At 61.4% G+C, this 54121-nt stretch carries 48 protein-coding genes and 2 rRNA genes (1 of these 50 running past the window's edge); 25 read left to right on the top strand and 25 right to left on the bottom strand.

The window, feature by feature from the left end; translation table 11 throughout:
- The 6 genes from FGM15_00815 to FGM15_00790 all read left to right on the top strand — a co-directional run.
- A 23S ribosomal RNA gene (locus FGM15_00815) occupies positions 1–384 on the top strand; the annotation flags it as partial.
- A gap of 192 nt (positions 385–576) precedes the next feature.
- Positions 577–692: ribosomal RNA gene (rrf, locus tag FGM15_00810) — 5S ribosomal RNA — on the top strand.
- 181 nt (positions 693–873) lie between these two features.
- Complete coding sequence (locus FGM15_00805) at positions 874–1461, top strand: hypothetical protein (GenBank protein ID MBU3664407.1); 588 nt, start codon at positions 874–876, stop codon at positions 1459–1461.
- A gap of 79 nt (positions 1462–1540) precedes the next feature.
- On the top strand, positions 1541–2377 hold the full coding sequence (locus FGM15_00800) for a site-specific DNA-methyltransferase (protein MBU3664406.1): 837 nt from the start codon (positions 1541–1543) through the stop codon (positions 2375–2377).
- Positions 2378–2464: 87 nt separating this feature from the next.
- Positions 2465–3286, top strand: coding sequence for a sugar phosphate isomerase/epimerase (locus FGM15_00795; GenBank protein MBU3664405.1), 822 nt, complete (start codon positions 2465–2467; stop codon positions 3284–3286).
- 35 nt (positions 3287–3321) lie between these two features.
- Positions 3322–4443, top strand: coding sequence for a Gfo/Idh/MocA family oxidoreductase (locus FGM15_00790; protein ID MBU3664404.1), 1122 nt, complete (start codon positions 3322–3324; stop codon positions 4441–4443).
- A 98-nt stretch (positions 4444–4541) separates the two neighbouring features.
- Here the strand turns inward: FGM15_00790 and FGM15_00785 are convergent, their stop codons facing one another.
- Entirely contained in the window at positions 4542–5528 is a 987-nt protein-coding gene (locus FGM15_00785) for a trypsin-like peptidase domain-containing protein (protein ID MBU3664403.1), read from the bottom strand.
- Between FGM15_00785 and FGM15_00780 the strand changes: the two genes are divergently transcribed.
- Complete coding sequence (locus FGM15_00780) at positions 5510–5680, top strand: site-specific DNA-methyltransferase (GenBank protein ID MBU3664402.1); 171 nt, start codon at positions 5510–5512, stop codon at positions 5678–5680. The genes FGM15_00785 and FGM15_00780 overlap by 19 nt on opposite strands.
- Before the next feature lie 39 nt (positions 5681–5719).
- On the opposite strand, the gene FGM15_00775 is transcribed toward FGM15_00780, so the two are convergent.
- The 6 genes from FGM15_00775 to FGM15_00750 form a co-directional block, all read right to left on the bottom strand.
- Positions 5720–9217: a hypothetical protein gene (locus FGM15_00775; protein MBU3664401.1), complete on the bottom strand. Its 3498-nt coding sequence runs from the start codon at positions 9215–9217 to the stop codon at positions 5720–5722.
- A 115-nt stretch (positions 9218–9332) separates the two neighbouring features.
- A complete protein-coding gene (locus tag FGM15_00770; protein ID MBU3664400.1) occupies positions 9333–10412 on the bottom strand; it encodes an ADP-ribosylglycohydrolase family protein in 1080 nt (359 codons plus the stop codon).
- A gap of 22 nt (positions 10413–10434) precedes the next feature.
- Complete coding sequence (locus tag FGM15_00765) at positions 10435–10812, bottom strand: hypothetical protein (GenBank protein ID MBU3664399.1); 378 nt, start codon at positions 10810–10812, stop codon at positions 10435–10437.
- A gap of 77 nt (positions 10813–10889) precedes the next feature.
- Complete coding sequence (locus tag FGM15_00760; GenBank protein MBU3664398.1) at positions 10890–12200, bottom strand: PEP-CTERM sorting domain-containing protein; 1311 nt, start codon at positions 12198–12200, stop codon at positions 10890–10892.
- A complete protein-coding gene (locus FGM15_00755) occupies positions 12112–12618 on the bottom strand; it encodes a hypothetical protein (protein MBU3664397.1) in 507 nt (168 codons plus the stop codon). The genes FGM15_00760 and FGM15_00755 overlap by 89 nt, the downstream gene beginning before the upstream one ends.
- Before the next feature lie 12 nt (positions 12619–12630).
- The gene (locus tag FGM15_00750) at positions 12631–14304 is read right to left on the bottom strand and encodes a hypothetical protein (protein ID MBU3664396.1); all 1674 of its coding nucleotides are present in this window, start codon (positions 14302–14304) and stop codon (positions 12631–12633) included.
- Between the two features lie 141 nt (positions 14305–14445).
- Between FGM15_00750 and FGM15_00745 the strand changes: the two genes are divergently transcribed.
- Positions 14446–15600 carry an HD domain-containing protein gene (locus tag FGM15_00745; GenBank protein MBU3664395.1) on the top strand — a complete coding sequence of 385 codons (1155 nt, stop codon included), beginning with the start codon at positions 14446–14448 and terminating at the stop codon, positions 15598–15600.
- Positions 15601–15672: 72 nt separating this feature from the next.
- On the opposite strand, the gene FGM15_00740 is transcribed toward FGM15_00745, so the two are convergent.
- From FGM15_00740 to FGM15_00725, 4 genes are all read right to left on the bottom strand, one after another.
- Positions 15673–16377, bottom strand: a complete 705-nt coding sequence (locus FGM15_00740) for an SDR family oxidoreductase (GenBank protein ID MBU3664394.1) — start codon at positions 16375–16377, stop codon at positions 15673–15675.
- A 90-nt stretch (positions 16378–16467) separates the two neighbouring features.
- Positions 16468–18414, bottom strand: coding sequence for an acetate--CoA ligase (acs, locus tag FGM15_00735; protein ID MBU3664393.1), 1947 nt, complete (start codon positions 18412–18414; stop codon positions 16468–16470).
- 45 nt (positions 18415–18459) lie between these two features.
- Positions 18460–19047: a hypothetical protein gene (locus tag FGM15_00730; protein MBU3664392.1), complete on the bottom strand. Its 588-nt coding sequence runs from the start codon at positions 19045–19047 to the stop codon at positions 18460–18462.
- A gap of 6 nt (positions 19048–19053) precedes the next feature.
- Positions 19054–19947 (bottom strand): serine acetyltransferase, encoded by an 894-nt coding sequence (locus FGM15_00725; GenBank protein MBU3664391.1) that lies wholly within the window; start codon positions 19945–19947, stop codon positions 19054–19056.
- A 110-nt stretch (positions 19948–20057) separates the two neighbouring features.
- Here FGM15_00725 and FGM15_00720 point away from each other — a divergent pair, with 110 nt between their 5' ends.
- The gene (locus tag FGM15_00720) at positions 20058–20543 is read left to right on the top strand and encodes a hypothetical protein (protein MBU3664390.1); all 486 of its coding nucleotides are present in this window, start codon (positions 20058–20060) and stop codon (positions 20541–20543) included.
- A gap of 50 nt (positions 20544–20593) precedes the next feature.
- On the opposite strand, the gene FGM15_00715 is transcribed toward FGM15_00720, so the two are convergent.
- The 3 genes from FGM15_00715 to FGM15_00705 are packed head-to-tail and all read right to left on the bottom strand — an operon-like array spanning position 20594 to position 23896.
- Entirely contained in the window at positions 20594–22030 is a 1437-nt protein-coding gene (locus FGM15_00715) for a PLP-dependent transferase (GenBank protein MBU3664389.1), read from the bottom strand.
- A complete protein-coding gene (locus tag FGM15_00710; GenBank protein MBU3664388.1) occupies positions 22027–23169 on the bottom strand; it encodes a putative C-S lyase in 1143 nt (380 codons plus the stop codon). The genes FGM15_00715 and FGM15_00710 overlap by 4 nt, the downstream gene beginning before the upstream one ends.
- Before the next feature lie 52 nt (positions 23170–23221).
- The gene (locus tag FGM15_00705; GenBank protein ID MBU3664387.1) at positions 23222–23896 is read right to left on the bottom strand and encodes a GNAT family acetyltransferase; all 675 of its coding nucleotides are present in this window, start codon (positions 23894–23896) and stop codon (positions 23222–23224) included.
- A 75-nt stretch (positions 23897–23971) separates the two neighbouring features.
- On the opposite strand from FGM15_00705, the gene FGM15_00700 reads away from it, so the two are divergent.
- Both FGM15_00700 and FGM15_00695 read left to right on the top strand, forming a co-directional pair.
- Positions 23972–25510: a phospholipid carrier-dependent glycosyltransferase gene (locus FGM15_00700; protein MBU3664386.1), complete on the top strand. Its 1539-nt coding sequence runs from the start codon at positions 23972–23974 to the stop codon at positions 25508–25510.
- Positions 25507–26376 carry an FAD:protein FMN transferase gene (locus FGM15_00695; protein ID MBU3664385.1) on the top strand — a complete coding sequence of 290 codons (870 nt, stop codon included), beginning with the start codon at positions 25507–25509 and terminating at the stop codon, positions 26374–26376. Before FGM15_00700 ends, FGM15_00695 begins: the two co-directional genes overlap by 4 nt.
- Here the strand turns inward: FGM15_00695 and FGM15_00690 are convergent.
- From FGM15_00690 to FGM15_00655, 8 genes are all read right to left on the bottom strand, one after another.
- A complete protein-coding gene (locus tag FGM15_00690; GenBank protein ID MBU3664384.1) occupies positions 26330–27928 on the bottom strand; it encodes an MFS transporter in 1599 nt (532 codons plus the stop codon). The genes FGM15_00695 and FGM15_00690 overlap by 47 nt on opposite strands.
- A gap of 31 nt (positions 27929–27959) precedes the next feature.
- Positions 27960–28955: a ThuA domain-containing protein gene (locus tag FGM15_00685; GenBank protein MBU3664383.1), complete on the bottom strand. Its 996-nt coding sequence runs from the start codon at positions 28953–28955 to the stop codon at positions 27960–27962.
- A 127-nt stretch (positions 28956–29082) separates the two neighbouring features.
- Positions 29083–30903: a hypothetical protein gene (locus tag FGM15_00680; GenBank protein ID MBU3664382.1), complete on the bottom strand. Its 1821-nt coding sequence runs from the start codon at positions 30901–30903 to the stop codon at positions 29083–29085.
- Positions 30904–30919: 16 nt separating this feature from the next.
- The gene (locus FGM15_00675; protein MBU3664381.1) at positions 30920–32218 is read right to left on the bottom strand and encodes a Gfo/Idh/MocA family oxidoreductase; all 1299 of its coding nucleotides are present in this window, start codon (positions 32216–32218) and stop codon (positions 30920–30922) included.
- 24 nt (positions 32219–32242) lie between these two features.
- Positions 32243–33103, bottom strand: coding sequence for a DUF1080 domain-containing protein (locus FGM15_00670; GenBank protein ID MBU3664380.1), 861 nt, complete (start codon positions 33101–33103; stop codon positions 32243–32245).
- A 9-nt stretch (positions 33104–33112) separates the two neighbouring features.
- Positions 33113–33766: a discoidin domain-containing protein gene (locus tag FGM15_00665; GenBank protein MBU3664379.1), complete on the bottom strand. Its 654-nt coding sequence runs from the start codon at positions 33764–33766 to the stop codon at positions 33113–33115.
- Positions 33763–35157, bottom strand: coding sequence for a twin-arginine translocation signal domain-containing protein (locus FGM15_00660; GenBank protein ID MBU3664378.1), 1395 nt, complete (start codon positions 35155–35157; stop codon positions 33763–33765). The genes FGM15_00665 and FGM15_00660 overlap by 4 nt, the downstream gene beginning before the upstream one ends.
- A complete protein-coding gene (locus FGM15_00655) occupies positions 35145–35687 on the bottom strand; it encodes a DoxX family membrane protein (protein ID MBU3664377.1) in 543 nt (180 codons plus the stop codon). The genes FGM15_00660 and FGM15_00655 overlap by 13 nt, the downstream gene beginning before the upstream one ends.
- A gap of 110 nt (positions 35688–35797) precedes the next feature.
- Between FGM15_00655 and FGM15_00650 the strand changes: the two genes are divergently transcribed.
- Positions 35798–36562 carry an AraC family transcriptional regulator gene (locus FGM15_00650; GenBank protein MBU3664376.1) on the top strand — a complete coding sequence of 255 codons (765 nt, stop codon included), beginning with the start codon at positions 35798–35800 and terminating at the stop codon, positions 36560–36562.
- A 30-nt stretch (positions 36563–36592) separates the two neighbouring features.
- Here the strand turns inward: FGM15_00650 and FGM15_00645 are convergent, their stop codons facing one another.
- The 3 genes from FGM15_00645 to FGM15_00635 form a co-directional block, all read right to left on the bottom strand.
- A complete protein-coding gene (locus FGM15_00645; GenBank protein ID MBU3664375.1) occupies positions 36593–37765 on the bottom strand; it encodes a glycosyltransferase family 1 protein in 1173 nt (390 codons plus the stop codon).
- 28 nt (positions 37766–37793) lie between these two features.
- Positions 37794–38714 (bottom strand): thioredoxin-disulfide reductase, encoded by a 921-nt coding sequence (gene trxB / locus FGM15_00640; protein ID MBU3664374.1) that lies wholly within the window; start codon positions 38712–38714, stop codon positions 37794–37796.
- A gap of 85 nt (positions 38715–38799) precedes the next feature.
- The gene (locus FGM15_00635; GenBank protein ID MBU3664373.1) at positions 38800–39489 is read right to left on the bottom strand and encodes a DUF1802 family protein; all 690 of its coding nucleotides are present in this window, start codon (positions 39487–39489) and stop codon (positions 38800–38802) included.
- Here FGM15_00635 and bamA point away from each other — a divergent pair.
- The 13 genes from bamA to FGM15_00570 form a co-directional block, all read left to right on the top strand.
- On the top strand, positions 39488–41818 hold the full coding sequence (gene bamA / locus FGM15_00630; protein MBU3664372.1) for an outer membrane protein assembly factor BamA: 2331 nt from the start codon (positions 39488–39490) through the stop codon (positions 41816–41818). The genes FGM15_00635 and bamA overlap by 2 nt on opposite strands.
- 74 nt (positions 41819–41892) lie before the next feature.
- A complete protein-coding gene (locus FGM15_00625; GenBank protein ID MBU3664371.1) occupies positions 41893–42477 on the top strand; it encodes an OmpH family outer membrane protein in 585 nt (194 codons plus the stop codon).
- A 46-nt stretch (positions 42478–42523) separates the two neighbouring features.
- On the top strand, positions 42524–43543 hold the full coding sequence (gene lpxD / locus FGM15_00620; GenBank protein MBU3664370.1) for a UDP-3-O-(3-hydroxymyristoyl)glucosamine N-acyltransferase: 1020 nt from the start codon (positions 42524–42526) through the stop codon (positions 43541–43543).
- Positions 43462–43860, top strand: coding sequence for a divalent-cation tolerance protein CutA (locus FGM15_00615; protein ID MBU3664369.1), 399 nt, complete (start codon positions 43462–43464; stop codon positions 43858–43860). Before lpxD ends, FGM15_00615 begins: the two co-directional genes overlap by 82 nt.
- 9 nt (positions 43861–43869) lie before the next feature.
- Positions 43870–44697, top strand: a complete 828-nt coding sequence (locus FGM15_00610) for an indole-3-glycerol-phosphate synthase (protein MBU3664368.1) — start codon at positions 43870–43872, stop codon at positions 44695–44697.
- A gap of 20 nt (positions 44698–44717) precedes the next feature.
- Positions 44718–45752: a Holliday junction branch migration DNA helicase RuvB gene (gene ruvB, locus FGM15_00605; protein ID MBU3664367.1), complete on the top strand. Its 1035-nt coding sequence runs from the start codon at positions 44718–44720 to the stop codon at positions 45750–45752.
- A gap of 6 nt (positions 45753–45758) precedes the next feature.
- Complete coding sequence (locus tag FGM15_00600; protein MBU3664366.1) at positions 45759–47543, top strand: ABC transporter ATP-binding protein; 1785 nt, start codon at positions 45759–45761, stop codon at positions 47541–47543.
- 17 nt (positions 47544–47560) lie between these two features.
- A complete protein-coding gene (locus tag FGM15_00595) occupies positions 47561–48724 on the top strand; it encodes a glycosyltransferase family 1 protein (protein MBU3664365.1) in 1164 nt (387 codons plus the stop codon).
- A gap of 7 nt (positions 48725–48731) precedes the next feature.
- A complete protein-coding gene (locus FGM15_00590) occupies positions 48732–49103 on the top strand; it encodes a hypothetical protein (protein ID MBU3664364.1) in 372 nt (123 codons plus the stop codon).
- 46 nt (positions 49104–49149) lie between these two features.
- Entirely contained in the window at positions 49150–50961 is a 1812-nt protein-coding gene (locus tag FGM15_00585; protein MBU3664363.1) for a hypothetical protein, read from the top strand.
- Positions 50962–50963: 2 nt separating this feature from the next.
- Complete coding sequence (locus FGM15_00580) at positions 50964–51611, top strand: polyphenol oxidase family protein (GenBank protein ID MBU3664362.1); 648 nt, start codon at positions 50964–50966, stop codon at positions 51609–51611.
- Positions 51612–51884: 273 nt separating this feature from the next.
- Positions 51885–53492 carry a dihydroxy-acid dehydratase gene (locus FGM15_00575; GenBank protein ID MBU3664361.1) on the top strand — a complete coding sequence of 536 codons (1608 nt, stop codon included), beginning with the start codon at positions 51885–51887 and terminating at the stop codon, positions 53490–53492.
- 5 nt (positions 53493–53497) lie between these two features.
- Positions 53498–54121, top strand: the 5' end (the start) of a protein-coding gene (locus tag FGM15_00570; GenBank protein MBU3664360.1) for an FAD-dependent oxidoreductase. It continues 720 nt past the right edge of the window; only the first 624 of its 1344 coding nucleotides appear in the window; the start codon lies at positions 53498–53500; the stop codon falls past the right edge of the window.

The raw sequence follows: 54121 nt of genomic DNA, 5'->3' as shown, positions 1-54121 counted from the left end.
GGCTCATCACATCCTGGGGCTGGAGAAGGTCCCAAGGGTCCGGCTGTTCGCCGGTTAAAGTGGTACGCGAGCTGGGTTCAGAACGTCGCGAGACAGTTCGGTCCTTATCCACTGTGGGCGCAGGAGAATTGAGGGGTTCACACCTTAGTACGAGAGGACCGGGTGTGACGAACCTCTGGTGTTCCAGTTGTCGTGTCAACGGCATTGCTGGGTAGCTATGTTCGGAAAGGATAAGCGCTGAAAGCATCTAAGCGCCAAGCCTATCCCAAGATGAGTTCTCCCTGAAGATCCGTGGTAGACCACCACGTTGATAGGTTGCGGGTGCAAGCACAGTAATGTGTTCAGCTCAGCAATACTAATGATCGTCCGGCTTGGTCATTTTTTTCCTCTGGGGCCTTTTCAAGGTTCGCCCATGAAATTCATGACTTTACTAGCTTGTTTGCGGTTGTGCCTCTATGCAGATGTGAAGGAACACGGCGTGTTCTTCTTTGAAAATTTGGTAACGAAGGGTCGTTGGAACTTGATCCGTTATGTCTTGCTGCCGTCAGCGGCGGCAAAACAACGAGCGCGTCAAATTCTGGTGATCCTAGCGCAGTGGAACCACCCGTTCCCATCCCGAACACGGAAGTGAAACGCTGCAGCCCCGATGGTAGTGCATCTCTAGGTTGCGCGAGAGTAGGACGTTGCCAGAATCCACCCTCCCCATGGTTCGCCATGGGGAGGGTTTTTTATTTCGGAGAGACATGCCGGATAATTGCCAACTCTCCGGCGTTTCGCTCGAGGCTGGGGGTCGCCGTCCTCGGCGTCGGCCGTGTCGGTTCTGCAAATTGCGCTGGACGCACAGCCGCTTGGCGCACGAATCTTGACGGCGATATGTCCAAGAAATCCAACCCCGTCCGCAGCACACTCATGATCGTGGGTGGCGTCCTCGGAATGCTCCTGCTTTTCAGTGTTGTCCTGCGTGCCGCCCTTGCCCCGCTTTACCAGGATGTCGCCATGATGCAGTCGCGCGAAGGCGGCGGAGGCTACAGCGGTGGCGGTGGTGGCGGGGAATCGTACTCGGGTGGAGCCAGCGGTGGTTCGAATGTGAACATCGACCTGGGTGGACTTGGCGGATTGCTGAATTGGGCGCTGGGTTGGGCTTGGGGTGGTCCGGGATGGTATAACGCGCATCCCGGAGGCGGATGGTGGGGAGGCAACTGGTGGAACAATTGGAACGGCAGTTGGGATCACAATGGCAACTGGTATGATGCGAACGGTAATCGCGTTTTCAACAACGACACCTTCAACCGCACGGTGAATCGGGACAACAATTTCGATCGTGCTGTGCGCGATGAATCTCACGGAGGTGACGAGTTTCGCAGGGAGGAAGACCGTGTGCGCGAAGGTGGCTTCCACGGAGGTGGTGGCGAACATTTCCATGGTGGCGGCGGAGGTTTCCACGGTGGTGGACGCCGTTGATGGCAAACGCACAGTCGTTGATTTGCAGCAGGGCGCGTCCTCCCGGGAATCGTGCGGATTGCTGCTATAAGATGTCGCAATGAGTGCGGCCTCTTTGCCTGTGATCGAGATCGGCCATGGCCGGATGATCACGGGTGACGCGCTGCAGATTCTTCCGACGCTTCCGGAGCAGCATTTCCAACTCATCATTGCCGACCCGCCTTATTTCCAAGTGCTGCTTGATGAGGACTGGGACAACGCTTGGTCCTCGGCGGACGAATATCTCGATTGGATGGTGCGATGGGTGCGTGAGTGCAAGCGGGCGCTGCGCCCGGATGGCTTGCTTTATGTCTTCGGTCAACTCGGCAAGCGCGAACACGTGTGGTTGCATGTCTGCTCGCGGCTGGCTGGCTTGATGCAGTTCCATGACATGATCATTTGGGATCGCGCCGTGGGCTACAACGAGCGCCACGATTCCTTCACGCCCCAATACGAAATGATCCTCGCCCTGCGACCCGAGGCGAACTCGACGACCTATTTCGACAAAGATGCCGTGCGCCTTCCCTACGGCGAAGCGACCATCGGAACCTACCTTCGCGACAAACGCTACAAAGACAAAAACGCGCGTGAGCGTCACCTGCGCCGCGGCAAATATGCGACAAACATCCTGCGCGTGCCGTCACTCAAAGGCGCATCGAAGGAAAAAATCGGCCACCCGTCGCAAAAGCCCGTTGCGTTGATCAACCAGCTCATCATGTCCGGCTCGCGCCAAGGCGATGCTTTGCTTGATCCTTTTTTGGGCAGCGGCACCACGGCCGAAGCGGCGGAAAGCCTTGGCCGCCAATGGACCGGCATCGAACTCAATCCCGATTACATCCAAATGGCCAAGAAGCGCATTGAGTGCGTCTTGGCCGACCCCGAGGTTGCTCTTTCGTGAGCGTCCCCTGCTTTTTGTTTCCAAACAGCAACCCCCACCTTCACGCTGAGGCATTGCAAATGCGCATCTCTTAATGTCATCCTGCATATGACCGTGGACATCAAACCTATCTCCATCCAACTATTCACACTCCGCGAAGAGGCCGCCAAAGACTTTCCCGGAGTCCTCCGGCGCTTGGCGGCGATCGGTTACAAAGGGGTTGAACCCGCGGGCTTCTTCGGATTCACACCGAAGGAACTCCGCAAATTCGTCGAGGATCTCGGAATGGTCATCTCCTCGACCCATAGTCCGTGGGCCAACCCCGACAACCTCGACGAGGTCATCCAAGCCTGCGCAGAGATGGGGATTACCATGACAGTCACCGGTTACGGGCCGGAAAATTTCGCCACCGTCGATGCGATCAGGAAGACCGCGGAAATCACCTCGCGAATGAATGAGAAGCTGGCGGCATCAGGGCTCACCCTTGCCGTGCACAACCATTCTTGGGAGTTTGAAAAAATCGACGGGCGCATCAAACACGAGATTTTCGCCGAGCTTTGTCCCGATGTGAAATTCGAGCTCGACACGTATTGGGCCGCGAATTTCGGCGCGAACAACGCCGTGGAAATGGTGCGCCGTTTTGCAAAGCGCTCACCCCTCCTTCACATCAAAGACGGCCCCATGGTGCCGCCTGGCACCGTGTATAACGCGGCGACCGACCAGATGGAGATTGTTCCCGGGGCCAACTCCGCCCTGCTGCCAGTGGGCAGTGGCAGGAATGACATCAAGGGCATCATCGCCGCCATGGATCCGCAGGTAACCCAATGGCTGGTGGTCGAGCAGGACACCAGCGACACCGATATTTTCGAGTGCGTCGAGAAAAGTTACAACTACCTCGTCGGAAATGGCCTGGCCGCGGGAAACAAATAGCGAGCGCAACGACTCGCCGACCTATCATCTGAATTATGTCACACTCGGCCATTCAACCCATGAATATCGGCATCATCGGCTGCGGGAATATTTTCGGTGCTTATGCCAAAGGCTGCGCGATGTTCAGGATGCTGCATCTGAAATCCTGCGCGGATATCAATCCGGATGCGGCCGCTGCAAAGGCCAAGGAGTATGACCTCAAGGCGACGAGCATTTCCGAGCTTCTGGCCGATCCATCGATCGATCTGGTGATCAACCTCACCGTGCCCAAGGCTCACGCGAAGGTCAGCATGGAAATCCTCCGGGCCGGCAAGCACGTTTACAGCGAAAAGACTCTGGCGCTCGATGTTGCTTCAGGAACATCGTTGCTGGATTACGCGGCGCAAAAAAACCTTCGCGTCGGCTGCGCGCCCGACACCTTTCTCGGCGCCGGTCTCCAGACGGCCAGAAAGTTGATTGATGACGGCTGGGTCGGACGCCCGCTTTCCGCCACCGCATTCCTGCTGGCATCGGGCCCCGAGTCTTGGCATCCGAACCCCGCATTTTTCTACGAACAGGGAGCGGGGCCGATGTTCGACATGGGCCCTTACTACATCACTGCGCTCGTCCACCTGCTTGGTCCGGTCGCGGCGGTCTGTGCCATGACCTCGACACCGCGCCCGGAACGCATGGCCACATGCAAAGAGCAGTTCGGCAAGATGTTGCCTGTCGAAGTTCCAACGCATTACAGCGGGAGTCTCCTGTTCGCCAGCGGGGCCGTGATCACCATGGCCGTCAGCTTCGATGTCGTCGCCGACACACGTTTCAAAAGTCCCATCGAGATTTACGGTTCCGAGGGCAGCTTGGGAGTGCCCGATCCGAACACTTTCGACGGACCGGTCAGCCTTTGCCGCTCCCGAGCGAAAGAATGGCAAGAGATCCCGCTCGCCTTCAACTACGCGGAGAATTCACGGGGCATCGGCGTCGCGGACATGGTCCACGCCATCCGCTCGGGCCGTCCCCATCGCTGCGACGGGAACCTCGCCCTGCATGTGCTGGAGGTCATCACAGCATTCGAGAAATCAAGCAGCAACCGCTCTTGGATACAAATCCACAACAACTGTGCCAAACCCGCACCCCTTCCCACGGGGCTGACGCTTGGACTGTTGGACGACTGACAATCCCGCGCATTCTGCTCAAAGAGATAGAGCGGTTTTGTAAAAGTTGTAGCCGTTGCGCCATCTGCTGCGCGTGCCATTGGCCGACGTCCGCTTGATCAACTCCTGCGCATCATCAGGACCATTGTTGCCGCCGACAGCGCGAGCAGCGCGTAGGTGGTCGGCTCGGGGATGATGGACATGATTTGCGGGGAGTAAAAAGAAAGGTCGGCCGAATAAGTGACGTTGCCATAAATGGCATTTGTCGTCGCAGAGGGCTGCCCGCTATAGCCTCCGACGCCGAACATCACGCCGCCCAACTCCCAAGCGGACTCCCTTTTGGTGAAGACCGCTCCGCCCGAATCGCCGAGAACCGCCTGAGCCTCGTTACTCGCGAAGAAGGAGTCCGTGAATGTCGTGGAGAAGGATTTCACATCCGGTGATCCATCGGCGCTTACCCAGAAATCGGTCGAACTGACTGTATTGGTCCCCCAGCGCAGGGTTTGGCTCTCCAAAGTCTGGTAACCCGCGGCATTACCGCTGGAGGAAACCACCGTCCAAGTCCACGGTGTGGTGGCCTGGTTGACATTCCACTCGGTGAAAGCTCCGCGATCGCGTCCGGCGCCGATCATGGTGACGGCCGTGCCCAGCGTCGGCGCCGACGAGGCGAGGGTAAGCGGTCCGAGTCCAGCCGGTGTCGAGGCGAGTTGGAACATGATGAGGTCCGTGAATACCGTCCTGCCGGGTGCATTGTTGGTCAGCTGCACGAGCGTGTTGGTCAATGCGTTATAAGAAACTCCCGCAAAAGAAATGCTGCCGACGCCGACGTGCGCCGCAGTGAGCACCCATCCGGCGCCGAGGTAGATGCCGCTCGCCCCGTTGAGAACGCCGACGTTTGCCCATCCGGGATCGTCACTCGGTGCATTGGTGTTGCCGGTGCCGCTCGCGGTATTGATCACCACAGCCTGCGCCGCGGGTGACAGGGCAACAACCAACGCGATAAGGACGGGCAGCAACCTGAAATTCACGGCGGGAATTTGCGCCGGATCGTCGGATGGCGCAACCCGCAACTTGATCGTTCCGGGGAATCGTTGTGCTCGATCCATTTCTCGGCGGCGGAACAACAGCCGAATCAGCCGAGGCGCTCGGACGCCAGTGGACCGGCATCGAACTCAATCCCGATTACATCCAAATCGCCAAGCAGCGCATCGATCGCATGTTGGCCGACCCAAAGCCTAGCTGTTTCGTGAGCCTCTGAGTGCTTGTTGTCTCAAAACCGCGCGAGCAGCGGGATTGTTCAGCGCCTGCGTTTTAATTCGGGTTTGCGCTCGTAGCAAAGCCAGTCGCTGTAACCTGCCCAGCCTTTCGCTGGATAGGTTCGCTCAGGATGGTAAGGAATGTCTTGCGGCTTTGGAGGTTGTGTTCGGAAAAAGTCGCCGCGGCAATAGTCTCTCCACTCGTGCTCACCTCGCAAGCCAAGTGTGCGAGCGAAAGCCCTCGCTTTTATAAACGACCGATACTTTCGCAAGCGGGGAGCCACAGTTCCCGTGCCGAGCCAATCACCGAATCCCGCCCACCCCTTGCGGGCATATGTTTGGTTGGGGCAAACTGGAATATCGGAAGGCAAGGTGCCCTTGCTCCGTAGGCGGCCTTTGCAAAACGCTCGCCATTCTGTGCCGCTTTTGAGATTGAGGCTGCGAGCGAAAGCCCTTGCACTCCTAAACGTGCGATATTTTTTCAACTGATCCGCAACTCTACCGGTGCCGAGCCAATCGCCAAGCCCAGCCCAGCCGTTGCCGACATATATGTTCCAAGGACTTGCAGGGATATCAGGAGGCAACATCGACTGGCCGGGCAGGTTACTTTTGCATAGCGCGTTCCACTCGGACCTGCTTTTCAGCTTGAGTCGACGCACGAAAGCTCTCGCTTCTTTGAAGGATCGATACTTTCGTAAGCGAGGAGCCACAGTTCCCGTGCCGAGCCAATCACCGAATCCCGCCCACCCCTTGCGGGCATATGTCTGGCTGGGAGTAGCGGGAATATCTGCAGGCAAAGTTCCCTTATTCGGGAGGCGACCTTTGCAAAAAGCTATCCACTGCAACTGGCTTTTGAGTTTAAGACCGTGAGCGAAAGCCCTTGCACTCCTAAACGTGCGATATTTTTTCAACTGATCCGCAACTCTACCGGTGCCGAGCCAATCGCCAAGCCCAGCCCAGCCGTTGCCGGCATATGTATTCCAGGGATTAGCCGGAATGTCATCCGGTAAGGTCCCCTTAGATGGATAAAGGCCTCTGCTATAGTTATCCCACTGGGTTCTATTCAGTAACTTAAGTTTGCGCACAAAGGCTCTTGCGCTTTTGAACGAACGATATTGGCGCAATCGAGGAGCAACGGTTCCCGTGCCGAGCCAATCACCAAAACTAACCCAGCCTTTGTTTTTATATATCAAGTGAGGAGACGCTGGAATATCGGCAGGTAAGGACCCCTTTTGAGGATGAAGCCCTTTGCAGAACTCTCTCCATTCAGAAACATTTTTTAGAGCTATACGGCGAGCGAATACCCTTGCCATATGAAAGGGACGATATTGGCGCAATTGAGGGGCTATATTTCCCGTCCCAAGCCAATCACCCATTCCTTTCCAGCCTTGGCCCGAGTATGTCTTGGCGGGGTTGGTTGGAACGTCAGCAGGCAGTCTGTGTTTACAGTCCAGTAGACCTTTACAAAGTTCGCGCCACTCCTTCTCATTTCTCAAGCCGAGGCTGTGAACAAATGTGCGCGCTTCCTCGAACGGCTGCCAGGATAGTTTAGCCAGATGAGTCCAGCACTTGAGTTCGATGTCTTTTGCAAAGTTTTCCAGATTGACTCGCTTTGCGAGTTTCTGGTCGATATCGAATACAACGGTTCCGCCTGTGCTTCGTCGTTTGCCCTGCGAAACAGCGCGGAAATATTCGATGATACGGTCGTCGTTGGCCGCCAGCGCGCGCAGCGTTGTGAGGATTTCTTGAAATTCCTCCGAATCGAAAATGTCATCCGGCGTGGCCTTCGCATCGTGCAGGATCGGCACGATCACATAGCCCATCTTCTTGCCTTTGGCCGGACGTAAGGCGCGTCCGACAGCCTGCACGATATCCACCGCACTGCGCCGCGGATCGGCGAACATCACGCAATCGATATCTGGCACATCAACGCCTTCGGTCAGGCATCGCGCATTGGTAATGAGCGCGCGCTCCGTCTCAGCGAATTCCTTCACCACCCGCGCACGGGTTCCCGTTGGGGTTTGCCCCGATACATGGAAGGTCTCGACCGCCCCATGCTTCCGGTATGCACGGTTGTAAGCATCGTTGTGTTCCTTGAAGACCTCGGCCCGCCGGATGCTGCTGTGGAACGAAACAGCGTGGCGGATCGGATACTTCTGCATGGCTTTGCGCAGAGCGACCAGAGCTGCCAGCATCTCGGCTTCGATCTCCTTGGTCCATTTGCCTTTGTCCGGCCGCACGAAGACATTTTTGCGGATCAGCTCGGCCACTTCTTCGCGCGAAACGAGGATCGTGACGATGCGGTAGTCGCTTAGGATGACCGGCTTTTCTTCGAGCGCGCGCTTGAAGCTCAGCAGATGGAAGGTGTCTCCATAGACCGCAGCATCATCCATGCTCAAAATCTTGTCACCCTTACCGCGATAGCGCCGCTCGGTCGCCGTCATGAAAATGCGGCGCTTCACCGGAAGATTCTTCTCGTGCAGAAGATGGGAGAAAAGCTTCGCCCCGTCACCGACCGTTTTGTGCGCCTCGTCCATGAGGCCGAGGTCGAAAGCAAACTTCGCCTGCCGCGCTGCCTTCGCAATCGCTGCGCCACTCTGATACGTGGTGAAGACCACGGTGAGTCCGGGCTTTTTCTGCTTCAGCCATGACGCGATTTCTTTCGTATCGGTAAGACACGGGACACCGAGGTCCTGACGCAGCACGGCCACATCGTCCTGATCCACACGTCCGGCCGAGTCATCGCTGCACACGCAAATCCATTCCACCTTGTCGCCGTGGGCCATCGATTCCCGCAGCCACACTTTCAGCGTCTGACGAATCAGCGCCAGACTCGGCACCGCAACGAGAATCCGTTTCGCCTTCAGATCGCGTGCGATCCAGTAGGCAGTGAGGCTCTTGCCCGAGCCGCACGGACTGATCAGCTTGCCGCGCTTCTGCTTCTTGCCGACAAAATGCTTCCGCGCATCGGCGATGGCCTTCTTCTGGTGCGGACGCGGCTTGAGCGGCGCAAGTTTGACCGGTTTGTGTCCGAGCAACTTGCGCAGCCGTGCGAAAAATTCCTCATCGAGACTTTGCCAGACATCAAGCGCGCAAAAACCGATACGGTCTTGGTGTTTGAGAACGTGCGTGATCCGTTCCGTCGTCGAGCAGACGAGTCCGAACGAAATATGCCGGCAAATGCCGAAGGCGAGTCCGGTAAAAGTGGAGATCTCCCGCCACGGCACCGGCCGCGTCGTGTTCTCGCGGTATTTGCATTGAATGGCCCAGAACTCGCCGGTGTTTGTTTCGGCGATAAGGTCGATGCCTTGGTCGTTGCCCGGCAGCTTCAGCTTCTTGCGCAGGGCGGACGGCACTTCGTCCAGCAGCCAGACCTTGCGCAGCTTCGTCGCATATTCCGGATCGAGCAGCAGATAGGCCCGGACAAGATGCTCGAAGAGATCGCCCTTCTCTTTTTCCGACTTCTTGGCCAGAGCGCGGCGGAAAGCGTCCCACGACGAACACTTCGCCACCACATCGCGCAGGAAAGGAGATTTCATGAGACGCGGGAATTATTCCCGAATCTGGAAGCACGTCAGAGCAAAAATCGCGTCATACGATTTCCAAAATTTCTCAGAGGGCAGCGGCCGGCCGGTGATATGGAAGCCTCAGCAGTCAGACTTGTCCGGCCAGCGTCTGAGCCAGTTCCAGCAGATGTTCGTGCCGTGCGAGGCCGCGGATGAACCGATCGGGAATACCCGCAAGACCGGTCTGTGCTCCGACGAGAGTGCCCGTGAGTATGGCTCGAGCTTGGTTCTGTCCGCCGCCATTGACGGCGTGAAGCACGGCAGATTCGAAGTCATTGTGGAAACGGGCGGCAAGGTAGTAGGCCGCGGGCAGTTGGTGGTAGATGGCACACGGCATGCCATAGACAACGGACACCTTCGATGCCGGCTCGATGCGAATGGCGGGATCCGCGGCGGCGGCCGCCACGCACGAAGGAGTGATCAATGCATCCGGTGATGCGAAGCGACCGGCGCGCGGCGCCTCGGGCTCGCCCGGCCTCGGAGGCTGCAGGTTCTCGCTGGTGACCGAGTGGAAAGGGAGTTGTCCGCTTCGCACCATGCCCAGCAGCGTATCCGTGATCGTGGCGTCCAGCTTATGGCCGCGCACGAGAAGGCCGAGCACGGCGCAATAGGCCACGGTCATGGCAAGGACGGTGCCGTCGGATTGCGTCAGCGCGGCATTTACCGTCACCGACTCTGCGAGCTGGCGCATGTCGGATGCGTAGCGCACGCCGAGAACGAACGTCCGCTCGGCGGCTTCCGTCGTGTCCGCGTTTCCCGCGGTCTGGCCCCACGGGAGATTTTCTTTCACTCGCTTGCGCCACGCTTCGCGGATCGATTGGCTCGTGTAACCGCCGGGTCCGCTGAAAGGAGTGCCGTCGAGGAGCGGAAAAAGTTCCCCATCGAGCTTGCGGCAGAAATCGGCTTCATCGTAGGCGCCCTTTTCCGCGACCGAACGCAACAGCAACTCGGTGATGAATCCCGCTTGGGAAGAGTCGCCGGCTTTCAAACCCGCATGATAGCGTCCGGGCTTGGGATCGGTGTAGTCCGAGATCCAATCGCCGTAAACGCGGCGCATCTCGTCGAGGTCGTAATACCAATGCGGTCCCAACGCGACCGCGTCGCCGATGAAGGCACCCATGATCGCGCCCGCCGCGCGGTCTTGCATGTCGGAATGCGCGGCAGTCATTGCCCGCTCGCGGTCGCGGCAACTACTTAGCGAAGATCGCTTTGAGGTAGTTTTTTTGTCCGACCAGAACGACGAGGGCGAGGATGGCGATAAGCACCGAAAGCCCATGATCGGCCTGTTTGATGAGCACGTGGAAAAGCAGGATGTTCACCACGATCGGTCCGAGCAGCGTGAGGGCGAGATTGGTGAAGCGTCCGGAAAGCAGTAGCACGGCCGAAACCAACTCGAGCACTTTCACCAGTGTGAGGAAGCCCGAGCCGTAAATCGCGCCCATGAATCCCGCGGCCAGACTTTCCGCAGCGGGGGCGGGAATCGGGATGAATTTGAGCCAGTAGTTGAGGGAGAAAACGAGGAAGATCACTCCGAGGAGAATGCGGGCGGTGGTGAAGAGGTGTTTCATGGGAGTTTAGTTGCGGAGGATAATCCCCCGATTTCCCGGTTTTTGTAAAGGCCGAGCAAACCGGTGGGGCCGCGAAATCAGGATGCGCGCCGTCGGACCGATGCAAGGGCTAGCAGCAGGCCGCCAAGGGCCAGCAGCGCCCATGTGCGCGGTTCCGGGACGGCCTCGAAACCGATCTGCCCGTCCTGCAAGTTGTAGATCACGTCGTATTGCTGGAAGAGGGAGATGCCGGAGTTGAGATAGAACAGCGTGTTGTTGGTCTTGTTATCCTGAACAGACACTTGCCCTGCAGTGGTGACGAATTCGAAAAATTCAGAATTTGTGCCACCGAGGGTCATTCCGGAAAGCCCGAAGTCCGCTCCGGCCACGAGGTGGCCCTTGCCTTCGCTATTGGTGGTGTAAAGCGCTTCGGGAATTCCCCCGACGTCCGCATTATGGATTGTCGTGCTCGCGCCGGTGTCGGTGGTAATTCCGAGGTTGGTGGTGAAGTTGGTCGTCGCATTGCTGATCGTCATGTTCGCGTTGAACACCTGCTCGGAATAAAAAAGCGATCTGCTGTTGGTGAAGGTGGAACCGGGCGGGGCGTTGGTGTCGGCATTCATCCCGAAGTAAAAAGCAGACGCGCTGTTGGTGTCCGCTGCGGTCAGTCCGATTTGCATGTATGGGCTGTCGCCGTATGCGCGGATGCGGAATCCGGGAGCAATGCCATTGGTGAAGCTCAGCTGGGCGATCAGGTTGACAATCCCGCTGTGCGTGTAGGCCAGATTCATGCCGAAGTCGCCGTAAAAGGCCTCATCGACAGGCGGTGTATTCGTGGTGCCTTCGCCACCGGGTGTCCACAGAGCCGCCCCGCCACTGGTGGTGTTGGTGATGGATGTCATTTGTCCCACGCGCAAATCGCCCGCCGTGGTGACCAGCGGGCTGCTGCTGTTGTGATCCGAAAAAAGTGAAACGGAAGCCGTGACGATCGCTCCTTGGTATTGGATCCCGCTGTCGTAAGTGTTGGTCACATCACTCCCGGTGTAGGAGAAGTTTGTGCCCCACCACCGGGACTTGTTTGTGTCGGCCGACGCATAGGCCGCGTAGAACCCGCCGCCGCCGGTGTCGAATTCGAAAATCTGCGGTGTGCTGCCGCCGCCGAGCGAAGCGTAGATGCCGAGTTTTTGCCCGCCCGAAGCGATGGTCTTGTAATGAAGCGGAACGATCACCGTATTCGAGATGACTGATTGCGCGCCGAGCCGGACCGGCAGCGCAAAAAGGGCGGCAATGAGCAGGTGGCGCAAGGACTTCACGAGACGCTTAAATTGCCTGCGGCTTCCTCGTTTTCCAAAGGAGAAAGATTCCGAAGAGGGGCATGAAAATATCGCACCAAAACATGACTCCGGCATTTCCGGGGGCGAAATCGTGTGCTGTCACCATCTGGTAAATGTGGCCGCTGGCCGCGCCCCACATGAAACACGCGAGGGCGGCGATGATGCCGATGCGCAGGTCGCGGCTTCCGCGCGAGGCCATGAAACCGAGCACGGCATAACCCAGGCTGGCCCAGCCGACCTCGGCTTGGAAGGGGCTCTGGGCCCAGCCGATAAACTTGGCCGCCATATCCCCGAAAAACACATGGCATACGAAGTTGTAGAAAAACGTGACGCCGATGCCGAAGAAGAGGAACCAGCGCAAAACGGCTTCGGCTGATCTGCCGCGCGGGCGCGGTGCCGGTGTTTTGAGAATTTGCACGCCCGCGGCGATCAATCCGAGAACGGTGAAAGTGAGCGGAAAATTCGAAAGGGCGAATGTCACGAAGGCGTCCATAGTCGCCACAAGCTAGCTCTCTTCCTGTCTCGGGGAAAGATTCAGCTCCAAGGCACCCAACGCGCGGTCGATCACGGCTCGGCTGGTTTCCACTTCGTCCTGCAAGACGATGTTGGCGCCCGCATCGGCCAGGCTCCCGGCCTCGTTGCTGAAGGCGGTCCGTGCGATGATGGTGATGGCGTGGTTGCGCTCGCGGACGAGGTGCATGGCGGAGGAGACGGCGGACGTTGCCGGAAAGGTGAAGGCGACGAGCCGCGCCTCGCTGACGTTGACCAAGTCCCAGACGTCCGGCTGGCTGGCATCGGCAAAGAGCGCGGCCTGGCCTTCGCTCTGCAGCTTCCGGATCGTGTCGGCGTTGAGATCGATGACCACGCTGGCAACGCCCTGATCCGTGAGCGCTTTGACCAGCGCCTGACCGACGGGTCCGTAACCGCAGATGATCGCGTGTTCGGACAGGGGGGCGGACTGCGCCGCGACGCTCTCGGTGTGCCGCTGACGATGCAGAAAATTCGGGCAAAATCGTTCGAGAAACGTCCAAATCCGCGGCGCGCGATCCATGAGCACCGGCACCATGGCCATGGACAGTGCCATGGCGGCGAGCAACGGCTGGTTGGCATTGCCGGCCCAATCGGTGAGCTGCGAAGTTTTACCCATCAGCACCAGGGAAAACTCGCCTGCACTTCCGAGGCCGATTCCGGCGGTTGTGGCGGCACGCCAGCTCAGGCCCAGGAGACGCGCGATGACTCCTATGAGGAGCGTTTTTCCCGCAAGCAGAAGAACGGTGATGGAGAGCACGAGGATCCACGCATCCGCGACTTGCCCGAGGTTGATGCCCAGCCCGACCGAAACGAAGAACAGCGTGAGGAAGAGGTCCTTGAACGGTCCGACCTCCGACATGATTCGGTGCTTATACATGCACTCGCTCACCGCGACGCCGGCTACGAAGGCGCCGAGCACGAGGCTCAGATCCATCAGCGCCGCAAGGTAGGCGACACCGATGCAGAGCCCCGCGACCGTGAGGGTGAAAAGCTCGCGGCTGCGTGTCTGCGAGACTGCATGGAGAACGTGCGGGATGACAAAGCGTGCGAGCAGGACGGCCGCAAGAATGAAGAGCGCCCCTTGGACCGCGGTGAAGATCAACTGCGGTCCCATGGGGTGCGCCGCGCCGTCTCCGAACATCGCCGGAAGGAGGACAAGGAAGGCGATGACAAACAGGTCCTGCATGATGGCGATGGCCAGGGCGAGCCGCGCGCCGGAACTCGCGGCGATCCCCATGTCGTGGTAAAGTTTGATGCTGATCGCGGTCGAACTCATCGCACAGGCGACGGCCACGACGACGACCTGGGTCCAAGGGAATCCGAAATACGCCCATGCGGCGGCACCGGCCGCGGCCATGGTGATCGCGATCTGGGCCGCTCCTCCCCGGAAAGCGAAGCGACGCAGATGTTTGAGTTCTTTGAGCGAGAACTCCATGCCGATGACGAAAAGCAGGAGCATCACGCCGAACTCGGAGACGCGGTTGATGGCGGCGGTCGCGTCCTCACCTGCCAGCATATCGAGCAGTCCGGTGTTGGAGATGGCGATGCCGCAAAGGAAATATCCGACCAGCAGCGATTGCCGCAGCCGCAGCAAAATCAGCGACACCGCGACCACCCCGACCAGCATCAGCGCTATGAGAGAAAACATCGGCGGCAAGTCGGCGGTCGCAAGGGGAAGCAATGGCAGGTCCTGCACAGCCCGGATTATCCGTGCGGGCGGTGGACGAGGCCAGCGAACAACTCATCGAAAGAATTGCGCGCGGGGCTGGCCGGCATACATTAATCCGGCATGGAAGAAACGGCCCGGCACCCGCTGGAATCGGAGGCTTACCCGATTCAGTTGCCCGCCCGCAGGGCGTCCAGCCTTGGAGAACGCATCGGGGCGCTGCACGGCCAACTCCGCCGCGTGGTGCCGGAAGTCGATCGCATGGCCTGCGCCCTCTACGACCCCGAGATGGATCTGCTGAAGACGTTCGTCAACAGCACGGTCGGTGGCGAGCCGCTCAAGACCTACCAATACAAGCTTTCCGAAAGCCCGAGCCTGATGGCCTTGAAGATGGAGGGCAAATCGCGCGTGATCGAAGATATTTCGACCGAGCTGAAGAGCGAGACCGAGCACACGCGCTGGGTCAAAAGCATGGGCTACCGGTCGTCATACACCGTGCCGATTTACCACCAGGGCGTCTTCGAGGGATTCCTGTTCTTCGACTCGTGCGTGCCCGGGCTTTTCACGCCGGAGGTCGTGCACCGACTGGAGGTTTACGTGAACCTGATCATGCTGATGGTGAGCCACGAGGTGACCACCATCCAGGCGCTGACCGGATCCGTGCGCGTGGCCCGCGACTTCACCAACCTGCGCGACGAAGAAACCGGCTCGCACTTGGAGCGCATGTCGCGGTTTTGCCGGCTCATCGCGCGGGGTCTCGCCAAGAGCCACAACTTGTCCGACGAATTCATCGAGCAATTGTTTTTGTTCTCCCCGCTGCACGACATCGGCAAGGTCGGAATTCCCGACGCGGTGCTGCGCAAGCCGGGCAGTTTCACGCCCGAGGAGCGCAAGATCATGGAGACCCACGTCGATCTCGGCGTCAAAATGATCGAGCGGCTGGTGGACGACTTCAACCTGCGCACGGTGGCGGGGGTGGACATCCTGCGCAACCTGGTGGCCGGCCATCATGAATTTCTCGACGGCAGCGGCTATCCGGAACGGAGGAACAACGGCCACATCCCGATCGAGGCGCGCATTGTCACCGTGGCGGATATTTTCGACGCGCTGACGAGCCGGCGTGTTTACAAAAGCGCGTGGAGCATCGACGAAGCGCTCGAGACGTTGGACAAAATGGCGGCGGAGGGAAAAATCGACGCGCACTGCGTTGCCGCTTTGCGGGCGGACAAAGAAGAAGCCGCTCGCATCATCGAGCGGTTCGGCGAAGCAGAAGTTTGAGGTTGGAAATGTGGTCGGCCGGGACGCCGGCCGTCGGTCCGCTGAGGCCAGCGGACCCAACCGTAACACAGTTTACACCAGCTGGTGGCTTTCCGGCTGGAGGACGACTTCGGCCAGCACAAGGTGCGGTGGCGCGTCGATGGCCTGCATGATGAGATCCGCCGCGGTCGGCAGGGGAATCATTTTGTCGCGTTGCACAGCCATGTTAATGCCGTCCCAGAACGGCGAGTCAACTCCGCCCAGAAAAAACAGGCAGAACCGGACGCCGCTGCGCGCGTATTCCTGCGCAAAGGTTTTGATCAGGCCGGTCACGCCGAACTTGCTGGCGATGTAAGCCGCCGCGTTTTTCATCACCGCTTTTCCGAGAATGCCGGGAAGCGTGATGAAAAGGCCGTGCTTCTGCGCGGCCATCGCTTTGCATGCTTCGCGCGCGACAAGAAACGTGCCGCGGAGGTTGGTGTTCACAACCTTGCTAAATTCCGCGTCCGTTGTCTCGGCCGCGGGCTTGATAAGTCCGATGCCGGCGCAATGGATGACGCAATCGATGCCGCCCATGGATTCGCAGGCCTTGGCCACGAGCGCCTCGGCTGCGCCCGGTGAAGTGATGTCGGAAGCGACCGTTTCGACCGCGGTCGCCCCTGTGCAGGCGGCGGCGACTTCGGAGAGTTTGCCCTCGGAGCGTCCGGAGAGGACGAGCTTTGCGCCGCGCGCGGCGAGGCGCAGGGCCAGTTCGCGCCCGATTCCGCTCGAGGCGCCGGTGATGAGGAATTTGTCCATGGTGGCGGGGTTGCGTATGCGAATTGTTTTCGACTGTAGCGCCGGCGTCGCGGCCGATCGATCGATAAAACGACCGGCACTACACAAGGCTCACGAATCCTGCAATTTGAGTTTCGAGAGGATGCTGAAGTCTTCGAGGGTGGTGGTATCGCCTTTGACATCGCTGCCGCTGGCAATTTCCTTGAGCAGGCGGCGCATGATTTTGCCGCTGCGCGTCTTGGGCAGGGCTTCGGCGAAGTGGACGTCGTCCGGCTTGGCAATGGCCCCGATGGCGTTGCCGACGTGTTTGCGCAATTTTTCGCGCAAATCCACGCTCGGTTTTTCGCCTTCCTTCAGCGTCACGAAGGCGACCACGCCCTGGCCTTTGATTTCGTCGGGGCGCCCGACCACGGCGGCTTCGGCCACTGCTTGATGGGAGACAAGGGCGCTTTCGATTTCCGAAGTGCCGAGGCGGTGTCCGGCGACATTGAGGACATCGTCGATGCGGCCCACGATCCAGAAATAGCCGTCCTTGTCGCGACGGGCGCCGTCGCCGGTGAAGTAAAAACCCGGAATTTCGCTCCAGTAAGTTTTTTTATACCGCGCGCGGTCGCCGTAAATCGTGCGAAGCATGGAGGGCCACGGTTTGCGCACCACGAGTTTGCCGCCGATGTTTGGTCCGACTTCCTTGCCGTGGTCGTCGACGATGGCGGCGTCGATGCCGAAGAACGGCAGCGTGGCCGTGCCGGGCTTGAGCGGGGTGGCGCCGGGCATGGGGGAAATCATGATCGCGCCGGTTTCGGTCTGCCACCACGTGTCCACGATCGGACAACGCCCTCCGCCGATTTTTTTATGATACCACATCCACGCCTCGGGATTGATCGGTTCGCCGACCGTGCCGAGGAGACGGAGCGAGGAAAGATCGTGCTTATCGACCCATTCATCGCCCCATTTGATGAAGGCGCGGATGGCGGTCGGCGCAGTGTAGAAAACGGTCACGCCGTAATTCTGGATGATGCGCCAGAAGCGGTCCGGGTCGGGCCAGTTGGGTGCACCTTCATACATGAGGCAGGTCGCTCCGTTGGCCAGAGGACCGTAGACAAGATAGCTGTGGCCGGTGATCCAGCCGACATCGGCCGTGCACCAGTAGATGTCGTCCTCGCGCAGGTCGAAAATGTATTTCGTCGTGGAGTAAGCCTGCGTGAGGTAGCCGGCCGAGGTGTGGAGGATGCCTTTTGGTTTTCCGGTCGAGCCGCTGGTGTAGAGGATGAACAGCGGATGCTCGCTGTCGAAGTGCGTGACGGGGCAATCGGCGTTGACGTAGTCCAATTCGCGGTGCCACCAGACGTCGCGTCCTTCCTGGATGTGGATCTCGTTGTTGGCGCGCCGGAGGACGATCACTTTCTTCACCGTTGTCTCGCCGGCCAGTGCGGCATCGACATTGTGTTTGAGCGGCACGATGGCACCGCGCCGGTAACCGCCGTCGGCCGTGACCACGCATGTGGCGCCGCTGTCGGCAATGCGGTCGCGGATGCTGTCCGCGCTGAACCCGCCGAAGATCACCGAATGCACGGCGCCGATGCGGGCGCAGGCGAGCATGGCCACGGCGGCCTCGGGAACGAGAGGCATGTAGATGATGACGCGGTCGCCTTTTTTGACGCCGTTGCGTTTGAGCACGTTGGCGAAGAGGCAGACTTCGCGGTGCAGCTGTCCGTAGGTGAGGGTGCGCTTTTCGCCCGGCTCACCCTCCCAGATGATGGCGGCCTTGTTCTTGCGATGGCTGGCAGCGTGGCGGTCCACGCAGTTTTCCGCGACGTTGATGGTGCCTCCTTCGAACCAGCGCGCAAACGGCGCCGTCCATTTCAGGACGGATTTCCATTTGCGTCCCCATTGCAGTTCGGAGGCTTCGGCACCCCAGAATTTCTGCGGGTTTTTCACCGATGCTGCGTGCAGGCGCTTGTAGTCCGCCATGCTTTTGATCCGCGCGCTCTTGCTGAATGCGCGGGATGGTTTGATGACGCGTGTTTCGACGAGGCGGGATTCGATGTTCTGGCTCATCAGGAAAAGGGAAGGTCGGCGAGTTTTACGGAAGGGCCCGCGCAGTCACAACCGAAAAAGCTGCGTCTGGACGAGCGGTTCCGCGAGGGTTGCGGCGCGTCCGGGAACAAACCGGAACCGGCGGTCATAGCCGCCGCGCCCGTGTTGCCGGCAGCAGGAAAGGCAGGCCTCGGCGCGACGGAACGGCCGCACGCGTGCGACTTCCCTTCGGCAATTCGGGCAGTGGTAAACGTATCTGCGCTCCACGCGGCGCGGAACCGCGAGCGGCAGAGTATGGCAGCGTTTTTCTTCCGCGAGACCGAGATCGCGGCAGGCCTCGCGCCATTCCCGGCCGTGCGGGTGGAGCATCCGCCGCGGATGGCGGGCATGGGCGACCAGATGGGCGAGTTCATGCAGAAAGGTGCGCGTCAGCTCGCCCGGAAAGGCGAGAAGGCGCGGGTTGAGGAGAATCAGCCAGGAGTCGATGCGGGCCAATCCGGCCGTGGTGCGGAGCCGCGCGTGCCAATGAAGCGTCACCCTCGCTCCGAGAACCGGCAGTTCCAACCGCCGCGCCCATTCCCGTGCGTCCTGCTCGAGGCGGCGAAGGATTTCCGCCGGATGGGTCGTGCAGGGTTCGCTTGGAAGCGCGTGCATCGCGGCCTAGATGGAAAAATCCGGAACGTCGGACTTGGACGTTTTAGCTACCACGCGGACTTGGGCCTCCACGTTGTAAACGAGCGAGTTGGGAGGCACGCTGTGCATGAGGAAAACGTTCCCGCCGATGGTGCTGTTGCGCCCGATCACCGTTTCGCCGCCGAGGACCGTGGCGTTCGGGTAGATGGTGACGCCGTCTTCGACATCGGGGTGGCGTTTGCCGCCCTTGATGATGTGGCCGTCTTCGTCCTTGGCGATGCTGCGCGCGCCGAGGGTGACGCCGTGATAAAGCTTCACCCGCGCGCCGATGCGGCAGGTTTCACCGATCACCACGCCCGTGCCGTGGTCGATGAAGAAGTGGCTGCCGATGACCGCGCCGGGATGGATGTCGATGCCAGTTTGGCCATGGGCCCACTCGGTCATCATTCGCGGCACCAGCGGGATTTCGTGGCGGTATAGAAAATGGGCGACGCGTTGGATGGCGATGGCCTCGATGAAAGGATAGGAGAGGATGATCTCGTCGTTCGTGCGCGCCGCGGGGTCTCCCTCGTAGGCGGCCTCGACGTCCGTCCCCAACACGGCGCGGATTGCAGGCAATTCATCGAACAATTTCGCGACCGTGGCCCCGGGATCACCGCTGCCGGCCGCCACCGCCTGGAAGGCCCGCCGGAAGTCCTCGGCCAATCCCGCGACGCGCTCGCGAGTGACTTCCAACAAATCCAGTCTGCCGATGGCCCCGCCATCGTGGTAGCCGGGGAAAAGCACCTGCATCAGTCCCGTGCAGAGCGAGGCGATTTCCGGCTTGGAGGGAAGACCGGGATCCTCGGCGATGTTGATGCCCTTGTGATCGCGATAAGAATCCAGCAGTTTTTGCGCCCACTCGTTCGATTGCACGTCCATCCCCGCGAAGCATGAACTTCCCATCTGCCCGTGTCCAGAAGGCATATAGGAATTCTACGTTGTGAATTATATTGCCTGCCGCGAGGGAAGATATAGAACTGGGATCCACCATGTTGACCATCAACACATCCACACTACGTCGCGCGCTCGATCTCCAGGAACGGATCGAAGGACTGCAGCGCGAATTATCCCGCGTCCTCGGCAAAAATGCCGCCCTCTCCGGTCTTGTCGGCGAGGTCACGGGCCTGTCGTTGCCTGCGCGTCGCGGACGCAAACCCGGGCGCAAAAAAGCCGCCGGCCGCAAGGCGGGCCGTCCGGCCAAAAAAGCTGCCGAGAGCGGACGCGGCAAGAAACGCACCTCGCCGTTCAAAGGCAAGAAGCGTCCCTCCTCGCCGAGCGGTCCTCTGGCCCCGGCGGTGATCAAAGTCATGAAACGTGCCGGCGGCCCGATGAATGTCGATGCCGTCCTGCAGGGCCTCAAGAACAACAAATACGTTTGGAACGTTTCCGATCCGAAAAAGAATCTCGCCGCGCGCATCTATACGCTGCCGGGCGTGAAGAAAGTCGGACCCGGTTTGTTCGCGCTCAAAAAATAGGCGCCGGACGAAAACGAATCACCAAAGGCGGGGAGCAATCCCCGCCTTTTTCATTTCCCGAGAGCGTCGGCGAAACGCTTGCGCAGATCGTCCCACGACTCCGTGCCGACAGCCACGCGGAGCAGATTCGGATCGATGCCGCAGCGGGCCGCCCAATCGAGTTCGTGGTAGTGCGCGAGTTGCACATAGGGGCAGACGAGCGTGTAGGAGGCGCCGAGGCTGATGCCGCGACTGACCGCGAGCTGTTCGTAGATTCGCGGTGAATTTGCGGCGGCATCGCGCGGCAGGAACGAAACGACCGCGCCGAAGCCGCCTCCGGGTTTGGCGAGCTGCGCGTAAACGGGCGAAGGATCCAAGCCCGGATACCAGACTCGTTCCACCGCGGGATGCGGGCGAAGGAAACGTGCGAGTTCCAAGGCGTTCGCGTTGGCCGTTTTCATGCGTTCTTCAAAATCGCGTGAATTTTTTTCCAGCGCCTGCAAGTCGCGCATGTAGATGCCGCCCGATTGCGTGTCGGGCGGCCGTTCCCCGAAAATTCCGCGCGGATTGACCGTCAGCGCGCCGGCCATCACATCGCCCTCGCCGGAGACGGCCTTGGTCAGGCTGGTGGCGACGATGTCGGCATAAGGCAGGACGTCCACGTTGAAGAACGTGCCGATGGTGTCGTCCACAACGACGGGCACCCCGTGCGCCGCCGCGATGTCGCGGATCGCCGGAAGGTCGGGCGTGTTGAGCAGCGGGTTGCCCGGAAATTCGCAGAAAATTCCCGCGATCTCCTCATTCTCCAACGCGCTACGCAAGTGCGCGAGGTCCTCCTTGTCGCCCCGCGGCAGGAAGAGAGTTCCGGCGCCGAATTTTTCCAAAATCTTCAACGTATCGGTGTAGGGAAAGCCGAACATCACGGTGCGTTTCCCCGGGCGGCGCGCGGTCGCGAGACGGAAGGCCGCGAAGATCGCTGCCATGCCGCTCGGGTGAAAGCTGATGCAGCGTGGAGGTGCCCCGCTCCACCCGGCGAGGCGCGATAGCATCACCTCCTCGAGTGCCGGGTCGGGCGATGCGAGCTTGCGCGTCGCCAGCCAGTCCTCCGCGGCGCGCGAGGACATGATCCGTCCGGCATGCTGCCAATAAGCTAGCGCCGTTGCCGATGCACCATTCGCGAAAAAGGCCGCCCAGAGTCCGTCGGTTTCCGCCGCCCTCCCGCCCGTGAGCGAGGCGCATTCGGCAGCGGCTTCCCGGTCGTGGAATGGCAAAACGTCCTCGCCCGCTCCGGGCGCGAGAGCGCAGCGGACCTCGTTGACGAGAGGATGGATGAAAAACCGCGGATACCCGGTGCGCATGCGGCTTATGACACGAGGGTCCTTCTCCTCGTAGCCGATCACGTCCGCCCACGCAGGAAGGCACACCGAGACGGCGTGCGGCGAATCGGGGATGGACGCGCCGAGATCCTCCGCCCGGCAAAGCGGACGCGCATGCAAAGGATGGCTCATCGGCTCGCGACAGCTTGCGCCATGCGCCGCAGAGCTTCGTCGAGCTGTGTGCGCGGACAGCCGAAGTTCAGGCGCAGGAAACCGGCCGGCGCTCCGAACGGGGCACCGTCGGAAAGACCGATTCCGTGATCTTCGAAAAACGCGGCAGGTTTTTCGATGCCCGTTCCGCGCGCGTCGATCCACGCGAGGTAGGTCGCCTCGACGTGCCATGTGCGCAAGCCCGGGATTGTCGCGCAGAATTCCTCCACGCGGTCGCGGTTCGAGCGCAGAACACCGAGCAGTTGCTCGCGCCACGGCCAGCCGTGACGCAGGGCAGCCTCGCAACCCGCATACCCGAAAGCATTGACTTCCGTGATGATTCCGCGCGCGGCCCGCTGGAACGCGCGTCGCGTTTCCGCATGGGGAATGACGATGAAGGCGCAGGCCAGACCCGCGAGGTTGAATGTTTTGCTCGGGGCGAACATGGCCAAGGTGCGCGGTGCGTCCGGGCCGGCGAATTTAAGACCGCTGGTGTGCGGCAAGTCGTCGAGGACGAGGTCGCAATGGATTTCGTCGGAAACCATAACGAGATCGTGCCGCCGGCAAAATTCCGCCACTTGCGCGACGGCCGCTTCGGGGAAGACGCGCCCGACGGGGTTGTGCGGATTGCAGAGAAGGAAGAGCCTGGTCTCCGGAGTGACGGCGGCTTCGAGCGCATCGAAGTCGATTTCCCAAGTGCCGCCATTTTCGCGGAGATCGCACTTGCGGAGGCCCACGCCGGCATAATCGGGTGCACTGAGGAACGGGGGATAAACGGGCGTGCAGATCAGGACTTTTTCCCCGGGTCGCACGAAAGCGCGGCAGGCGATATTGAGCGCCGGGACGAGACCCGGGAACCACACGATTTGCTCCGCGGCGACCTCGGCACCGTGACGTGTTCGCAGATAATCGATCGCGGCCTCGACCGTGGATGCCGGCGGCACGGTGTATCCGAAGACGCCGTGCGCCGCGCGCTGCGCGAGAGCCTCGATCACTTCCGGCGGCGACAGAAAATCCATGTCCGCCACCCACATGGGCAGGACGTCGCGGCCGGCGTAGCGCTCCCATTTGAGAGAGCCGGTGCCCCTGCGGTCGGGGCGTGTGGCGAAATCGTAGTTCACTTGGCGGGAAAGAATCACAGGACAGACCGCGGGCGCAAGGCCGATGTGCCTCCTACTGCGCCGCGTATTCCGTCAGTTTCCCGTCGTTGAGATCTTTGAGCACGGTGCAGAGATAGACCGGCTCGGTGCGGTGGGCGCGGTATTTGGTGATCTCCTTTTTCTCCAGCACACGGAAGCCGAAGCGTTCGAAGACTTTGGCGCCTCGGCGTTCCTCGAAGGTGACGACTTGGCCGAAAACGTGGGTTTCCCCGTGGGACCGGAGGTGGTTGAAAAATTGGACGAGCAACTCGCGTGTGGTGCCGAAGCCCTGCGCCTCGGGCAGCATGTTGAAATGAAAATGGGGCAGACGGCGCGGCGCGGCGGGAACTTCGCGCCAGGCATTGAGCAGGATCCAGCGCACGAAAGCCTTCGATTCTTTGCTGTAGCGCGGGTAGCGGAAAATGCCGCGGGCAAAAAGCGAGATGTTGAGCAAGAAGCTGTGCAACTGGTGCAGGAACGGGCGGCGCGAACCCATGAGGTATCCCTTCACTTCGCCGCCCTGCTCGAGCACGAAAACCGATTCCGGCTCCCAGTCGGTGTAGAAGCTCGTGAGGTAGTCGGCGAAAAGTTCGCGATCCTCGAAGACCGGGTCGATCGCCTTGCCGAGATAGCCTGTTTCGCAGCACAGATGGCGCACGGCGTCGCGGTCGGATGGGCAATAGGCCCGTATGACAGTTCGGTCGGACACGCGACTCGAAAAACTACCGGTTGATGAACTCACCGTAAACGGCAAAAAGCCGTGGCGCCCGGCTGATCCGACCCTTTGCGCGCGTCCCGTGATGAAGCAGCCAACGCAAACGCCGGACACCTTGACCATCGAGGCCCGGCACCGGAGGCTGTCCGGGTGAATTGGCAGGGTTGCCGCTGGTTTTGGATTCCCGTGCTTCTGCTCGGCATCGGTCTGCGGTTTTTCGCGTTGTCGGATCCGCCCCTGCATGCCGACGAGGCTGTCGGCGCCAAAATCACAGCCGGGCGTCTCGAGGGGCGCGGCTATGACTTCCGTCCCTCGCACTTCCATGGCCCAACCCTTTCGTGGATCGCCGCCGGGAGTGCCGCCTTGGCCGGCCAAACATCCTTCGCGCAACTCGATGTCTTCACTTTGCGCACGGTTGCGGCGCTCTGCGGCTCGTTGGTCGTGGTGCTGCCTTTTCTCCTGCGCCGGTCGCTGGGAGAAATGGGTGCGCTTCTGGGGGGTCTGTTCCTGGCCGTTTCGCCGCTGCTTTGCGCGTATTCGCGTGTTTTCATCCACGAACCGTTGCTGACATGTTTCGCGGCGGCGACCTTGGTGTGTCTGGGTTGGTGGTTGCACTCGCGAAACCCGTTCGCGGCTGTCTGCGGAGGTTTTGCGCTCGGGCTGATGGCCGCGACGAAGGAGACTTTCGCCATCACCGCTTTTTCATGGTTTATCGGGCTTCTCGCGGTGTGGAGGCATCATCGCGGACACGGTCTTGCTGTTGCCGCGCTTTGCTCGTCGGGCGCGTTCGTGATGACGTTGTTCGCTGCCTATGGGAATCCGCTGCACTTTTTCTCCACATTCGTGAACTACGCGACGGATCCGGCGCATGCCAGGTCGGCGTTTTATTACTGGGATTTGTTGATCGCCCTCAAACACCGGCCGCCGCAGTGGTGGAGCGAGGCAGGAATGGCCGTGCTTGCGATTGCGGGTGTGTGGACAGGCTGGCGCAAGGCGGAAACGTTCCTGCGCCTGCTTGCGGTATCCACGGCGGTGCAGTTGGCGGTGTATTCGGCGATCGCCTACAAAACCCCGTGGCTGATGATGGTTCCATGGATGCAGGTTTGCCTGCTTGCGGGCGCGGGTGCTGCGGGTTGGATCTCGGCGGCGAGGGGGCCGCTTAGGGTTGCCGGTATTGTGCTGGTGAGTCTTGTCGTGTTGTTCCAGTTGCAGCAAACGACAGCTGCGGTGTTTCGTTTTCCTAACGATGTGAGGAACCCTCTGGTTTATTCCCCGACCGCGCCGGATATCGTCGGGCTTCGCGACCGGCTCCAAGCGTTGAAGAATCGCTCGCCGTCCTTCCGCAGCGGGCGGATCGCCATTCTCGGCAGCGGATATTGGCCTCTCCCTTGGTATTTGCGCGGTCTTGTGGAAACGGGATATTTCGAAGAACCGCCTTGGAATCTCGAAAGCTTCGCGGTGGTGATCGCCATGCCGGATTCAGCCGCGCGGGAGGGAGTGGATCTTTCGGCGACGCACGAGATGTTCTATTACGGACTGCGTCACGAGGTGCCTGTGACGGTTTTTATCCGCAACGACGTGCGCGAAGAGGAGGTGGCGGGCCGATGATCAACTGCGTGGAAAGCCGGCCCGCCTTTGCCGACCCGTCGATTCTCCGTTATGCCTCGGATGCGATGAAGACAACATTCCGGGTCTTTGTTGCAGGCGCTTCGCCCGATGTTGTCGATCCGGCCGTTTCCGAAGCCTTCCAAAAGCTCGAGCATTTGGAATGTCTGCTCAGCCGTTATATCCCCGGCAGCGACATCGCGCGGATCAATGCGATGAAAACCGGCGAGTCGTTGTTTGTCAGCGACGATTGCGATGCCTGCCTGCGCCTGGCCATCGGGGCGATGGAATTGACTGGCGGGCGCTTCGATCCCTGTGCCGGATGCATGGTCGATGCGATAAAGGCAGGGGCCGAATCCGCCCCGGTGCCTCGCGGCATTGTTTCGCTGGATCCCGTGCGACCGCTTGTCACGTGTTCCGAGACCGGGCGGATTCTGGATCTGGGGGCGATCGGCAAAGGATACGCCTTGGAATGCATGGCGGAGATCCTTGCCCGCCACGGCATCGGGAGCGCGCTGTTGACTTCCGGCGCCAGCACGATGCTAGCCACGGGCGGGACCGCGTGGCCGGTCGATGTTTCGCGCCGCGCCGGGACGATCCGCCTCGGATTGTGCGGAGTCGCGCTGGCGGCTTCCGGATCGTCGCAGCAAGGCCCGCACATCGTGAACCCTCTGGACGGCTCGGCCGCCGGGCGCTTCCAAAGCGTCTGGGTGGTCCATCCGCGAGCGGCGCTGGCTGACGCGTTTTCCACGGCGTGCTTCGTTATGACACCGGAGGAAATCGCGGAGTTTGCCGGCCGTCTTCCCTCGGGTTGCCGTGTGATCAGCGACCCGGACTGGGAGACCCGTGTCCGGCTGCCGCAAGAGTGACCGGCCTGTAACCGCCGCGTGAGCGGAACCAGAACATCAGTCCGAGGTAGCACAGAAGCATGATGGCGGGGAAGACAACCACCTTGGCAAGGGATCCTTGGCGGGCCGTTTTGGCGATCGTTTCGATTTCTGCGGCTTGGCCGGCGGACAGGTTCCGGATTTTCGACGGATCCAGCGCCTGGTAACTGCCCAAGAAGTAGGAGTCTGTCTTGGAAATTCCCTCATAGACACCGGGCAATCTTCGATCGATAGCGGATTGGATCGATCGCTCCTGTATTTGCCCGATGAGCGGTCCGCCGATGATTCCGACGCTCAGCATGCCGATTCCGGCGATGGCGTTGAGGGTAAGCGCGCCGCCCTTGGGTGTCTGCTCGGCAACCACCCCGAGCATGGTCGGCCAGAAGAATGTCTTGCCGACGCCGTAGACGGTCGCCGCGAAAAAAACAAGGGCCGCCCCGCTGGCCGCGGAGAGGAGAAACAAACCGGCGCACGCCAGAGCCGCGCAAACCGCCAGAAGGCCGAGAGGTGTCAGTTTGTGGACGATCGGCCCCGCGACAAAACGGAGAGCCATCATGATGGACGAGGTGTAGACCAGAATCCAAAGCGGGTTCGCCCCGATGGCGTGGAGAGGTTCTTCCATGATTCCCGTGATGGCACCATCCGTTCCCAGCTCCGTGGTGGCGAGGGGCATCATCACGAGGCAGAGAAAAAGCAGAAGCGGGCGGCCGAGCGAGCGGCAGTAGATCCCGTAGGCCGTGACGGCGACAATGAGCAGTCCCCAGGTCAAGATCGCAGGCCAGCCGAAGACCATGCCGAGTTGCTTGAAGACCAGGAATCCCGCGAGGGCGGCGCCGAGAACGCCGAACTCGGCGAGCATTTCACGGTAGGAAGCGCCTGCGGCGACGCGCTCGTTGACGGGGAATTTCGCACGGACCAGCATCGCCATGTAAACGACCGATGGCGCCGCCAGCAGATAAACCAGGATGCGCCAGTCCGCGGACACATGCTCACCGAGGAAAATGGTGAGGAGTCCTCCCGCGACAAGCCCGGCGGGCCATCCGGCATGGAGAATGTTCAACCATTTGGTTTTGTCGCGGTTGAAGAGCGTGGCGACGACGGGATTGATGAACGCCTCGACGGTGCCGTTGCCGAGTCCGAGGATGATTGATCCCGCGTAAAGCATGTTCCAAGCGGAGGCGCGGGCGCCGGCGAGGGCCGCGCCTTCCAGCGGTTCTCCGGCAGGATGGAGGACGGCGTGGGCCTGAAGCGACAGGACCGCGTAGATCGCGTAGCAGACAAAGCTGAAAACCATCGCGGCCCGGTAGCCGACGCGGTCGATCACGAGGCTGAAGACGATGATCGAAATTGCGAAGGGCCAGATGCCGGCGCCGAAGAGTTCCTGAGCCTTGACCTTGTCGAGCCCGAGGTCCGCGGGCCAAAGCGCGGGGTCGTTGACGAGGAAGGCGCGCGTGATGAAAGCGAATGAAGTGGTGACCAGCGCGATGAAGCATCCCCAGAAGAGGAGCTGGTTCTTGGCGTTTGGTGAGTTCATGGGGAAAAAAGAGCCGGGAGCGTGGCGCCGGTCAGTTGGTTTGCGGGTTGGGATCGGAGGAGCCGGGGTCGAGTCCGAGAGCCCAGCGCATGCCACCGAGCAAGTGGCTGCGGAATTGCTGGGCTGTTTCGACGGGATTGATGCGGTTGGGGAGATCCGGGTCGATGCTCCACATGTCCTCGCGATGTCCCAGCGAGGTGTAGAACACACGACCGTTGCCAAACGACCGCACCCAGGCGACGGGATAAAATCCTTTTTCTTCCGGTTTGTTCGGGTGGTGGCGCATGAACCAGATCGAACGGACGAGGTCGCGGTTGTGGTTTTTGATGAGATACATTTCCTCTTGGGAAAGCGTCCAAATGTCGCCGATCTTGCCATTGGCCGGGTGGTCTTTGTCGCCGGCATGGAGTGTGGCCGGGACTTGCGGACCGTGGCTCTCGAAGCTTCCGCAGAGCATTTCGGTGTAGGGCAGGGCGTCCTTGAGGGTGTCGCTGCCGGCGTGGATCCCGATGAATGCGCCACCCGACCGCACCCACTCGGCGAAGCCCTCGATGTCGGGAAGCGGCAGCGGTCCCGAAGTGTTGCAAAACACGACGGCATCGATGCGATTGTCGCGCAGGGCCTGCGGGGAGAGGGGTCCGAGCGCCTGCTTCATTGCCTCATTCAACTCGGTCTGCTTGCGGTCGGCTTCCTGTTTCCCTTCGCGCTGCCAAGCTGCCATCTTCTTTTCATGAAGGGCGAGCGCTTCGTTGTATTTTTGGTTATCCATCGGGGAAGCGTCCCCGGCCGGTTTGCGCGGCGCGCGGGGCGGTTGCGGCACGTTGATGTCCGGCTGGCGGATCCACTCCACGATCTCGAAATCCGGCGAGGCTTTGTCGAGATCGGCGAGGGCCTCTTCGCCGAAGGGGATGGAGGGGTGGCGGAAGCCTGCGGTCACGGTGCAGACAAGCACGCGTTTTGGCGCCTCGGCGGCGTGCAGGGATGTCGCGGCGACGATCAAGCCGATGGTGAGGTAACGGATTTTCATAAGGCAGGGAATGTCCAGCGTGCGTTGTTTTTCGAGCTTTCCACCGCGGCTTCAATGAAGGCCCATTGTCCGGTGAAAAATGTGAGAGGTCTTGTCATGGGATGGCATTTTTCGGCGTGGTATCGGCTTACCGGAGATTGGCTTCCTTGATGGAGGTTTCGACCATTGTGCCGATGCTGCCTTCGGGCGCAGCGGCCAGCAGATCGGCGGCAAGTCGCTTTTTACGCTGCTCGGGGCCTTTGACGTTGGGGTAGAGCAGGCGTGTGGCGCCGTGGAAAATCTTGGTGCGAGTCTGTTCATCCAAGTCGGGTATTTGGGCCGCCTCCAAGAGGAAGGGTCCGTTGTCCAAGTCTTGCCAGGCCACGAGTTGCTCCACGAGTTCGGCCCGGTGGCTTTGCTCCGTCTTGAGCCATTCGACCACGGAACGCGATGAATCGACGCCGCTCATGCCGGGGATCATGGGAAGGAGGGCCCGTTTGGTTTCATCGCTTGCCTTGGCGTAGGCCGGCAAAAACCCTTGTCGCCAGATGGCGGCGGAGGCATTCAGGCGGGGCACGATGCGACGAAAAAGGGCTTGGTAGGGTTTCACCTCCGTGCCGGGTTGGGCTGTGGCGATCCATTGCAAAAGTTGCAGTGCGGTTTCGAATCCGCCGACCGTTTCAAGACCGCCCAAGGCGGCGCGGCGGCTATCGTTGACGGAATCCGGGGACGCGAGTTTGAGGAGCTGGGCCTCGGTGCCCTCGGGATTCCTGGCTGCGAGCAGGCGGATCGCTTTTTTCTGCTCGTCACCGGTAGTGTTGGTGCTGGCTTCGAGAAGTTTCTGGTCGAGGCCGTCCACTTTGAGCCGGTTGATGGTCAAGGCTGCGGCCGGGGATGATTCGGCGGCGAGAAATTCGAGGGACTTTTCCGTGCCGGAGTTTTGGAGCGACGCAATCGCGATATTTTTGCGATTGCCCTCCAAAACCTTCGCGAACTCGAGCAGGTCGTTTTCGTGGGAGGCGTCGTTTTGCTCGGAGAGGGCGGCGTGGGCCGTCAATCGCGCATCGGCGGGCAACTTCGGTAGCTGCGCGGTTATCTCCGCAGCCAAGGCCGGTTTTCCGGACAAGATGGCAAGGCGGAAAATTTCATCCGCCCCGGTCATGTCGGGCTGCGCGATGACCTCACGCAGAGTTTCGGCGGCTTTCGCTTCATCTGTGGCAAGCATCACGCGGAAAATTTGGCAACGCACCGCCGCATCAGCAGCTTTGGGCCAAAGCGCGGTCGGAATCTCTCGCGCTTTTTCGCCCCCGAGACGCTCCGCGCAGCGGATGGCGGCGCTTTGGACGACGGGCAGGACGGCGGGCGGGCATTTCTCCGCGTGGTTGACGAGGGTTTTGAGGCTGTCGGCATCACCGATAGAGCCGAGTCCTTGTGCGGCCAGGGAGGCAACTGATTGGTTGGTCGAACTGATCCGGGCGGCAAACAAAGGAGCTGCTTTTTCGCAGGAACGGTGGAGGAGGGCTTCCATCAAACCCAGTTCCCATGTCGGGACATTTGCTTTTTCCAAGCTGTCCCGCAGTGGGGTCGAGGCGGCGGGGTCGGGGTTGTTGCGCAAGGCGCAACGGGCTTCCTCCCGGATGGAGGTGCTGGGATCTTCCAGCAATGCGGCGAGAACGGGCACCGCCGTGCCGTCGGCCAAGTAGGGCATCTGCCGCAAGGCGCTCAATCGCGTCGGCTCCGGTTTGCCGGCATCGGAGGCTATGGCGAGAAGTTCTTTTTCCAAAGCGGCCCGGGCCGCTGGTTCAGCGCCGGGGGCACCTGCTTTTAAGGAAAGGCGTTGCAGGGCGGTTTCAGCCTCGTAGCGTTTGCTGAGATCCGCTGCGGCGAGGTTTTCGACTACCTCCGGCGGGAGTGCGCCCTGCGCGGCTAACGCGGTAAGAGCCAGAAAGAACAAGAATGTTTGTTTCATGGTCATTTTCTATTGTTCACACGGGCAAGGGGTAACCGGCACGGCGGGGATACTCTGCAAAACGAGCCGCTTCGCGGTCATCGACGATTTGCCTTAGCTCGGGATTCCAACGCAAAGGCCGTTCCAACCGCTCGGAGATGCCTGCGAGGGCGCAAATGTCGAAGGTCCGTCCGCCAACAGTCGCCGGGCAAATCGGCGGTCGGCGGGAGATGATCGAATCGAGCCAGTTGTCGCGGTGGTCGTTCGATTCGTGTGCACGGAACTCGCTGGACGAGGGGGTTTTTGATGCGAGGCCAGGCGGAGTAGTCTCCAAGGCTCCGCGCGAGACGCCGACCTCTCCATTAGTCCCGACAAAGCGGATCATAAATTTTCCAGCGGGGCTAGGCGGTTGGCCTAATGATGCGGTGACTTTGAGGCCGTCGGCATATTGGTGGTATTGCTCGGGTGCTCCCTCGAAACCCTTCGGGACGAAGAGAACCGGGCCGCTTTCATCCATGCCGAGAGCCCATTGAACGATGTCGAAATGGTGGGCGCCCCAGTCTCCGTTTTTGCGCGAGCCGTAGTCCCAGAAAATCCGCCAACCGCCCCTGTAGCTGCCCAGCACGCGATTGGTGTTGTAGGGTCGCCAGGGGGCCGGTCCGAGCCAACGGTCGTAGTCGATATTATCCGGAACGGGTTCCTCCGGCAGGAGAGTCTCGGGCGGGAAATCGCCACCCAAATTCACGTGAATCTCGCGGAGATCGCCGATCCAGCCGTTGCGGACGATGTTGACGGCTTGACGGAACTCCGAGCTGGATCGCTGCTGGCTGCCGACTTGGAGGATGCGGCCGTAACGCTTCTCTGCCTCCACCATTGCGCCGCTCTCGTCCAAGGTGAGGGCCATGGGTTTTTCGACATAGACATCCTTGCCGGTGCGCATGGCATCGATGGCTATGGCAGCGTGCCAGTGGTCCGGGGTGCCGACGATGACAGCATCGATGTCGTTGCGTGCCATGACATCCCCGTAGTCGACATATCCGACGATGGCGGGGTTCTTTTCCTTGAGCTTGGCCATGGCCTTCTCGCGCATCGGGGTTTTCACGTCGCATACGGCCATGACTTCGATCTCCGGGTGGGATCCCGCCCAAGCGCTGTGCCCCTCCATGATCCCTCCGCAACCGATCAGAGCCATGCGGATGCGCCGGTTTGCGCCGAGCGGATTCGATCTGGCTACGTAGGGGAAAAAGATGGCGCCGGCGGTGGTTGCCAAGCCCGCTTTGAGGAACGAGCGCCGGGAGATACCGGCGGTGGATACGCGTTGCTTCAGTTTGTTCATGGGATCAGATTTTTCAGAGTCGGCTCAAGGCTTGGTCAAACCCACCCGGCCGGCCGGTGAATTGACGTCATCGTCCGGCAGCGGCTGGATCCAGATGTTGCGGAACTCCACGGTCTCGTTGTGGTTCTGGAGCACGAGGGGCAAGGCGTCTGGGTGCGAGTGATAGGGGGCGCGTTTTTTGTGGGAAGAAGGCCCGTCGAATGGGACATTTTTTTGCACGACGACGCCGTTGATCATCACGGTCACGCAGGCCGGACTCAGCATCTTGCCTTCGGCGTTGAAGACCGGGCGTTTGAACCAAATGTCATAATGCTGCCATTCACCCGGGGGTTTCAGCGCATCGGCATCCGGTGGCTTCACTCCGTAAAGGGCCCCGGCCATTCCGTCCGCGTAGGTTTTGTTCTCGTAGGTATCCAGAATTTGGATCTCGTAGGTGGACATGAGGAAAACCCCGCTGTTTCCGCGGTCCTGGTCGGTTTTCTCCGGATGGCCGGGATTGGTTTTCCATTCGAGGTGAAGCCGGCACGAGCCGAAAACCTCTTTGCTCTCGAGCGACATGTTCACGGGCCGCACTTGGATGACGCCGTTTGTCATGATCCAAGGATGCGGGACGATCCAGGCATCGAGATTGCTGCCGTCGAAGAGGACTTTAGCATCCTCCGGAGCGATGGCCCCGTCGGCCAGTTCCGTCCCTTTTTTCGGTTCGACCCGGGGAGGCCAAGGCCTGTTCCGATCGTGCAAACTCCAAGCCCCGTTCGCGGTCAGGGAGGTGTCCGGGTGGGGTTGGAAGACCGAATGGTTCGTGCCCGGAGGAGCCGCGGCCCGGCAGGCGGTCGCGAGGGTGGCGGCAACCAGCACATCGGGTAAGCGGGTGCGCAGGCGCATGGCGGCATTTTACTTGGCGGGTGTTCCGAAAACCTCGACCTCGATGTAGTGGTTCATGTCGTTCGAGGTGTTTCCCTGGGTGTAAAGACGGACGTAGCGGCCCTTGACCCCTTTGACCGGAACGAGCAGCCCGTATTGCGTTTCGATGTAGGGTGCGTCGGAGCCTTTGCCGAGTGAAGCGGAGTTGTCGAAGTCGTTGTTGAAGACCGTGGTGACGCCGGATGCGAAGGTCGGATCGTTCGAGATCTGGACCACGACGTCGTGGTAAGCGCGTCGCTGCGAGTGGAAGTGCCAGACCCAGATCGCCTGAATGTCAGCCTCTTGTTCGAGATCGATCTGCACCCATTGGAGCCCGTTGGCCAACTCGACAAAATAGCCTTCGCCGGCATCCTTTTCGCCGTCGGTGACATAGGCCAGATCGCCGATGATCGGAAAATCGTCGCTGGCGGTGACGGGCTTGCCCTTCGAGAGCAGCTCCGTGCCTGCGGGCACTTGGATTTCGGGAGCCTTGGTATCGGCGGGCTTAAGGTTGGGGATTTTCACCTCGATCGGCGTTCCCTCGATTTTCTCCGGAGGAATCGTGGTCTTCAGGGAGATGGTGCCTTCGGCGCGGACGAACGGCGCGGAGGCGGACAGCAGGGCTAGAAGTATCGTTTTCTTCATGTGTGGAGGTGTTCTTCGGTAAGCAGGATGGTTTCGTTGCGTTCGGCGGCGGGGTTTACCCAGTAAATGGGCGCTTCGGACTCAAGGGCCTCCCGGGCATCGCAATTGAGTTTTGCGTCACCCCGGATGGCCGCGAAGAAATTGGCGAGATGCGGTTCATGGGGCGGCAGGTTCAGGTCGCCCGGCAGCTCGAATCCCTCGGGCGCGGCGGAGGCATACGACGCGATGGCGTCGGAAGAGTCGGCTGGCGCGGCCGGGGCGGTTGCCTTTTTGAGCCATCCTTGCTGCACGAGCGGTTCCCAGCTCGGGGCCGAGCCGGGCTCGCGGTAGATTTTCGTGAACGCCGAGCGTTCGGAGATGGTGATTGTTCCCTCGGTGCCCATGAACGATTCCGCATAGCCGCCCCCCGCACTGGTTGTGGTGAGAACCTGGTAAAAGGCCCGCGCCCCGCCCTCCGGCGTGTCATAGTCGAAAATGCACATGACATTGTCGAAGTGCTCGCGGTCTTTGAAGTAATCGCACCCGCCCGAGGCGATCACGGACTTGGGCGGGCCGCCTAAAAACCAGTTGAAGATGTCGATCTGGTGCGCTCCGAGATCGGAAATCGGTCCGCCGGAGAGGTCTTTGTAGAGACGCCAGTTGAGGAAGCGGCGTTGGAGTTCCTCGAGCGACAAGTCCTGTCCTTCGCGGCCGAAGCCGTATTTCAACAGCGTCGCTTTGTCCGGCAGAATGCGCGACGGGGCCGTGATGTCGCGCGAGGAGCTGACGGCCCGGTTCCAGTGGGCGTTGGCGTTGATGATGCGCCCGCAGATTTTGTGGCCGCGGATGAGTTCTTTGAGTGTGTAGATGTAGCGCGGATTGCTGCGGCGCTGGTGTCCGATCTGGCAAAGTTTGCCGGTTTCCCGCATGGCCTTCACCATCGAGCGTGCGCCCTCGAGGGTGTTGGACATCATTTTCTCGCAGTAGACGTGCTTGCCCGCCTGCAAAGACATGATGGTATGCGGGGCGTGCCAGAAATCCGGTGTGGCCACGATCACGGCATCGAGATCTTTTTCCTTCTCGAGCATTTCGCCCGCGTCGAGATAGCGCTTGGGGTCGTAACCGAACCGCGAGCGGATCCGGCCGTAGGCCCCGCCCAGACGGTCTTTCATGATATCGCAGACGGCTGCGTAGCGGAGGCCGGGGATGTTGACCATCGCATTGAAAAGGACCTCCTGCTGCTTGCCGCAGCCGATGAAGCCCACATTGATCACATTCGAGGGGGCGTCGTTGCCGGCGGCCTTGAGGATCGCGGGGGCTCCGATGACGAGACCGGCGCCCGCCACGGCACCTCGCTGCAAGAATTGCCGCCGGGTCATGCCGGAGGGCGTGCGCGGGGTCAGGCTCTCCATCGGCCGGTGATTTCGAATCTGTTGTGCTTCGAGTAAAAAAGCATCAGCGCGACCAGCGCGATGTGGATGGCCAGCCAGGCGACGCCGGAGTTCTCGTTGATCAGAATCAGGCCGAAAGTCAGGCTGGTGTAGAGGAGGCCTATGGCGAAGAGCGTGCTGCGCGTGGCGAAACCGACGAGCAACGCCGCACCCAGGACGATCAGCGCCGGGCCGAGGATGGTGTCATAAAGCTTCAGGGCGGGGCCGGGCAGGAGGGGCTCACGGGAAAATTTTTCCATCAAGGCCGCGGGCACTCCGTGGTAGTAGGCGAAGCCGTAGACTTTGGTCGAAGCGGCCTCCGTGAGACCGTAGGTGTTGACTGCGCCGTCGATCATCACCGGACTGTCGGAAACTTTCGTCCCGGTGTATTTCTCGAGGCCGCTCACGATGCATCGCATCGACAGCCACAGCCGCAGGAGGAGGACGCCGAGGGTTGCGCCGAGGTCGCTGGAGAAGTCCGGGGAGAGGGTGCTGCGGGATTCCGAATTCATAGCCGGTCTCGGTGGTTGTTGTGTCGGCTGGGAGCGAGTGATGCAAACAGTAAAGCACAAGCCTCGGATGTCTTGTATTTAATCATCTATTTTTTGTATAAATTCCACAGATGAAGAGACTAGATAAAAAAGCGGATCCAGAGTTGGATGCGATGCTTGCCATCGCCGTCACTGCGTTTGCGTATATACCTGATGTATGGTTTTTTGCAAAAGATACAAACGGCAAATTCGTGGCGGCGAACCCGCCCTTTTTGAAACTCTGCGGCCTCCAAGATTTGTCGGATCTTTTGGGAAAAACCGATCTGGATTTCTTCCATAAAAAGCGCGCCCATTTGTATATCCATGACGACCGGAAGGTCATGGAGACCGGAGTCAAGCTGGAGAATCAGATCGAGCCCATGCCGCGGGGCAAATTCAAGAGCGACCTGATGATTACCAACAAGTTTGCCATTAAGTCCGCAGACGGCCGCATTCTGGGCATCGTCGGTGTCAGCCGGAATCTCTCGGAAACCTCGGCCCGTTCGGCGGACGCGGGCGAGTTTGCCAAGACGATCAACCACATCGAACGCCTTTCGCGCGAGCGATTCGACTTGCGGGCGCTGGCCTCGAACCAGGGAATGTCCACCGCCGTCTTCGAACGGAGGTTCAAGAAGATTTTCCACATGACCCCTGTGGCTTATCACCAGCAGGTCCGTCTGCGGCACGCGCGGCACGAATTGCTGGCGTCCGCGAAGTCCGTCGGCGAGATCGCCGCGGAGTTCGGCTTTTACGACCAAAGCCATTTTACCAAAAGTTTCGGCGCGGCCTACGGAATGCCGCCGCTGAGGTTCCGCAAGAGTGCGATGGTGCCTCTCGCCGCGGAAACCGGTTCGTGAGCCGGCATCCGGTCGGGCTTTTGCCGTCCTTCAGGCTCCAGCCACCTCGCGGTAGACGGCAAAAAGCCGGGCGAAACAACGGTCCCAGGAATAAAACTGCCTCACGCGGTCAGCCGCTGCCGATCCTTCCGCCGCCAGATCGCGCGTGGCCGTCGCGCGGATCGCCTCGGCCAGCGCGCGCGGGGAATTTTCCTTCGCCCAGTGATGCTGGTCGGTGAAAATGATGCGGTCCATGTAACTGCCTCGGATGCCCACCACCGGCGTGCCGCACGCCTGGCTCTCGAGCGCCACGAGCCCGAATGTTTCCTGCACGCCGGGATGGACGAAAAGATCGGCCGCGCGGTAGAGGCGCGCTAGTTGACGTCCGTCCCCCTGGTAAGGCAGCCAGTGGACTTGCGCGCTGTTGTTTTTCAACCGCGCAAGGTGGCGCCGCTCGGGACCGTCGCCGGTCACCAGCAGGGCGTAGCGGTTTCCGCGGTCGCCGGACACCAGTTCCTCGAAGGCTTCGAACAATGTCGTGACGTTTTTCTCCGGAGAAAGGCGGCCGACGTAGAGCAGCAGAATTTCGTCGTCCGCTATGTCCAGCGCCCCTCGCACCTGCGCGCGCTCGCCGTCCGCGCAATCCGGACGGAAAAGCCCGGTGTCCACGCCGAGTTCCCCGAGCCGCGTGTTCTGCACACCCCAGTCACGAAGGAGGCGGGCGAGGGCGGGCGAGGGGACGATGGTCGCGGCGAAGCGGTTGTAAAGTTCGCGCACGTAGCGGCGCGCGACGTCGCGTGTGATATCGACGGCAATGCGGCCGAAAAATTTCTGGATTGTCCGCAGATAGGCCTCGGGAAAATGCGAGTGGTAAAAGCTGACGACCGGGATGCCGAGCGCATCGCCGGATGCGAGGGCTTTCCACGCGACCTGGTAGGGGTCGCCCGACTCGATGACATCCGGCCGCTCGCGCTCGATGATTTCCTCCACGGCGGTGAGGTTGAGCAGTGCGCGGTATCGGGCGGTGCGGGAGACGAGCGGCGAGCGAATCGTGTAAACGCGCGCCGGCCCGTCTTCGCGGCATTCGGTCTTGTCCCCGGGAATGACAAGCACATGCCGGTCGTCCGGCCGCGTGCGGCGCATCCACGCGACTTTCTCCGAGATGTAGCGTTTCACCCCGCCGCTGACCGGCGAGTAGAATTGTGTGAGATCGCAGATTTTCATCGGGCGCGGCAGCGTGCCGCGTGGTGCGCTACTCGCGCGCAGCGAGATAGCGTTCGGCCTCGATGGCCGCGGCGCAGCCCTGGCCGGCGGCGGTGATGGCCTGCCGGTAAACGTGGTCGGCCACGTCGCCCGCGGCGAAGACGCCGGGCACATTGGTCTTCGTGCCCCCGTGCTGGATGAGGTAGCCGTTTTCGTCCATATCCAGTTTGCCGCGGAACGGCGCGGTGTTGGGCGTGTGGCCGATGGCGACGAAGACGCACTTCACGGCCAGATCTTCGCATGTGCCGTTCTTGGTGTCCTCGAGCCGGATGCCGCGGACGTGCCCCGCGTCATCCGCGAGGTAGGCCACGGGTTTGCGGTTCCAGAGCACTTTGATCTTGGGATTGGCCAACGCGCGGTCGGCCATGATTTTCGACGCGCGCAATGCGTCTCGGCGGTGGATGAGGTAAACTTGGGATGCGAAACGCGTGAGAAAATTCGCCTCTTCGCAGGCGGAGTCTCCGCCCCCGACCACGCAAACCGGGACGTCGCGGTAAAAGGCACCGTCGCACGTGGCGCAGGAAGTGAGACCGTGGCCGACAAGCTGCTTTTCATTTTCCAGCCCGAGCCAACGGGCGGCGGCCCCGCTGGCCACGATGAGCGTCTCGGTCTCGATCCATTTGCCGTCCACTTTCAAGCGGTGGTGCGTTTTGCCGGGCTCGAACTCCTCGAGCGTCCCGTATTGGAAACGGGCGCCGAATTTCTCCGCCTGCGCGTGCATGCGCATGATGAGATCCGGGCCGTTTACGCCTTCGGGGAACCCCGGGAAATTTTCCACCTCGGTGGTGGTGGTGAGCTGGCCGCCGGGCTGGCGTCCCTCGAGCACGAGAGGCGAAAGCGACGCGCGTCCCGCGTAGATGGCTGCCGTGAGACCCGCGCAGCCGGTTCCGACTATGACGACTTTTTCCATGGAGTGCCGAGACTAGACGAACCGGGGCGACGGGGCCAAGCCTCCGGCGAGTTGAGGGCAGAGCGATGAGGGTTGTGCGAGGGGATCAACCCAAGAGGGCGCGCAGTTCGCGTTCCAGTTCGGCAAAGCGCTCGTCGCTCAGCACCGAAACGCGCGTGCAGGTGTCGAAATCGGCATCCATTTCCGCCCACGACCGGCACCCTCCGAATGATTTCTGCCACGCAATCCTCCGCGGCGGATCGAGCCGGTAAACCCGGAGCAGGGCGACCTGCACGCCGGGGCCGGGCTTTTGGTCAAAACGGGACTCTGCCTCTTCCGCAGTAAGGATGTGGTAAGCCTGCAACTTGGAGAGAAGACCGCGGTCGGTGACGGGTTTGTGCCAGACGACGGTTGCGGCATGTCGGATTTCGACCGACTCGCGCTCGCCCTCTTCGCCGCCCTGGCGCGCGGCAAAGTCGGCATCGGGGACGACGCGCTCGGCCTGCTGATGGAAAAATGTGGGCAGCAGCACGAATTCTTCATGCTCGAAACGGAAGCCGCCACCGCCTTCCGCGATCCCGCCTTTGCGTATCACAATCACCTGCCGCCCGGATCCGAGCGCTTCGCAGACCACGTCCCATTCCTTCAATGCCGGCCACATGCGCGCAAAATAGCGCCCCGCGGGCCCGCCGCCAAGCCGGACGCACCCCCTTTCCGGCTTGACCTCACCATCCGCTTCCATCAGTAAAAGCCGGTTCGCCCGAATCTTCCGGCCCGCGCCCACAAACCAACCCATGAGATCACGTCTCCTCCTTGTTGCCGTTCTTGCGGCCTTCTTCCTGCCCGCCGCCACCGCCCAGATGCAGCCGCCCGCGGGTCCGACCGTGCGGTCGATCGTCGTCCAATATTCCGGACCCGAAACAATCAGCCGCGAGCGCGTGATGGCCAACCTCAAGACCAAGGTCGGCTCTCCCTATTCCGAGCGCGCGGCCGAGGATGACGTCAAAGCTCTATTCGCCACGGGCGATGTCTCGAACGTGCGCATCTTCGCCGAACCTCAGGGTGACGGCGTCCGCGTCGTCGTCCTCGTTCAAGGCCGCGCGGTGGTGACGGAAATTCTCGTCGAGGGTGCGGTCGAGGTTCCGCCCAACCGCCTCCGCAAAGAATTGACCTTCAAAGTCGGCGACAGTCTCAACGAGGAGCAGGTCGAACTTTCGCGCCAGGCGATGGTCGAGCTCTACCAGGACCGCAACTACAGCGGGGTGAACATCACGACCAAGATCGACACCAACGGCCGCGGCGACTCGCGCGTCATTTTCAACGTGGACGAGGGGCTCAAGCAGGTCGTGCGCCGCATCGAGTTCGTGGGCAACGATTCCGTCCTCGCTAAGGATCTTCGCAAGGCGATGAAGACCAAAACCAAAAACCTCCTTTCGGTCTTCAACAAGAGCGGCCGCCTCGTGCCGGCCCAGTTGCAGGAAGACCGCGACGCGATCCGCTTGGTTTACCAGAACAAGGGCTTCGCTGACGTGCAGGTCACCAACGTCGAGGTTGTTCCCCTCGACGGCAACAGCGTCGAACTCATTTTCACGATCAAGGAGGGTGTGCAATACAGCATCAACCGTCTCTCGCTCGACGGCGTCAACATCACCACGCCGGACGATCTCAAGGGCCGTCTGAAGATGGTCGAGGGCTCGCTTTACACGCCCGACGGTCTGAGCGCCGACCTCAAAGCTCTGCAGGAATTCTACGGCACGCAGGGCTACATCGACGCGGCCATCATGCCCGAGATTTCGCCCGCCGGGACAGGGCTGGTCAATGTGACCTACCGCATCGACGAAGGCTCCCAGTCCTACATCAACCTCGTCAACATCCAGGGCAACACCAAGACGAAGGACTACGTGATCCGCCGCGAGTTGGCCGTCGTGCCCGGCGATGTTTATGACTCCGTTCTCGTGGACACCAGCCGCCAGCGCCTGGAAAACCTCAACTATTTCTCGCAAGTCCAGACGGTTCCGTCCGACACCATGATCCCGGGTCGCAAGGACTTGAACGTGATTGTCGAGGAGAAGCGCACCGGTTCGTTCAACTTCGGCGTCGGTTTCAGCACGATCGACAACCTTGTCGGTTTCGCCGAGTTGCAGCAGTCGAACTTCGATCTCTTCGGCTGGCCCAGCTTTGTCGGCGGCGGACAGCGCTTGCGCATCCGCGGTCAATACGGCATCGAGCGTGCGGACGCGACCATCAGCTTCACCGAACCGTGGTTGTTCGGATACCAGCTCTCGCTCGGAACCGAGCTTTTCTACCGTAATGCGACGTTTTTGAGCCCGTATTACGACCAGTCGAACTACGGCGGCGCGATCCAGTTGCGCAAACCGTTCGGCGAGTTCATCGCGGCCAATGTCGAATACAAGCTCGAAGGCATCGATGTTTACGACATTTCCACCACGATCCCGCAGATCAACGGCGGCGGCCCCTACAACTGGCCCAGCCAAGGCGGCTTCTACACCCGCAACGCGTTGACCGGCGGAATCACCTTCGATAACCGCGACAATCTTTTCCTCACGCGCAAAGGCACGTTCGTGAACCTCAATGCGTTCGTGGCCGGCATCACCGGCCAGCAGGAAGTCAACGATTACGGCCTGTCGCTCGAAGGTTCGCAGCACGTGCCATTGCCCTGGGACCTCATTTTCATGGCCAAGGGGCAGTTGGCCACGGTTGACACCCTGGGCGGGGGCAACGGCGCCAACGGTTTCAATGATGTTCCGATCTTCGACCGCCTCTGGCTGGGCGGCGCCAACAACCTGCGCGGCTTTCAGTTCCGCGAGGTCGGACCGAACGTGGACGGCGTTTACTACGGCGGTAATTCGCTCGGCTACGGAACACTCGAATTGACTTTCCCCATCATCACTCGCGTGCGCGGCGCCATGTTCCTCGACGCCGGTTTCGTCAATGTGGATTCGTGGGACTTCAACACCGCGGACTACAATGCCAACTATGGCTTCGGTGTCCGCCTCGACCTGCCCATCGGACCGATCCGGATCGATTACGGTATTCCGATCGTCAACGACCAATACAACGGCAGCTCCGGGCAAATTCAGTTCAACATCGGCTACCAGTTTTGAACGTTTCGGCCGGAGCGCCGTCTGATCAAAAGGCTTTACTTGGCAACCGCCGGGTCCATCATCCCAAAACTCTTATGAACAGAAACCTCGTCACCCTGACAATCGCGGCGGCCGTGTGTGCCGCTTCCCCCGCCATGGCCCAAACTGTGAAGGTGGGCATCGTGGACATGAACAAGGTCTTCACCAGTTACTACAAAACCAAGGATGCCGAAGCGCGCCTCAATGAAGCCCGCGCATCCGCCAAGACCGATCTCGACGGACGCCTCGAGACCTTCAAGTCGAAGATGGAGGAAATCAGCAAGCTCGAGGCCGATGCGAAAAAGCCCGAGTTGAGCAAGGATAAACAGGAAGCCGCTATCAAGCAGCGCGACGAGAAGATCAACGAGGTGCGCACCCTCGACCGTGAGATTGTCGATTACCGCCAGCAGAAAGAGCGCCAATTGCAGGAACAATTCATGCGCATGCGCGGCGACATCGTGCAGGACATCATGAAAGTGGTCGATGCCCAGGTGAAATCCGAGGGCTATGAACTCGTCTTCGACAAGTCGGGCCAAGGTATCAGCCAAGTTCCGGTGGTCCTCTTTTCCCGCCCTGACATGGACTTCAGTGACAAGGTCATTTCCGACCTGAACAAGTCCGCACCGGCCAAAAAGGACTGATTATTTCCGGATAAAGCGCGGCATCCCACGATGCCGCGCCTTCCCGATGCCGAGTCTCGCCGAGATTGCCGCTGCCGTAGGCGCGGAGCTGCCGGCAGGTTTCACGGATACTTCCATCTCCGGTCCCGCCTCGCTGGCCGATGCCGTGCCGGGCGAGATCTCGTTCTTCTGGCACCCGCGCTACGCGGCGGATCTGCGGGCGACCAAGGCCTCCGCCGTTCTTGTTCCGCGCGATTTCACCGGCGAATGTCCCGCGGTCTGCATCCGGGTGGACAATCCTTCGGCGGCTTTCATGGCCGTGACCCAGAAGTTTGTGCCTGCTCCTGTGCGCCCGGAGCCGGGTGTTCATCCGGCGGCCGTCGTGGCGCCGGGAGCACAGGTCGCCCCTGATGCGTGCGTGCACGCGCTGGCGGTCATCGGCGAGGGTGCGACGGTAGGTCCGCGCAGCGTGATCGGATCCGGTTGCCAGGTGGGCCGCGGTGCGAAAATCGGCGCCGATTGCTTGCTCCACCCCGATGCCGTGTTGCGTGACGGCTGCGTGCTCGGCGACCGCGTCATTCTCCAGAGCGGCGCGGTGATCGGTTCGGATGGCTTCGGCTATGACACTGATCCGAAAACGGGCCGCCACACCAAAATCCCGCAGATCGGCATCGTGGTCGTGGGTGACGATGTGGAAATCGGCGCGAACACCACGGTGGATCGCGCCCGCTTCGGTAGAACGGTGATCGGCGAGGGGACCAAGATCGACAACCTGGTCATGATCGCCCACAACGTCGTCATCGGTAAGCACTGCATCATTTGCGCGCAGGTCGGCATCGCCGGCAGCGCGGAGATCGGCAACCACGTCATTCTCGCCGGGCAGGCCGGAATCGTCGGCCACATCAAGATCGGCGACGGTGCGATCGTCGGCGCGCAGAGCGGGGTGAGCAACGATATCCCCCCGAAAGCCCAGGTCGTCGGCAGCCCGCCCCGCCCGGGCGGCGAATGGAAACGCACGGTGGTCCGGATCGACCGCCTCGGCGAACTTTTTTCCCGCGTCAAAAAAATCGAGGACAAGCTCGGGTGATGGTCCTGCTCGTTTTGAGCACGTTTCCCGATGCCGACACGGCCGCCTCCGTGGCCAAGACGCTGGTGGAGGAAAATCTCGCCGCCTGCGGCACACTTGTTCCGGGCGCCCGCTCGATCTATCGCTGGGAAGGAGAGATCGAGGACGCGGCCGAGGTTCTCGTCCTTTTCAAGACGTCGGGCCCCGCCTACGCGAAACTCGAAAAGCGCCTTCTAAAACTTCATCCCCACGAAAATCCGGAAATCATCGCCTTCGAGGCGGGCGCCGCGTCCAAAGCGTATGCCGCGTGGGTTGCGGCCGGCACGACGGTTTCTTAATCTCGCGGGGTGACAATTCTCGAACGAATCCTGCCGGATGTGCGCCGCGAACTTGCCGCCGCGCAATCTGCGGTCCCGGTCGGTGAAATGAAGCGCCGCGCCGCCGATGCGCGGCCCGCGCGTGATTTCGCCGCTGCACTCGGAACCGGCGGCTTCGGGCTCATCGCCGAGATCAAACGCCGTTCACCGAGCATGGGGGATATGCGCGCGGAAAACGTTCAGCAAGCGGCCGCGGCCTACGAGGCGAGCGATATTGTGCGCGCGGTGTCCGTGCTGACCAATGAAACCCATTTCGGCATGGGGATGGCCGACCTTTCGCAGGTCGCGGCGCATTCGACCAAGCCGGTGCTGCGCAAAGATTTCATCATCGACCCTTACCAGGTTTATGCTGCGCGGGGGGCCGGGGCGGACGCGGTGCTGCTGATGGCCAATGTCCTCCCGGCGCAGGAAATGAAAGACCTGCATGCGCTGGTGCTGGATCTCGGGATGCAATCGCTCTTCGAGGTTCACGAGGCGGAGGAGATCACCAAGCTGCCGCCGTCCGCAAAGGTTGTCGGCATCAACAGCCGCAAGTTCAAATCGCGCGACGGCTTTGTCGAGCACGGCCGGAGTGCCGACCAGGATTTCACATTGGACTTGGGCGCTTTCGAGTTGGCCTGCCGTCTTCCGGAGGGCTGCATCCGTGTCGCGGAAAGCGGAGTGACCCCGCAGACGGTTGCCGCGCTGGCGCGGGATTTCTACGCGGCCTTGGTCGGGACTTCGATCCTGCGCGACCCGCGCGGGGTGGAATCCGCTTTGCACGATTTTTCCGGCGCGCTTGCCGGCGGGGGCCACTGAGGTCCATTCTCCATCGCATCATGGCAGGCAAAGATTTTCTGCGCGAAACGGTCGAGGCTCCCGACTCGCCGCTCGATGTGTCCCTGCGCCCGCCGATGTTCGCGGAGTTCGCCGGCCAGGCGCGCGTGGTCGAGCGGCTCGAGCTGATGGTCGATGCGGCGCGCAAGCGCGGCGATGTTCTCCAGCACATCCTTCTTTCCGGGCCTCCCGGTTTGGGCAAGACGACGCTGGCGCTCATTCTCGGCAACGCGATGGGTGCGGAAGTCAAATGCACCAGCGGCCCGACGATCGAGAAAGCCGGGGACTTGGCCGGGTTGCTCACCACGCTGCCGGAGGGCGCGATTCTTTTCATCGACGAAATCCACCGCCTGCAACCCGCGATTGAGGAATACCTTTATCCGGCGATGGAAGATTACAAGGTCGATATCATCATCGACCAGGGGCCGAATGCTCGCAGCGTGCGTCTCAATCTTCCCAAATTCACTCTGGTCGGCGCGACCACGCGCTCGGGCATGATCAGCGCCCCTCTCCGCTCCCGCTTCGGCATGACGTGCCGCCTCGATTATTATGACGCCTCGGACCTGGTCAGAATCGTCGAGCGCAGCGCGGGCTTGCTCGGTGTCGCCATCGACGCCGGCGGTGCGCAGGAAATAGCCAACCGCTCGCGCGGCACGCCCCGTATCGCCAACAACCTTCTCCAGTGGTGCCGTGACTACGCGCAGGTTCGGGCGGAGGGAGTCATCACCGCGCCGGCCGCTTCGGCAGCGTTGGGAATGCTGGACATCGACGGCGACGGACTCGACGAAATGGACAAGCGCATCCTCGAGGCGATCGTCTTCCGTTTCGGCGGCGGTCCGGTCGGGCTCAACTCGCTGGCCGTGGCCGTGGGGGAAGAAGCCGGGACGCTTGAGGAAGTTCACGAGCCGTTTCTCATCATGCGTGGCTACCTGCAGCGCACGCCGCAGGGACGCGCGGCCATGCCTTTGGCCTACACGAAACTCGGCGCGCCGCCGCCTGCGGGAAAACCGGCGCAGCCGGAACTGTTCCGGCCCTGATTCCTCATGGGTATTTACCGCCGCACGCTGGCCTACTACCGGCCGTTTCTGGGGGAAACGCTCGTCGCGCTTGCCCTCAGCCTCGTCGTCACCGCGCTGAACCTGCTCAAGCCCTGGCCTTTCAAATACATCGTGGACGGGATCCTGACGCCCGCCGACAGCGCATCGGCCCGCACGGCGCACGAGCAGCTGCGGCACTGGTTCGGCGCGATGCCGGGGCCGGATGTCGTCCTTGTTCTCTGCGCATCCCTTGTTGTCATCACCCTGCTCGCCGGTCTGATCAACATGGCCTCGAACTATCTTTTGATCGGCGTAGGCCTCAAGGCATTGCTGCGCATCCGCACGGATCTCTACGCCTACCTTCAATCGTTGTCGCTCAGGTTCCACGACACGCGCCGGAGCAGCGATTCCAGTTTCCGCGTGGCTTACGATTCGCAAGCGATCCAGACGATCTACAACCGCGGCTTCACCAATATTTTTTCCTCGGCCGTGATGCTCGTCTCGACGTTCGCGATCATGGTCAAGATCGACGCCAAGCTGACATTCCTCTCGCTGGCGGTCGTGCCGCTGATCGTGTTTTTCATCCATTACTTCGCCAAGCGCATCCGCGAACAGAGCACGGCAATCCAGGAAAGGGAGAGCGACCTGCTTGCCACCGTGCAGGAAGGTCTGGCCTCGATACGTCTCGTCCACGCTTTCGGACGCGAAGACCACGAGGTCGGCCAATTCCGCCGCCGCGCCTCGGAGAGTTTGTCGGCCAACCTGCGCCTGACGATGACCTCGGTTTTCAGCGCAGTTGTTGTGGGGACGCTCATGGCGGCCGGCACGGCGGTCCTTTACTACGCAGGCTCTTTGCACGTTCTCGAGCAGAAGCTCTCGCTCGGCGATTTGCTGGTCTTTGCCTCGTATCTGCTGATGCTCTACCAGCCCCTCGAGCAGTTGACTTACACGGCTTGGGCCATGGAGGGCGCGGCCGCGGGCGCCCGCCGGTGTTTCGAGGTGCTCGACCGGCCCGACGAGGTGCAAGACGCACCTCACGCCAAACCGCTCGGCCGCGTGCACGGCGCCTTGGAATTTCGCGGTGTGGATTTCGGCTACGCTGCGGATCGCCTGATCCTGCGCGACATTTCGCTGCTTGTTCGACCGGGCGAAAGTGTCGCCTTTGTCGGAGGCACCGGCACGGGCAAAAGCACGCTGCTCAGCCTTGTTCCGCGTTTTTACGATCCCGTGCGAGGCGCGGTTTTGATCGACGGGCACGACCTTCGTTCGCTCACAAAAAAATCCGTTCGGGCCAATGTCAGCATGGTGCTTCAGGACACGCTTCTTTTTTCCACTACCGTCCGCGAGAACATCGCCTACGGCCGCCCCGGTGCAACCGAGGAGCAAATCATCGAGGCGGCGCGGCGGGCCCAGGCTTATGACTTCATCATGGCCATGCCCGACGGCTTCGCCAGCCAGGTGGGAGAGCGGGGCAACCAGCTCAGCGTCGGGCAGCGCCAGCGCATCGGCATTGCCCGGGCGTTTTTGAAAGGTGCGCCGATCCTGCTTCTCGACGAGCCGACCTCGGCTTTGGATCCGGCGACGGAGAGCGCGATCATGGATACCATCGCCGAATTGATGCACGGCCGCACCACGCTGATCATCACGCACCGACTCTCCACGGTGCACGGGATGGGCAGGATTGTCGTGCTTGACCGCGGGGCCATCGCGGAAGTCGGCACCGGGCCGGAGCTGCTGGCCCTCGGCGGGGTTTACGCCGCGATGTATCAGGCAGGACAATACGACCGCTGAGACCAATTCGACCTCCCATGCGCATCATCTGCACCGGACTCATCGGCCAATATCCTTTCGGGGGCGTCACCTGGGATTACCTGCAATATGTCCTCGGATTTCGCGCGCTCGGCCACGATGTGTGGTATCTCGAGGACACGGGAGCTTGGGCCTACGACCCGCTGGCGCAACAGCCCAGCGACGATTGTTCGAACAACGTCGCCTACCTGCGTCGTATCATGGAGGCCTTTGACCTCGGTGACCGCTGGATCTACCGCAACGGCGCCGACGGGCGATATCACGGCATCGACGATCCGGATCTGGCGGAAAAAACAATCTCGGGTGCCGATGTTCTCGCCAATGTTTCCGGCGCCTGCTGGTTGCGCGAAACAACGGCGTCCATCCGCACCAAACTTTTTCTGGATGGGGATCCGATGTTCACGCACATCGGAATGGCGACCGACCGGTCCACCGCCGACCGGATCCGCAGCCACGATGTGCATTACTCGTTCGGTCTGAACATCGGCCAGCCCGACTGCGCCGTGCCGGCCTGCGGACTGCGCTGGATCCCCACGGTGCAGCCGATCGTGCTGCATTATTGGGACGGGCCCGGCATTGATCCCTCCCCGCTGGTTCGAGATGCCTGGGCCACCGTGATGAATTGGTCCAGCTATGCCGCGAAGGAATTCCAGGGTGAAAGCTACGGACAAAAAGACGTCGAATTCATGCGCTTTCTCGACTTGCCGCGCCTCACAGGCGATAAATTTGTCTTGGCCGTCGGCCAAGGTCCAGGCCGCAAACGTCCGACGGAGCAACTCCTCGGGCACGGCTGGCAGATCATCGAGCCAGACGAGGCGCTTCCCGACCACACCAGCTACCGCAATTTTCTCGCCGGCGCCAAAGGGGAATGGAGCATCGCCAAAAACGGCTATGTCAAATCTCGCAGCGGTTGGTTCAGTTGCCGCAGCGCCTGCTATCTGGCTCTTGGAAAACCCGTGGTTGTGCAGGACACAGGCTGGAGCAAGCACCTGCCGAGCGGCCAAGGCGTGTTGGGTTTCACGACCGTCGATGAAGCCGTGGACCAGATACGGGCCGTCGCGTCGGATTACGATCGCCATGCGCGGGCGGCCCGCGCTTATGCATGTGAATATTTCGAGGCGGAGAAAGTGCTCTCTTCGCTTTTGGAGAGTGCAGGCGTCTGAATTCCCGATGAACCTTTTCCGCGGGCCGGTCCTGATGCTCGTCTTTTCGCTGGGCCTGGCGGGCTGCGCGTTGTTCGGCAAAAAGAAAAATGCCGTCCCGGAAGCAACCCTGCCACCGCTTCTCGGCCGCGTGATCATGGTCGATGCGGAGCATCGCTTTGTCCTGCTCGACTCCGGTGCATCCTCGGCTTTGGCGCCGGGAGCGCAAGTAGTGACATTCCGAGACAAGCGGCGGACATCGGTGCTGCGCACAACGGGCGAATCGCAGCCTCCCTACATCGCGCTCGCCATCGTGGCCGGTGAGCCAGCGCTGGGTGATCAGGCGGCGCTGGAGGGTTCGGTCCAGCCGGCGCAAAGCCCGCAGCCCCAGGCACGCTGAAAGGTTTGCGAAACGATCGTTTGGGAGTTTTAATGACATTTCCAGCATGAACCTTTTGTTCCGCGTCGCGGCAACTGCCGCCATGGTCTCCGCGTCTTTTCATGCGCTGCGTGCCCAGGAGCCTGGGGCCTCTCCGGCCCAACCTCCCGCCACGCTCGCTCCGATACCGGCCGGCATGCCGACCCCGATGCCTTCGCCGACAGCTTCGTCGGCGATGCTGATCACGAATTTCCCCGGCCTGGATCCCGCCTTGGATGCGACCAACAATCCCGGAATCCCGGGACCGGGCCAGATGGTTTTTCCGACGATGCCTTCCATTCCGGAACCGCCGGTGCAAAAGGGACCCAGCCCCGTCACGAGCATCAAACTTCCGCCCGCCAGTTCGCTCGAGCTGAGTCTGACCCCGGATGCCAAGCCGCTGACGATCGAGGGAGCGATCAGCACGGCATTGAAGAAGAACCCCGACGTTCTCGCGGCCATCCAGCAAATCCGCCTCACGCGCGGCCAGTTGGTCCAAGTTCGCGCCGCGTTGCTGCCGACCCTCGCCGCGAATTCCGGCTACGGTGTGGAGTCGGACACGCTGGCCGACGCGTCTTACGCTGGCAACCTCATTGCCAACAACCAGTCGTGGAATGTTTCGATCGCGATCAACCAGAACATCTGGTCCGGTTGGAAAAACCAGGCGGACTTTTCCGCTGCGCGTCTGGCCAACGACAGTTCGTTCTATTCCCTGCGGCAGACGATCGACCAAACGGTGGCCGATACGAAAAAACTTTTTTATGACGTGATCTTTAACCGCGCGTTGATCCGTGTGCGCGAGGAATCCGTTGCCGTTTTGCAGACACAGCTGCAGGACCAGCAGAGCCGCTTCGAGGCAGGAACGGTCCCCCGTTTCAACGTGCTGCAGGCGGAGGTGGCCTTGGCCAACGCGATTCCTCCGGTCATCCAAGCACGCAATGCGCTGCGCATCTCGCAGTTCGCCCTCGTCAAGCAGCTCGGCTTGGATTACCCGCAGAACGCGTCGCAGGTGCCTTTCGACGTGCGCGGCCAGCTCGACTACGATCCGATCAAAATCGATGTCGGCAATTCCGTGTTCAGTGCGCTTGCACGCAACCCTTCGCTCAAAATCCAGCGCCAGAACATCCTCATCGGCGTCGAAAAAGTGAAGGCCGCGCTCTCCGGTTTCCAACCCACGCTCAACGCGACGGCGGGTTACCAGGCCTTCAATGTGCCGACTGCAGCGCAGCTTGATCAGGCGGTCAACGGCCTGTTTTTCGGAGTGACGGGAAGTTGGAACATTTTCGACGGCTTGGCCACCATCGGTGCGACCCAGGCGGCACGCGCTTCCCTCGAGCAATCCAAGATCAACTACGACAACTCGGCCCGCGGCGTGGAACTCGACGTGCAGCGCGCGATTTCCAACCTTATCGAGGCGCAGGAAGTCATCGACAGCCAGCGCGCCAACGTGGTGCAGGCCACCGAGGCGCTGCGCCTTTCGCGCGAGCGGCTCGACGCGGGAGCCGGCACGCAGCTCGACGTGCTCAACGCCCAAGTCTCGCTCCTCCAAGCGCAGACCACCGAACTCGAGGGGCGCTACCGCTACATCATCGCTCTGGCCGAATACAACCGCGTGCTGTCGCTGGACACGGTTTACGCGGACACCTTCGACGATCCGATGCTCACGGCGCGCGAACGCAGCCGCAACGACCTGCTCAACTCGGCGGACAATCCGAACCCCGGCGTGCTCAACGGCGCCATGCCGCGCAAGGACCAGACATTGCCGCGTCCCGCGAAAGTCAAGAAGCAGCAGAAGTCCGCCGCGGTTCCCGATAAAAATAAGACGGTGGACAACCGCTGAGGATGGCGGTGAAAGAGCCGGAGTTCCGACCCTTGTCGTCCGTTGCGGGCCTGCGTGCGGCGTTCATCCCGCGCGTTGCGGGTGTCGATGTGGCGACGGATCGCACAACTGCATTGGCGCGCCTGCGGATGCCGCACGAAGACTGCCTGCGCCAACTCGGATTCGATCCGCTGCGTCTGGCAACAGCCGAGCAAGTGCATGGAGATGTGACCGCCGAGGCCCTCGCGCCCCGGGCGCATGCGGGTGCCGATGCGTTGATCACGAACGTCCCCGGTTTGGTCCTGGGGATTTACGTGGCCGACTGTGCCGCCGTCTATCTGGCCGACCGCGTTGGACGCGCCATCGGGCTGGTGCATTCGGGGCGTGCCGGCACCGAGTTGAACATCACCGGAAGCACGATCCGGATGATGCAACAGACATACGGGATCGAACCCCGCGATCTCGTGGTGCATGTGAGTCCCTGCATCCGACCCCCGCTTTACGAAACCGACTTCGCCTCCGCGATCGTTTCGCAGGCGCGTGCCGCGGGTGCGGTCGATGTTTTCGATGACGGGATCTGCACGGGCAGCAATACCGGCACCTACTACTCTTACCGCGTGGAGCAGGGAAAAACGGGACGCATGCTAGCCGTCCTCGCGCTGGAACTATGACCCGCAAAGAGCGAGACTGAGTGCGCCTCGCGTCCCAGTGGCGGCCGGCGCCGGCTACTGACAAAGAGGCCGCACGTTCCCGGACTGCGCCCGTGGCTTGACGCTCCCGCATGCCAGGGGCTAATGAGGACGCTTGTCGACAGTGCGAGAACGCACGAAACCCTGCCGTAACCACTCCTTGGAGCATTGATGCCTTCCGCCCCCCGCAAGCTTCGCAGCCAGTTCGAGCCCGGCACAACCCGCTGGGCGGTGCGCCGCGCGCAGTGGCTGGCCATGGGGCTGACCGAGGAGGATTTCGACAAGCCCAAGATCGCGATCGTCAACTCGTCGTCGAAGCTATCGATCTGCTTCCAGCACCTCGACGCCGTGGCCGCGGTTGTGGAAAAATCGATTCGTGCGGCTGGCGGGGTGCCGCTCGAGATCCGCACCGCCACGCCTTCCGACTTCGTGACAAGCGCCGGCAAGCAGGGCCGCTACCTGATGCCGACCCGTGACCTGATGGTCAACGATATCGAGGTGCAGGTCGAGGGCGCCGAACTCGACGGCATGGTGCTGCTGTCGTCCTGCGACAAGACCACGCCCGCGCACCTCATGGCCGCCGGCAGGCTCGACGTGCCCAGTATCATCGTCACCTGTGGCTACCAGCTCGGCGACCAGTGCGGCGACCGGCACAACGACATCGAGGAGGTCTACAAGGCCGTCGGCGCGCTCAAGGCCGGAAAGATCACGTTGCAGCAGCTCACCGCGCAGACCTGCACTGCCATCACCGGTCCCGGCGTGTGCGCCGGCCTGGCCACGGCCAATTCGATGCACTGTATGGCCGAAGCCTTGGGGATGGCGCTGCCGGGCAACGCGCCCATCCGCGCAGGCAGCGCGCGGCTCGAAGAGTATGCGGAGCGCGCAGGCCGCACGATCATTGAGCTGATCGAGAGAGACATCCGACCTCGCCGCATCATGACGGCTGGATCCTTCCGCAACGCCGTGCGAACTGCCGTCGCCATTGGGGCGAGCGTCAACGTGCTCCGCCATCTCATCGCCACCGCGATCGAATCCGAGGTGGATGTGGACGTGATCAGTGAGTTCGAGGCCGCAGCAGACGTCCCGCAGGTGACGCGGGTGCGTCCCAACGGGCCGGACCGCATCGAAGCTCTCGACGTGGCCGGGGGCGCCGCGGGCGTGATGAAGCAAATCGCCCCCCTGCTCGACACCGGTGTCCTGACGGTGACCGGGCGCACGCTCGCCGACAACCTCGCTGCAAGGCCGGCGCCCGACGAGACGGTGATCAGGCCGCTGGGCTCGCCCTTCCGCCGGGAGCCGGGGCTCGTCATCATCCGCGGCAACCTCGCGCCCCAAGGCGCAGTCGTGAAACTTTCGGCCGTTCCCGAGCACGTTCGCACCTTCAGTGCCCCGGCGGTTGTGTTCGAGGACGAAGCGGTGGCGATCGCCGGACTGGCAAATGGCAAGGTGCGGGCGAACCAAGTGGTGGTGCTGCGGATGCTCGGGCCCAAGGGAGGGCCGGGCACGGTGTTCGCGGCGAGCTTTATGGCCGCACTTGTCGGCGCGGGGCTCGGCGACGCGGTGGCTGTTGTCACCGACGGCGAACTCTCGGGCCTCAACAGCGGCATCACCATCGGACAGGTCATGCCCGAGGCGGCGGAAGGCGGCCCCTTGGCCGCGGTCGTCGATGGCGACGTCGTTTCCATCGACCTGAACCGGCGCACGATTACTCTCGACGTCCCCGACCACGAGTTGCAGCGTCGCCTCGCCGCCCTGCCGCCTTTCCCCGCCACCCGGGAAAAGGGCTGGTTGGCGATGTATCAAGAGCTTGTGCAGCCCTTGGCCAAGGGGGCGGTGCTCGGGGCGCATCGGTGGAGGAAGTAAACGCGATGCGAACCGAGGTCAGGGACGCGCGGCCCGTGACGCGGTTGGACTGCGACGTGCTCGTTGTGGGCGCCGGTGCGGCCGGCGTCGCTGCTGCAACGACAGCCGCACGACGCGGGCTCGATGTGATCGTCCTCGAGCGCTACGGCTTCTCGGGCGGGGGCGCTGTGGCGGGACTTTCCGGGACGGTCTGCGGGCTCTACGAAGCCTCCGAGGATCCCGCCTCCAAACCGAAGCAGGTCGTGTTCGGCTTCGCCGACGAGTTTGTCCGGCTGCTCGAGAGCAAAGGCGGCCTCACCCCGCCGGTCCGCTACGGAAAGACGTTCACCCGAGTGCACGACCCGCACGTGTGGCGCGAGACTGGCGACCACCTGCTTGCGGACGCAGGCGTGCGGGTGTTCTTGCACACGCTCGTCACCGACGTTCTGACGGACGGGGGCGAACGCGTGGCCGGCGTCATCGCCTCGACCAAGCAGGGCCGTCTCGATATCCGGGCCGGGCTCACGATCGATGCCAGCGGCGACGCCGATGTGGCCGCCATGGCCGGGCTGCCGACCTTCCAGGGAGACGACGGGAAAGTGCAGAATCCGACAATGATGTTCCGGGTGCAGGGCGTGGACATGCCGCGG

The sequence above is a fragment of the Chthoniobacterales bacterium genome, from assembly GCA_018883245.1.
Lineage (GTDB): Bacteria > Verrucomicrobiota > Verrucomicrobiia > Chthoniobacterales > JACTMZ01 > JACTMZ01.
This window is presented reverse-complemented; position numbering and strand designations above follow the sequence as displayed.

Bases quoted from the DNA above. Each gene is read 5' to 3' on its own strand.
- FGM15_00805 (MBU3664407.1), top strand. From the start codon at position 874: ATGTCCAAGAAATCCAACCCCGTCCGCAGCACACTCATGATCGTGGGT.
- FGM15_00800 (MBU3664406.1), top strand. From the start codon at position 1,541: ATGAGTGCGGCCTCTTTGCCTGTGATCGAGATCGGCCATGGCCGGATG.
- FGM15_00795 (MBU3664405.1), top strand. From the start codon at position 2,465: ATGACCGTGGACATCAAACCTATCTCCATCCAACTATTCACACTCCGC.
- FGM15_00790 (MBU3664404.1), top strand. From the start codon at position 3,322: ATGTCACACTCGGCCATTCAACCCATGAATATCGGCATCATCGGCTGC.
- FGM15_00785 (MBU3664403.1), bottom strand. From the start codon at position 5,528: ATGGATCGAGCACAACGATTCCCCGGAACGATCAAGTTGCGGGTTGCG.
- FGM15_00775 (MBU3664401.1), bottom strand. From the start codon at position 9,217: ATGAAATCTCCTTTCCTGCGCGATGTGGTGGCGAAGTGTTCGTCGTGG.
- FGM15_00770 (MBU3664400.1), bottom strand. From the start codon at position 10,412: ATGACTGCCGCGCATTCCGACATGCAAGACCGCGCGGCGGGCGCGATC.
- FGM15_00765 (MBU3664399.1), bottom strand. From the start codon at position 10,812: ATGAAACACCTCTTCACCACCGCCCGCATTCTCCTCGGAGTGATCTTC.
- FGM15_00760 (MBU3664398.1), bottom strand. From the start codon at position 12,200: ATGCCGGAGTCATGTTTTGGTGCGATATTTTCATGCCCCTCTTCGGAA.
- FGM15_00755 (MBU3664397.1), bottom strand. From the start codon at position 12,618: ATGGACGCCTTCGTGACATTCGCCCTTTCGAATTTTCCGCTCACTTTC.
- FGM15_00750 (MBU3664396.1), bottom strand. From the start codon at position 14,304: ATGTTTTCTCTCATAGCGCTGATGCTGGTCGGGGTGGTCGCGGTGTCG.
- FGM15_00745 (MBU3664395.1), top strand. From the start codon at position 14,446: ATGGAAGAAACGGCCCGGCACCCGCTGGAATCGGAGGCTTACCCGATT.
- FGM15_00740 (MBU3664394.1), bottom strand. From the start codon at position 16,377: ATGGACAAATTCCTCATCACCGGCGCCTCGAGCGGAATCGGGCGCGAA.
- acs (MBU3664393.1), bottom strand. From the start codon at position 18,414: ATGAGCCAGAACATCGAATCCCGCCTCGTCGAAACACGCGTCATCAAA.
- FGM15_00730 (MBU3664392.1), bottom strand. From the start codon at position 19,047: ATGCACGCGCTTCCAAGCGAACCCTGCACGACCCATCCGGCGGAAATC.
- FGM15_00725 (MBU3664391.1), bottom strand. From the start codon at position 19,947: ATGGACGTGCAATCGAACGAGTGGGCGCAAAAACTGCTGGATTCTTAT.
- FGM15_00720 (MBU3664390.1), top strand. From the start codon at position 20,058: ATGTTGACCATCAACACATCCACACTACGTCGCGCGCTCGATCTCCAG.
- FGM15_00715 (MBU3664389.1), bottom strand. From the start codon at position 22,030: ATGAGCCATCCTTTGCATGCGCGTCCGCTTTGCCGGGCGGAGGATCTC.
- FGM15_00695 (MBU3664385.1), top strand. From the start codon at position 25,507: ATGATCAACTGCGTGGAAAGCCGGCCCGCCTTTGCCGACCCGTCGATT.
- FGM15_00690 (MBU3664384.1), bottom strand. From the start codon at position 27,928: ATGAACTCACCAAACGCCAAGAACCAGCTCCTCTTCTGGGGATGCTTC.
- FGM15_00685 (MBU3664383.1), bottom strand. From the start codon at position 28,955: ATGAAAATCCGTTACCTCACCATCGGCTTGATCGTCGCCGCGACATCC.
- FGM15_00680 (MBU3664382.1), bottom strand. From the start codon at position 30,903: ATGAAACAAACATTCTTGTTCTTTCTGGCTCTTACCGCGTTAGCCGCG.
- FGM15_00675 (MBU3664381.1), bottom strand. From the start codon at position 32,218: ATGAACAAACTGAAGCAACGCGTATCCACCGCCGGTATCTCCCGGCGC.
- FGM15_00670 (MBU3664380.1), bottom strand. From the start codon at position 33,103: ATGCGCCTGCGCACCCGCTTACCCGATGTGCTGGTTGCCGCCACCCTC.
- FGM15_00665 (MBU3664379.1), bottom strand. From the start codon at position 33,766: ATGAAGAAAACGATACTTCTAGCCCTGCTGTCCGCCTCCGCGCCGTTC.
- FGM15_00660 (MBU3664378.1), bottom strand. From the start codon at position 35,157: ATGGAGAGCCTGACCCCGCGCACGCCCTCCGGCATGACCCGGCGGCAA.
- FGM15_00655 (MBU3664377.1), bottom strand. From the start codon at position 35,687: ATGAATTCGGAATCCCGCAGCACCCTCTCCCCGGACTTCTCCAGCGAC.
- FGM15_00650 (MBU3664376.1), top strand. From the start codon at position 35,798: ATGAAGAGACTAGATAAAAAAGCGGATCCAGAGTTGGATGCGATGCTT.
- FGM15_00645 (MBU3664375.1), bottom strand. From the start codon at position 37,765: ATGAAAATCTGCGATCTCACACAATTCTACTCGCCGGTCAGCGGCGGG.
- trxB (MBU3664374.1), bottom strand. From the start codon at position 38,714: ATGGAAAAAGTCGTCATAGTCGGAACCGGCTGCGCGGGTCTCACGGCA.
- bamA (MBU3664372.1), top strand. From the start codon at position 39,488: ATGAGATCACGTCTCCTCCTTGTTGCCGTTCTTGCGGCCTTCTTCCTG.
- FGM15_00635 (MBU3664373.1), bottom strand. From the start codon at position 39,489: ATGGGTTGGTTTGTGGGCGCGGGCCGGAAGATTCGGGCGAACCGGCTT.
- FGM15_00625 (MBU3664371.1), top strand. From the start codon at position 41,893: ATGAACAGAAACCTCGTCACCCTGACAATCGCGGCGGCCGTGTGTGCC.
- lpxD (MBU3664370.1), top strand. From the start codon at position 42,524: ATGCCGAGTCTCGCCGAGATTGCCGCTGCCGTAGGCGCGGAGCTGCCG.
- FGM15_00615 (MBU3664369.1), top strand. From the start codon at position 43,462: ATGGAAACGCACGGTGGTCCGGATCGACCGCCTCGGCGAACTTTTTTC.
- ruvB (MBU3664367.1), top strand. From the start codon at position 44,718: ATGGCAGGCAAAGATTTTCTGCGCGAAACGGTCGAGGCTCCCGACTCG.
- FGM15_00600 (MBU3664366.1), top strand. From the start codon at position 45,759: ATGGGTATTTACCGCCGCACGCTGGCCTACTACCGGCCGTTTCTGGGG.
- FGM15_00595 (MBU3664365.1), top strand. From the start codon at position 47,561: ATGCGCATCATCTGCACCGGACTCATCGGCCAATATCCTTTCGGGGGC.
- FGM15_00590 (MBU3664364.1), top strand. From the start codon at position 48,732: ATGAACCTTTTCCGCGGGCCGGTCCTGATGCTCGTCTTTTCGCTGGGC.
- FGM15_00585 (MBU3664363.1), top strand. From the start codon at position 49,150: ATGAACCTTTTGTTCCGCGTCGCGGCAACTGCCGCCATGGTCTCCGCG.
- FGM15_00580 (MBU3664362.1), top strand. From the start codon at position 50,964: ATGGCGGTGAAAGAGCCGGAGTTCCGACCCTTGTCGTCCGTTGCGGGC.
- FGM15_00575 (MBU3664361.1), top strand. From the start codon at position 51,885: ATGGGGCTGACCGAGGAGGATTTCGACAAGCCCAAGATCGCGATCGTC.